The organism is Roseateles sp. P4_D2 (genome assembly GCF_056401875.1).
The window spans coordinates 55,975-111,923 of record NZ_JBFUIM010000011.1; the positions used below are offsets into that span (position 1 = coordinate 55,975).

Here is a 55,949-nt window from a genome sequence, read left to right on the forward strand (position 1 = left end):
CCTGCTGCGGGTTGGGCGTGAAGTGCTCGCTGGCGCTGCCGGCGAAATAGGGGAAGGCGACATCGACGAGCTCGTGCGCCTGCGCGCCGTCTTCCACGAGGGAGAGCTTGAGCTTGACGTCACCGCCGCCCTCGGCCTCCCTGGCCTCCAGGTTCCACTTGCCGGTGTCGTCGCGGCCCTCGGCACCCCAACGGAAACCGATGGAGCCATGGGGCAGCACCAGGCGGCCGGTGGCGTCATAGGCCAGCGTCTTCCACTCGGGGTTGTTGCTCTGGCCCATCTGGCCGGCCAGGTCGCTGGCGCGCAGGTAGCGCCCGGGCACGCGGGTCTTGCGGCCGTCGGGCAGGGTCTGCTCCTCCAGCAGCACGAGCAGCGGCAGGTCGGTGTAGCGACGCGCGTAGTCGTCGAAATAGGGGCTGCGCTCCTTGAAATAGAACTCGTTGAGCGCGACGTGGCCCATGGCCATGGCAAGCGCCGCGTCGGTGCCCTGCTTGGGGTGCAGCCACAGGTCGGCCAGCTTGGCGACCTCGGAGTAGTCGGGCGTCACCGCCACCGTCTTGGCGCCCTTGTAGCGCACCTCGGTGAAGAAGTGGGCGTCCGGCGTGCGCGTCTGCGGCACGTTGCTGCCCCAGGCAATGATGTAGTTGCTGTTGTACCAATCGGCCGATTCGGGCACGTCCGTCTGCTCGCCCCAGACCTGCGGGCTGGCCGGTGGCAGGTCGCAGTACCAGTCGTAAAAGCTCATGCAGACGCCGCCGATCAGGCTCAGGTAGCGGCTGCCGGCCGCGTAGCTGACCATGGACATCGCCGGGATGGGCGAGAAGCCGATGACGCGGTCCGCGCCGTGCTGCTTGATCGTGTAGACGTTGGCCGCGGCGATCAGCTCGTTGACCTCGTCCCAGGTGGAGCGCACGAAGCCGCCCATGCCGCGCAGCTGCTGGTAGTCACGCCGGGCGCTCTCGTCGCTCTGGATCAGCGCCCAGGCATCGACCGGGCTCTTCGAGACCGCCAGCGCCTCGCGCCAGCGCTTGAGCAGGCGGCCGCGCACCATCGGGTACTTCACGCGGTTGGCGCTGTAGAGATACCAGCTGTAGCTCGCGCCCCGCGCGCAGCCGCGCGGCTCGTGGTTGGGCAGCTCGGGGCGGGTGCGCGGGTAGTCGGTCTGCTGGGTCTCCCAGGTGACGATGCCGCCCTTGACGTAGATCTTCCATGAGCAGGAGCCGGTGCAGTTCACGCCGTGCGTGCTGCGCACGATCTTGTCGTGCGCCCAGCGGTTGCGGTAGGCGTCCTCCCAGGTGCGGTCCTCGCCGGTGCTCACGCCGTGGCCACCGGCGAAGACCTCCTTGGGCAGCTGGAAGGCGGTCAGTCGATCCAGGAAATGGGACATTGATTTCTCCGTTAGCAGGACAGGGGGGCGTGGCGACGGCCGTAGAACCACCAGCAGATGGCCATGCAGCTCAGGTAGAACGCCAGGAAGCAATAGAGCGCGGCCTCGGGGCCGCCGGCCAGCGTGATCGCGCTGCCAAAACTCTTGGGAATGAAGAAGCCGCCGTAGGCACCGACGGCTGAGCACAGGCCGAGTGCCGCGGCGCCCTGGGCCTGCGCTTCGGGCAAGGGGCGCTGGCTCTTCTGCGCCTCGCACACGAAGCCCAGCGGCACCATGCGGAAGGTGCTGCCGTTGGCGATACCGGCGGCGACAAAGAGCAGCAGGAAGCTGGCGCCGAACAGCCAAGCGCCGCCTTCCATGCCGAGGCTGGCCAGCACACCGACGACGCCCAGCGCCAGCCCGCCGAAGCAGGCCAGGCTGATGCGCGCGCCGCCAAAGTTGTCGGCCACCCAGCCGCCCAGCGGCCGCGCCAGCGCGCCGAGCAAGGGGCCCAGCCACACCAGGTGCTGCGCGCCCTCAAAGCCGGGGAACTGGCTGCGCAACAGCAGCGGGCCGGCCGCCGCGAAGCCGATGAAGCTGCCGAAGCTGCCCAGGTAGAGCCAGCTCATCAGCCAGCTGTGGCGGTGCGTGAAGAGCTGGGCCTGCTCGGCCATGCCAACACCGGCCGAGGGCAGGTCGTCCATGCCGAACCAGGCCGCCATGCTGGCAAGCGCGATCAGCGGCAGCCACACCAGGCCGGCATTGGCCAGCCACAGCCCGCCCGATTGAGCGGGCAGGCCGAAGAGGTCCAGCGTAATGACCACCGGCACAGCCCATTGCACGAGGCCCACGCCCAGGTGGGCGAAGCCGGCGCCCAGGCCCAGCGCCCTGCCCTGCTCGCGCGCCGGAAAGCAGGCGCTGATGTGGGCCATGCCGCTAGCGAAGTTGGCGCCGCCCAGGCCGCACAGCAGGGCCAACACCACCATCCATTCATAGGGCGTGGCGGGGTCCTGCACCGCCAGCGCGATACCGCCGGCGGGCAGCAACAGGCTGGCCGTGGACAAGGCCGTCCAGCGTCGCCCGCCGACCCAGCGCACCGCGAAGCCGTAGAAGATGCGCAAAGTGGCGCCGCACAGAGCCGGCAGCGCGCTCAGCCAGAACAGCTGGTTGGTGCTGTAGCGAAAACCCGCCGCCGGCAGGTGCACGACGAGCACCGACCACAGCATCCACACCGCGAACGACAGCGCCAGCGCGGGAACGGCGATCCACAGGTTGCGCAGCGCCACCGCCCGGCCATGGCCGGCCCAGAAATCCGGGTCTTCCGGATTCCAGCGCAGTGGAAGTGAGAGGGTCTTTGGCACGATGGTCATGCTCCGCGGCGGGGGCCCATCTGCCCATCCACCGCAGGTCGGGTAGGACCGGCGCGGAAGGAGGAGGCGGGCAAGTGAAGGCATCGTTCTTTCGGACGAGGCGCGCGCGCCAGGCCTGAAAAGCAAGAAGGCCCGAAGGCGATGCCTCCGGGCCTTTATGAGCGGCCTTTGGCTCGCCTCAGGGGTTCTTGATCTCCGCGCCACGGCGCAGATAGAACCACCAGTTCAACACCAGGCAGACGGCGTAGAAGGCCGCGAAGCCGTAGAAGGCGAACTGCGGCGTGCCGGCCTTGATTTGCTCGCCGATCAGCACCGGCGCGACGAAGGCGCCATAGGCCGCGACGGCCGACGTCCAGCCGAGCACGGGGCCGGCCTGGGTTCGGTCGAAGATGACGCCCACCGAGCGGAAGGTCGAGCCGTTGCCGACGCCGCTGGCCGCGAACAGCAGCACCATCAGGCCCATGAAGGCCGGGAAGAACTGCTCCGGCGTGGCTGAGCCGTAGGCCTGCTGCATCACATAGCCGACCGCGGCGGACGCGAACACCATGACCGCAGAGATGACCTGCGTGACGATGGAGCCGCCGACCTTGTCAGAGATCCAGCCGCCGACGGGCCGCACCGCGGCGCCGACGAAGGGTCCGATCCAGGCGTAGGTCAGCGCAGACGGGGCGTTCGGGTTCTTCAGCGTGTGGGTGAGCACGCCGGCCGCATCAGGGATGTGCTGGAAGCCGAAGATCACCGTGATCGCCAGTGGCAGAGCCATGGAGAAGCCGATGAAGCTGCCGAAGGTGACGACGTACAGCGCCGTCAGGCTCCAGGTGTGCTTGTTGCGGAAGATGGCGAACTGCTTGGCCACGTTCTCCTTCATCGCGCCGAAGGCAGCCAGGCGCATGACGAGCAGCGCCGCGACGATGTCCAGCGGGATGGCCACCCACATGTTCAACAGCCCCAGGCCGGTGGGCGCCGGCAGGTAGAGGTAGAGCATGCCGATGGACGGCACGAAGGCCAGCGAGTACAGGTAGGTGATCTTCAGGAAGGCGACCACCGGATGACCGGCGTTGGGCGTCACCGTCTTCAGGTTGTTCATGCCGAACCAGCACAGCGCGGCCAGCGGCACCAGCGACAGCACCCAGGCGAAGCCGGCGTTCTGGATCCAGGTCTGCGTGCCGGCCGGGATCTTGCCGAAGATCCAGCCGCTGGCCTTCACCAGCGTCATCGGGTCGCCGCTCAGACCGAAAAAGCTGACCGTCATCACCAGCGGGATGACGACCTGCATCGTCGTCACGCCGAAGTTCCCGAGGCCCGCGTTCAGGCCCAGCGCCGTGCCCTGCAGGCGCTTGGGGAAGAAGGTGTTGATGTTGGACATCGAGCTGGCGAAATTGCCGCCGCCCACGCCCGACCACAGCGCCATCAGCTGGAAGGCCCACAGCGGCCAGTCCTTGTGCTGCAACGCGACACCGGTGCCGATGGCCGGCGCCAGCAGCATGGCCGTGGTGAGGAAGATGGTGTTGCGCCCGCCGGCCATGCGGATCAGGAAAGAGGCCGGGATGCGCATCGTCGCGCCCGAAATGCCGGCGATGGCCGTCAGCGTGAAGAGCTCGGCCTGGGTGAAGGGGAAGCCCAGGTTGAGCATCTGCACGGCGATGATGCCCCACATGCCCCAGACGGCGAAGCCGCACAGCAGGGCCGGGATGGAGATCCACAGGTTGCGGTAGGCGATGCGCTTGCCGGTGCTTTCCCAGAAGGCGTCGTCCTCGGGGCGCCAGTCCGCGATGTCGTTCTTGCTCATGATGCGGGTCCTTTCGGCGCTCAGCCGGCGAGGTGGAATTCGGGCGCGTTGCGGCCCATGACTTCGGTGCGGCGCACCTCGGTCCAGTACATCCAGATCAGCGAGATCCAGACGACGCCGTACATCAACATGAAGGCGCTGGAGCGGATGCCGGTCAGGTCCAGCAGCGCGCCGAACAGGATGGGCAGCACGAAGCCGCCCAAGCCGCCGGCCAGGCCGACGATGCCGCTGATCGCGCCGATGTTGCCGGGGTAGTCGTCGCTGATGTACTTGAAGACCGAGGCCTTGCCAAAGGCCCAGGCCACGCCCAGCACGGCCAGCAGCGCGGTGAAGGTGTAGACGTTCAGGCCGATGTGGAAGGTCTTGGCGCCGGCCAGCGTCACGATGGTGAAGTCGGTCTGCGGGTAGCTCAGCAGGAACAGGCAGATCCAGCTCACCCACAGCACCCACCAGGTGACCTTGTGGGCGCCGTACTTGTCCGACAGCAGGCCGCCGACGGCGCGCAGCACGCCGCCGGGCAGGCTGAAGCAGGCCGCCAGCAGCGCGGCCACGCGGATATCCAGGCTGAACTCGCCGACGTAGTACTGCACCATCCACAGCGCCAGCGCCACATAGCCGCCGAAGACGATGCTGTAGTACTGGCAGTACTTCAGCACACGCGGGTCCTTCAGCGCCTTCAGCTGCTCGCGAAAGCTGACGTTGCTGGTGACGAGGTGGGCCGGGTTGCTGTGGCTGAACAGCCAGAACAGCACGACGGTGCCGGCCATGATGGCCGCATAGACCTGGGGCACCATGGCCCAGCCGAAGCCGACCAGCAGCACCGGGGCGATGAACTTGTTGACTGCCGAGCCGGAGTTGCCCGCGCCATAGACGCCCATGGCCATGCCCTGGCGGCTCTTGGGGAACCAGCGCGCGACGTACGGCGTGCCCACCGAGAAGGAGCCGCCCGCCAACCCGACGAAGAGGCCGATGACGAGGAAGTGCCAGTACTGCGTCGCGTAGGCCATCAGCCAGATGGCCGGCACGGTGGCGAGCATCAGTAGCGTGAGCACGATGCGGCCGCCATAACGGTCCGTCCAGATGCCCAGCGGCACGCGCACGAGAGAGCCGGTCAGCACCGGCATGGCCGTCAGCAGGCCGAATTCGGTGGCGTTGAGGCCGAGCTGCTTCTTGATGGGGATGCCGATGACGCCGAACATCATCCAGACCATGAAGCAGACGGTGAAGGCCAAGGTGCTGACGATCAGCACCGACCAGGCCTTGCGGTCGACAGGGGGCGCAGTCATGCGGTTTCCTCCTCAGTGAACATGAGGAGACTGTCCCGCGCAGCCTGCGCGCCGCACATTCACCAGAGGGGCAGCGGGGCACCGCCCGCAGGGAGGACGACGGCCCGGGCGGCCTCGTCCTAAAGAACTACGTGCGTTGCTGCGTGACCAGCACGGCGGCCTGCACGCGCGAGTCCAGGTCCAGCTTGCGCAGCAAGTGCTGCACATGGATCTTCACCGTCGTCTCGGCGATGCCGAGCTCGCGCGCGATGTGCTTGTTGGAATCGCCGCGGGCGATCAGGTCGACGATCTCGCGCTCGCGCGGCGACAGCGTGCCCAGCGGGTCGGGCGGCACGGCGGCGGCGGTGGACGCTGCCTCGGCTTCGTGGCGGAAGGCCGTGGCCAGCTTGCCGGCCATCTCGGCGCTGAAGCTGGACACGCCGCGCACCGCGCGCTCGATGGCCTGGGTCAGCTCGTGGTTGTCCGCCGTCTTCAGCAGATAGCCGCAGGCGCCGGCGCGCAGGGCCGCGCCCAGGTCGGCCTCCGACTCGCTCATCGTCAGCATCAGCACCTGGGCACCCGGCGCGGCCGCCTTCAGCGCCGGCAGGGCCTGCACGCCGGTGACGCCGGGCAGGTGGTTGTCCAGCAGGATGACCTGGGGTTGCAATTCGGCCGCCAGGCGCTCGGCCGCACCGGCGTCGCCGGCCTCGCCAACGACCTGCAACTGCGACTGCGTGGCCAGCAGCGCGATCAGGCCGCGGCGGAACAGCGTGTGGTCGTCAACGACAAGGACGCGGATGGGTTCGGCATTCATGATGTATTGGCCGTCTCGTATTCGGGCAGGGAGACGCGCACCAGCGTGCCGCGCCCGGGTTGGGATTCCAGCGCCACGGCGGCACCCACCTTGGCGGCGCGCTCGCGCATGATGCGCAGCCCGACGTGGCTGTCGTCGGGCGAGTCCAGGGCCATGTCGAATCCACGGCCGTCGTCGCGCACGTCGATCTGCCAGTGCGGCTGGTGCGCCAGCCGCACGTGGACCTGGCTGGCCTGGGCGTGCTTGCGCACATTGGCCAACGCCTCCTGTACCACGTGCAGCAGCTGCACCTGCACGTCGGCCGGCAGCGGTGCGCCGTGGCCGTCCACCTCCAGCTCGGCCTGCAGGCCGCTTTGCAGGCGGAACTTCTGCAGCGTCTGCTGCAGCGCGGGCAGCAGGTCGTCGCCATCGGTGCGGGTGCGGAAATGCATCAGCAGCGCCCGCACGTCGGCAGTGCATTCCTTCAGGCCCAGCTCCAGCTCGTCGATGAGGCGCACGGCTGCATCGGCCTTGCCGCCCCGCTGCGCGTCCTTCAGCAGTTGCAGCTGGATCTTCATGAAAGCCAGGCTTTGTGCGATGGAATCGTGCATCTCGCGGGCCAGCATGCCGCGCTCCTCGGCCACAGCGGCTTCGCGCTGCAACGCCTCGCTGCGCAGGCTGTCCATGGCGCTGGCCAGATGGCTCGCCAGGCTGTCCAGCAACTCGCGGTCCGCCTGGCTGGGCTGGGGCGGGTCGCGAAACAGCAGGTCGACCTCGCCCATCACGCGGCCCTGCACCGTCAACGCCACCGCCGTCACGGCGACGAAGCCGGCCTTGGCGCAGTGCGACCTGTGATCGCTCTCGCGGGTGATCGGAATGACCTTGGCATGAGGCCCGGGGCTGCCGCAATGGCAGGCGCCGGGTGCCACGCAACGCTCGGCCTCGGCCATCGCGGGCGGCATGCCCTGCGAAGCCAGCAGCACCATGCGCTGCTGGCTCGGGTCCAGCCAGCGCATCGCGACGGCATCGGCGCCGGCCGCGCGGCGCATGCGCTCGGCAAAACCCGCGCCCAGGTCGCGCACCGACGACGCCCCCGCGGCGAAGGACGTGGCCTCGTACAGCGTGGCCAGCCGCTGCTGCTCCAGGCGCAGGTCGGCCGTCTTGGCACGCACTTCATCGGCCATGCCCTGGTAGACGGCCTCAAGGCGCTGCGCCATGCGGTTGAAGCCGCGCGCCAGGTCGCCGAATTCGTCCTGCGAGTCCTCGGCCACGCGGGCGCCAAGCGCGCCCTGCTCCAGCGCCTGCAGGCCGCGGCGCAGCCGGTCCACCGGCGCGAACACGACGAGGTGCGAGGCGTACAGGAAGATCAGGGCCGCGGCGATGGCCATGCCGACGAGCGCCAGCTGCACGCTGGACAGCAGCGAGCTCCAGCCTGCCATGCGCGCCTCGACGGCGTCGACGAGGACGTCGATGCGCTGCACCTGGGCCTCGGCCTGCGCGCCGGTGGGCGCCGGCAGGCCATCGACCGCGGTCGACTTCAGCTGCTGCCAGCCCTCGCGCACGCCGCGCCAGGCCTGCAGGGTGTGCTCATCGCGAGGCAGGAAGAGGGGCCGCGCGGGGTCGCCGTCCACCAGCAGCTGCAGGGAGGCGTCATAGGCCTGGGTGAGCGGGCGCAGGGCATCGCTGCCGGCACCGACGCTTTGGTGGGCGAGGCGCCAGGTCTGCATGCGCAGCCGCCCCGCTTCGTTGACCGCCGCCGCGCCGCCTTCGAGCTGCCAGCCTATCCACAGCGTCAGGCCGATCGAGCCCAGCGCGATGCACAGCAAGGCGGCTCCGAGGATGCCGACCTTGGTGGCGAGACGGGCGCGATTCCAGCCTTTGGACATGCGGCGGATTCTGGGCAGGCCGTTCCCGCGTGAGCTTGATCTCGCGCAAGCGCGGCGACGAATCACTCCGCCACCGTTCCCGCTGGCCCGGCGGGTTCGGCCGCGGCCGCAGGGGCGTCCAGGCCCCAGTTCATCCAGTCGTCGCCGAACAGCTCGCTCGGATGCGGCGTGGCCACCGAGCCGTTGCCGCATTGCAGCGCATCGGCCGAGCAATAGCGGTCGCAGCCCCAGCAGATGCGCCCGGGGTTCGCCGGCCGGATCGGGAACCTCCGGCTCACGCGAACGCCTCCGCGGCCTCCGGCATGTGGGGAAAGCCGGCCGCGCCGCGCAGCCGATGCACCGGCCGGACCATGAACACCGTGCGATCACGCCCGCGTTCCAGCAGCAGCGAGCGCACGCGCGCCTGCCACAGCTCGCCGAGGTCTTTCTCGTCCTGAGGCGCCGCCTTACCGGAGGCGAGAAGCGCCACCAGCACATCCAGTTCCGCCTGTCCCGGCAGGGAGGTCGTGTCCACGCCCACGTCCACGGCGGCCTGCGTGTCGAGCCGGGTGAAGCGCAGCGCCAGCACCAGGTCGGGCTTGCTGCGGATCAGGCCGGCCCGGCTGAAGCGCCCACCCAGGCCCTTGAAGCCGGACCCACCCGCCGCACCCGTGAGCATCTGCACCACCGTCGCGACGACACCGGTCCCACCGGAGCGCGCATCGTCGCGGAACTCCACCTTGATGCCGCCGCGCTGCGACAGGCCGTCCGGGTAGAGCTGCTCCAGCGCCAGCCAGGTCAGCCAGTAGGCCGACGCGACGGCCACGCAGGCATGGCCCGTCAGCCGCACGGCGTCGGCGAAGCCGTAGTCGAGGATGCCGTCCTCGGCGCAGCCCAGCACGCGGGCCAGCGGGTCCTGCATCGTGAGGCGGGGGACTTCGTCAAAGTAGCTGGGTAGTTTCATGTTGGGTCTCGTTGATTTCAGCCGGGTCGGCCGTCGAGGCGCGGGCGGGACAGCACCGGCCAGTAGCGCACCGCGTACAGGCCAAAGCCCGCCGACCACAGCAGCGCCGAGGCCAGGGCCGCGTGGACGATCTGGGCAGGCGCGATCAAAGGCAGAAGCACGCGCACGGCGGCCGCGGCGGCAACCAGCAGATAGCAGGCGACCTCGAAGCGGTCAGCCTTCAAGGGCCGACCGGTGTGGCCACGCGCGGTGCGGGTCATCATGCCGATGACGAGGCCGCCGACGGCGCCCACGGTGAGCGCATGCGTGGCCAGCGACGGCATCAGCCAGCCGGCTTCGGCCAGCGCGCGCAGCAGCAGATGCACCGGCACCCACAGGTAGGCCAGGTGCAGCACCCACACCAGCGGCGCACGCAGCGTGCGCCAGGGCCGCCACAACGCCCAGCGCCAGGCGTGGGCGGCACCGGCGGCGGCCGCGAGAACGGCCAGCGGCCACCCGTGCAAGCCCACTGCATCGGCAGCCAGCAGGGCCAGCACGCCGCCGAGCGCCGCCTTTTCGGCCCAGGCGTTGCGGCTCGCGCCAGCACCTGGCACGCCGTTGTTCGTGAACATCGGGATGACGCGCCCGCCCATGACGGCCAGGATGAAGAGCACCACGTCCAGCGCCACCTGGATGCCGAGCCAGCCGGGCACCAAGTCGACGCCGAACTGCGCCAGATGCACGCAGCCGGCGGCGAGCGCCAGCAGCGCGAGCAGGCCGATGAAGAAGTAGTTGCGCCGGCTGCCAGCCTTCACGAAAGGCAAGGCCAGGCTGATGGCCGCGGCCAGCGGGAAGGCGACGTTGGCAACGGCAGCGGCCAGCGCAAAAGGCGTCAGCACCAGCACGCGGGCGGCGACCCACAGCGCGGCAAGCGCGGCAAGCTTCCAGCCGGTGGGTGTGGGCAGGTTGGTCCAGTTGCGGCCGGCCGTGAACAGGAAGCCGACGATGACGGCCAGCGTGAAGCCGAACAGCATCTCGTGGGCATGCCAGATCGGGCCGGCCAGATAGGCGTGGCCCAGCAGACCCGAGAACTGCAGCGCCCACAGCGGCACGGACAGCGCGGCAAACACGCTGGCCAGCAGGTAGAAGGGCCGAAAGCCCAGCGCGAACAGTGCAAAGCCCGCGGGCGCGGCCGGCGGGGGCTCATCGATTCTCAGCAAGGGCATCATGTGTTGGTTTCCGTTGAGCTCGCCAGGCGATGGCTGCTCCAGCCAGCGTCAGCACGAATGCAGCGATGGCCAGCGCGTTGCCGGTGGCACCTGCGGCCGTCAGTCGGGCGTCGAACCGGCCGCCGAGACGCACGGCCAGCGACGCATGCAGCAGCGCCAGTGGCAGGTAGAAAGGCCAGCCGAACGCCAGCTTCACGCGGGCGACGGCGGGGAGGATGACCGGGGCATGGCCGAACACCATGCTGAAGACGAAGCCCAGCGCGAGGCCATGCAGAGCGGCGTCGCGCCACGGCAGGCCCAGCGCCGTGCCCGCCCAGGCCAGGCCGGCAACGGCCAGCCAGAAGTAGCCGGTGAGCAGGCACAGGGCCATGTAGCGGCTCAGCCCCGCGGCGCGGACCGTGCGGCGTGCGATGTCGAACACCGCGAGCCAACTGGCGAGCGCTGCCAGAGACAAGCCATACAGCAGGCCGCCCACGTCAGCGACAAGGCCGGACAACACCGCGCCACAGGCCGCCACGGCCAGGATGGCAAGCAAGGCCGGGCCGGCGCCGGCATGGCGGCGCATCAGCCGCGTCATCTCCAGCCGCTCGGCGGCGATGGTGAACACGAGGAAGCAGAACCACAGCGGCACCACGGCGCCGGCCATCAGGCCGAGCGCGTGCAGCAGGCTGCCGGCCGCCCAGGCTACTGCGCCGGCGAGCAACAGCAGCGTGTGCGCGGCCCGCTGCCGCCTGACCACGGCCAGGTTCACGCCGACAAAGGCCAGCGACGCGCCCGCGGCCAGCCATGCGGCCAGGCCTGGCGCGCCGGAGAGCATCACCAGGCCCGCAGCGCCCGAGGCGAGCGGGCCAGCAAAACCCGCCGGATGCTTCAGGGCCACGGCGCGCTCGATGCCGATGACGGTGCCCATGAAGGCGCAGATCATCAGGAAGGCATGGGTAGCGACGGCCGCGCTCGCCACGGGCACGGCGACCCCGGCTCGCACCAGGCCGCCGGCAATGCCGGCCACCAGAGCCACCACCGCGAGGCCCGCGAAGGCCAGTCGCGGCAGCAGACCCGGAGCGCGTCGCATCCCCTGCCCTACCAGCCCATGAAGGCTTTGGCCCGGTCGCTCATGCGATCGGTCGTCCAGGGCGGCTCCCACACCACCTCGACATGGATGCGCTGGTCGACCGGCACGACCTTGTCGAGCTCGGTGCAGGCGTCGTCGACGATGACGTCCACCACCGGGCAGGCGGCCGAGGTCATGGTCAGCAGCACCTTGACGCGCTCGGCCTCGACGGTCACGCCGTAGACCAGGCCGACATCGACGATGGACATCGCCACTTCGGGGTCCACCACGCGGCGCAGCGCCGCCAGGATGGGTTGCCGAAGTTCCTCCGGCCCTTCGTAGGAATAGGCCATGCCCGTCATGGCGCCGACCTCGCCGGCGCCATGAAGTGCAGCAGCTGTACCAACTGCTGACGGTTGGCCGTGATGTCGGCCAGCGTGTAGCGGTCCAGCACGGCGTGAAAGGCCTGCACCGCCTCGCCCAGCACGCCCTTGAGCCGGCAGTGGCTGACGATGGCGCAATGGCTGGCCTCGGCCGAGAAGCACTCGGCCGGCAGGGCCTGGCCCTCGGTGTCGCGCACCACCTCGCCGATGCGGATCTGCGCCGCCGGCCGGGCCAGCGTGAGGCCGCCGCCCTTGCCGCGCACGGTGCTCACCCAGCCGCGCTTGGCCAGGTGGTGCACGACCTTGGTGAGGTGGTTGGCCTTCACGTCGAAGGCCGCGCAGATCTCGCCCACCGTGGCCCGCCGGTCGGGCTCGGCGGCCAGGAACATCAGCACGCGCAGGCTGTAGTCGGTGAAGGCGGTGAGTCTCATCTTTCAATCCTTTCAGCGCCCACGGGCCGGGGCGGCGCCTGCAGGCAGGCGGTCCGCCGCGGGGCGGCGCAGCAGGTACAGCGCATACACGGCCAGGAAGACGCTGCCCGCGGCGAACACGATGTCACCCGGCACACGCAGCCACACCAGCGTCTCCATCACCTTGGAGTGGATGACCTCCGGCGAGCGGGCGTACCACAGGCCCTTCGTGATGCTCTGGTAGGCCTGGTAGATGCCAGCCGGCAGCAGCGACAGGAAGACCATCATCGCCAGGCCGATGTTCAGGCTCCAGAAGGCGGGCTTGAGGAATCGGTCGGCATGCAGCGCCCGGTCGTACAGCCCGCGCAGGCAGAACAGCATCAGGCCGATGCCCAGCATGCCGTAGACGCCGAACAGCGCCGCGTGGCCGTGGGCCGCCGTCATGTTCAGGCCCTGCACGTAGTACAGCGAGGCCGGCGGGTTGATGGCGAAGCCCAACAGGCCGGCGCCCACCGTGTTCCAGAAGCCCACGGCGACGAAGGACAGGATGACCCACTTGTAGGCGCCCAGCCAGGCCACGCCCTTGGCGCGGCGGTAGGTCTGCAGCGCTTCCAGGCCGATCAGCGTCAGCGGCACCACCTCCAGTGCGGAGAACACCGAGCCGACTGCGATGACCGACGTGGGCGTACCCGTCCAGTACAGATGGTGCAGCGTGCCCAGGATGCCGCCGAACAGGAAGACGATGGTCTCCGCGACGATGGCGCGGTTGGCGGAGGCCGCACGCACCAGGCCCAGGTTGGTGAAGATCAGCGCGACGACGGCCGTGGCGAAGACCTCGAAGAAGCCCTCGACCCACAGGTGCACCAGCCACCAGCGCCAGTACTCGACCATCGAGTAGTGGGTGTGCTGGCCCCAGGTCAGCGAGCTCGCGTAAAAGCCGCCGATGCAGGTCGCCGACAGGAAGACCATGGCGATGAGGCCACGGGTTTCCGAAGGCCGCTTGAGCGCCGGCCACAGCGCACGGCCGAGCAGGAAGACCCAGAACAGCAGGCCAACGAAGAGCAGGATCTGCCAGAAGCGGCCCATGCTCGTGAATTCCAGGCCCTGGTTGCCGAACCAGAAGCTGAAGTCCAGCCCGCGGTGCTGCAGCGTGCCGAGCCAGCCGGTGATCGTCGAGCCGAGCACGACGACGATGAGGGCCCAGAACAGCGCATCGACGCCGAGCTTCTGCAGCCTGGGTTCGGCGCCCGATAGCAGCGGCGCGACGTACAGGCCCGTGGCCAGCCAGGCAGTCGCGATCCAGAAAATGCCGATCTGCGTGTGGATGGTGCGGGTGACGGTGTACGGCAGGATCTGCGCCAGTGGGATGCCGAAGAAGGCCTGGCCTTCCACCGCATAGTGGGCGGTGATGGCGCCCATGCCGATCTGCAGCAGCATCAGGCCGATGACGACGAAGAAGTATTTGCGCGTGGCCTTCATCGACGGTGTGGCCTTGGCGCCGAGCAGCGGGTCGGCCTTGGGCACGACGGCGAGCTCTTCGTCGCCCTGGTGCAGCCACAGCATCGCGGCGATGCCGGCCAGCAGCAGCACGATGCTGACCATCGACCACATCGCGGCCGACGTGCTCATCGTGTTGCCGACCAGCGGTTCGTGCGGCCAGTTGCTGGTGTAGGACAGACCGGCCTCGCCAGGGCGATCCGTCACGGCCGCCCAGGCCGACCAGAAGAAGAAGGCCGCCAGCGCCTTGCGGTGCTCGGCTTCGGGCAAGGCGCCGGCCGTCATCGCGTATTGGTCGCGCAGCTTGTCCAGCGCCGGTTCGGTGCCGAACAGGCCGTCGTAGTGCGAAGCGACTTCACGGATGGCCTGGGCGCGGGCGGCGGTGACGCGCACATCGCCGCTGCTCTCTTCGTAGGTGTTGCGGCGCATTTCATCGCGCACCAGCTGGTCGACGGCGGCGCGCTGCGCGTCGCTGACCGTCAGGCCGCTTTGCTGCTGTTCGGCCAGGCGCCGGGCCTTCAGGGCCACCGCCTCGCGATGCAGCCAGTCGGCCGACCAGTCCGGCGCGACATAGGCGCCATGCCCCCAGACCGTGCCGAGCTGCTGGCCGCCGGCCGACAGCCAAGCCTGCTGGCCGAGCTGGATCTGCTCGCCGGTGAACAACAGCTCGCCGTCGGCGCTGACCACCCGGTTCGGGATGGGTGGAGCGGAAAGATAGATCTGCCAGCCCAGGTAGCCCAGGGCGCCGAACGACAGCACGAAGATGAGCCCCAGCCAGCGCCAGAGATTGCTACGGGATTTCATGGTGATTTCCTTGGAACGCCAGGAACAGTTGAACGTCAGGCGCCGCCGCAAGCGCCGCAGCACGTGCCGCGCGCAGAGCCAAGCCTTGTGACTCGCGCCCGCCAGAAGTCCGGGCCGCGGTCGACGCTCTGCCAGCTGAACATCCCGGGCCTGTGAACGTTGAGCAGGGCCTCCAGCGAGCCGGGCTCCCCGTCCATCAACAGCTCCAGCGTTTCGTTGGCGGCCAGGACGTGAAGCTTGGCGACGATCGCTGGGGCGCGGTCACTCATTGCGAATCCGCGAGAGTCGAACTGAAGGGAAGGGACTGACATGGGCGCCTCTAAAGATGCATTTTTGATGCATCAAATTCTAGAAACGCCGCCGTGACGCGGTTTGACATAGATCAAATGCCAGCGTCCGGAGCCGGCTGTCGGCAGTGACCTGTCGCGAGCCAGCCGCCCAGCAGCTGCCCTGCCGGGCCGGGTACCGGCGCCGGTGAGCACTGCGGGAATGAGGCGCACGCGCACGGCGCGCCGGTGCGCCCCCGCCGACCGCTACTTCGCCAGAGCCGCGATTTCGGCGGCGCTCAAGGCCCCCGCTTCGATGCGGAAGCCCTGGATGCGGCCGTTGAATGACGCATGGCCCCAGTCGCGCCCGAGGAAGGCCACCTGGTCGCCGACCTGGCGCGGCGACAGCATCATGGCGTCGGACCTCGCCACCTCTGTGCCGTCGACATAGAGCCGGCCAGTGGTGCCCTTGAGCGTGACGGCCAGATGGACCCAGCGGCGAATGGGCATGAACCACGGCGCGACCAGGTTCTGCTCGTCGTTGAACCCCGCGCCGGTGATGGCGAACTGCAGCCCCACGCGGCCCTTGGGCACGAGGCGCATGTAGGAAAACCCGTCGTGCCCGGCGAAGAACAGGCAGCTGTCCGTGCGCAGTGAATTGGCATTGGCCCACAGGGACAAGGTGAAGTCGCCCAGGCCGCTGAACAGCCCCTCGGGCAGCTGCAGGCCGGCCGACTTGCCGTCGAAGACGATGGCCTTGTCGTTCAGCCGCCCGTCGCCCCAGGTCGCGCCGTCCAGCAGCTCGCCCGCGACGGCCTTCCACTGGCCGGCGGGAGTCTGCAACGCGCCGATGGTGCCCGTGCCGTTGCTGCCATTCAGCGGCATCGAGAAGCGCCGCTCGCCGGGCACGGCGGCCCGCACCGCGGTGGAGGCGGCGCTGGCGCTGGCGCTGCCCAGGGCGGTGACCTGGTAGAACCAGACGCCCTTGGGCGGCGTGTCCGTGTGGGTGAGGAGTTGGTCGGCGGCGACGGTCGTCAGATGGGTGAAGGGCCCGTTGGCACGGGCGGCCCGCTTGACCACATAGGACGTCGCACCGACGCTGCCCCACCACGACAGCACGACGCGACCGTCGTGCACCGGGGACGTGAGGCCGGAGGGCGCCTTCATCGGCCCGGCATAGGCGGGCCGGCGCTGCGTCAGCGTCGGGTACACCATGTCGTCGCCATTGCCCGACCCGTAATTCGGCTCGCACAGGGGCAGCATGCGCGCAACGTTGGGCGCCGCCAGCCCCATGCGGTTCACGTAGTGGTTGTAGATGGGTTCCCAGGCGTTGCGGTAGTTCTGGAAGGACTGGTTGACCTCCGTCCACCGCGCCGTATGGGGCTGCGAGGGGTTGTGTTCCGGCGCGTACGGCACGGCGTAGACGTTGCCGTTCTCGTCCTTGAGGTTGGAGCGCGCCACGTACTCGGCCGCCGCGAGGAAGCGGTTGTTGTACATGCCGTAGAGGTCGTCACCCTGGTTCCAGGCCATCTCCAGCAGGTCGCCGCCGAGCGACATCCCCAGCGTCGAATGCCCCTGGTCGCGCCCGCTCTCCTCCCACTGCCCGAAATGACCCGGGTGCATGAAGTACACGCTGTGCACGATGGAGCCATTGCCGAACATGGCCAGCTCGCCCTGGTTGTTGCCCGCGTAGTAGTCGCAGGCCTGCCTGTACAACTCGGGCCGGTCGCAGAACACGCCGATGGCCATGGCGCCACACAGCGAGGCCATGTCCCAGTTGGCATGCGAGCCGAGGGAGACCTTCTTGAGAAACCCCGAGCAGATGCTGCCGAACACATCCAGCAGCATCTGCTGGAAGCGTGCCAGGCTCGCCGGCGCCCAACCGGGGTAGCTGCGCATCACCTCGCCGATCTGGGCAAACTGGTGGCCTTGCATGCCGGCCATCAGGATGTAGGTGTGATCGTCAGGGGCGGTCGATCCTTCGGCCTTGGTCGCGACCAATTTCAGCGTTTGCGCCCAGGCATCCAGGGTCTCCACCGCCTTGTCGGCATAGCGGGGGTCGTCCGACAGCTTCCAGCGCAGTGCCAGGCACCAGGCACGCTGGATGTCGCGGTACAGCGAGGCCTTGCTTCTGTCCTGGCGGTAGACCGCCGGCAGCGCGCTCGGCCAGGCGTCCAGTGAAGTGAGGCGGTCGGCACACAGCTTGTTCCACCAGCCCGCCCAGGGCTGCTCGCCGGCCGCGATATGACCACGGATGCGCTTGAAGTCGTCCTCCGTGACCAACAGGCCGGCGTGGCGGAAGACGCCGCTGGCCGAGGCGGGCACCGGGCGGGTCTCGGCGAGCGCCGGCGCGCTGGACAGCAACGGCAGGGCGGGCAGCAGGCCCAGGCCTGCAAGCAGGGAGCGCCGGGCGAGGGCGGGATGCGGGTCGTGCGTAGCGGTCATCAGGTCCTTCAAACTGCGTTGAATGCCGCGGGCCCATGCACCGCGGTCAGCGCGCGTTTGTAGGGGCTGCGCCCCAAGAAATCGTGGCGGGAACCCCGCTACGGGGTTCTTTTACGGAACGTTTCAGCTCGGGTATCCAAGTGGTTGCCCTCGGTAGCGCATCGAAGCGAACACTCGCCGCTCTGCCGCGGCGCGATCTTTGGGATCACCGCCTTGCGTCGCTTCTCGCTCTCGGTGCGGAATTCGACGGCAGCCATCAGTAACGTATTGAAAAATTCTTATCCTGAGCTACATCCTTGGCTCTGGCTCTTGCTAACGTGTATAGACAGTGTTTTCGGGAGCTAGCGCTGCCTACCCGCGACATCGCCTTCGTTCTTCATGTCGATGACCATCCTGACAGCTTGTCCACGACCAAGCTGATCTTGGATCGCCCAGGCGTTGAGGTTGTATCTGCGCTGTCGGCAGCGGTGGCGTTGGAGTTACTGCGTCAATATGAGTTCGCCTTGGCGTTGATCGACGTCAACATGCCTGGCGTAGATGGTTTCGAGCTCGCCGCGGCAATGCGCGGCGATGAACGCACAAATGAGGTGCCCATCATTTTTTTGACCGGGGCCAGCATCGACACCGAGCGAACGTTTCAGGGCTATGAAACTGGTGCGGTTGACTTTCTGATGAAGCCGGTTCCGCCGCTTGTGATGCAGAGCAAGGTGGCAGCCTTCGTAGCGCTGTACCTGCAGCGCAAGTCGCTGCGCGACGAGAAGGATGACCTCGAGCGGTTGCTACGGGCCAACCAGCGCATGGCGGCCGAACTGGCGCACGCACACGAACTTGCGGTCCAGGCAGCATTTACTGATGAACTGACAGGTGTCCCGAACCGGCGCCATATTTTGAAGCTTGCCGCTAGCGCTCTCGCGGACCCACGCCGGCATTCGCATCCCGTCTGCGTGGCGTTGCTGGATCTGGATCACTTCAAGAAAGTCAACGACACACACGGCCACGCCGGCGGAGATGCAGTACTGCGTCATTTCTGCGAGCACATTCGCACCCACTTGCGATCCGGCCAATCTCTCGGGCGAGTCGGCGGTGAAGAGTTCTTGCTTCTGCTGCCGGGCACGGAGTTGGCTGACGCCTGCACGGCACTTGAACGCGTGCGCAGCACCATGGGGCCGACCGCGGGCATCTCCTTCACCTTCTCCGCGGGTGTCGCGCAAGCTCGCCCGGATGAGACGTTGGACTGCGTGCTCGAGCGCGCTGATGATGCGCTCTATCTTTCGAAGGAACGCGGTCGGGACTGCACCACCAGCGAGCTGATGAGCCTTTGAGTTAGGTTGGCCTTTGAGCAGCTCGCCTGGCCGAATGACTACCAAGTCGCGCCCCACGCCACCGCCGCGCCGCCCGTGCAGTGGCGCCAGGTGACGTTGGCCTTTGAATCATTCCCACTCGATCGTCGCGGGCGGCTTGGAGCTGACGTCGTAGGTCACGCGGTTGATACCGCGCACCTCGTTGATGATGCGGCCGCTCGTCTTTTTCAACAGCGCGTAGGGCAGCTCGGCCCAGTCCGCCGTCATGAAGTCGCTGGTCTGCACAGCGCGTAGCGCGACGACGTAGTCGTAGGTGCGGCCGTCACCCATCACGCCCACGCTCTTGACCGGCAGGAACACGGCAAAGGCCTGGCTGGTCAGCGCGTACCAGCTCTTGCCCGTGGCGGGGTCGATGGTGTTGCGCAGCTCCTCGATGAAGATCGCGTCCGCGCGGCGCAGCAGGTCGGCGAAGTCCTTCTTCACCTCGCCCAGGATGCGCACGCCCAGGCCCGGGCCCGGGAAGGGGTGGCGATAGACCATGTCGGCCGGCAGGCCCAGGGCCACGCCCAACGCCCGCACCTCATCCTTGAACAGCTCGCGCAGCGGCTCCAGCAGCTTCAGCCCCAGCGTCTCGGGCAGGCCGCCGACGTTGTGGTGGCTCTTGATCGTCGTGGCCTTCTTGGTCTTGGTGCCACCGCTCTCGACGACGTCGGGGTAGATGGTGCCCTGGGCCAGCCACTTGGCGTTCTTCAGCTTCTTGGCCTCGGCCTGGAAGACCTCGACGAACTCGGCGCCGATGATCTTGCGCTTCTTCTCGGGGTCGGCCACGCCGGCGAGCTTGCCGAGGAAAGCCGCACTGGCGTCAACATGCACGACCTTGGCGTGCAGACGGCCGGCGAACATGTCCATCACCATCTGGCCTTCGTTCAGGCGCAGCAGGCCGTGGTCGACGAAGACGCAGGTGAGCTGGTCGCCGATGGCGCGGTGGATCAACGCGGCGGCCACCGACGAGTCGACACCGCCGGACAGACCGAGGATGACTTCCTCATCGCCCACCTGCTCGCGGATCTTCGCAACGGCCTCGTCGATGTAGCTGCCCATCTGCCAGTCGCCCTTGCAGCCGGCGATGTCGCGCACGAAGCGGCGCAGCAGCGCGTCGCCCTGCACGGTGTGCGTGACCTCGGGGTGGAACTGGACGGCGTAGTAGCGCTTCTCCTCATTGGCCATGCCGGCGATCGGGCAGCTGGGCGTGGACGCCATCAGCTTGAAACCCGGCGGCATCACGGTGACTTTGTCGCCGTGGCTCATCCAGACCTTGAGCATGCCGTGCTTCTCGGGTGTCTCGAAGTCCTGGATGCCTTCCAGCAGCTTGGTGTGGCCGTGCGCCCGCACCTCGGCATAGCCGAACTCGCGGTGATCGGCGGCTTCGACTTCACCGCCGAGCTGGACCGTCATCGTGAACATGCCGTAGCAGATGCCGAGCACCGGCACGCCCGCGTCCCACACGGCCTGCGGCGCGCGCAGCTCGTGGTCTTCGTAGGTGGAGGCGTGGCTGCCGCTGAGGATGATGGCCTTGGGTGCGAACGACTTGATGAAGTCGTCGGACACGTCGTTCGGGTGGATTTCGCAATACACCGCCGCTTCGCGCACGCGGCGAGCGATGAGCTGGGTGACCTGGGAGCCGAAGTCGAGGATGAGGACTTTGTCGTGTTGCATGGTGAACTCAGGCGGTTTGCAAAGCGGTGCGCTGGCCGTGGAAGAAGCGGTAGGCGACGATCAGGCCGATCAGCTGCAGGGCGGCGCAGGTGTAGAAGGGCAGGCCCATCAGCGGATCGGTGGCCGGGCGGTGTGACACCCAGCCCAGCAAGGTCAGGCCGACGACGGGCGCGATGACGGCCATCAGGCTGTTCAGCGACGACACGGCACCCATGGCCTGGCCTTGCCGGGTCGGCCCCGCCGCATTGGAAATGATGCTCTGCACCGCCGCGGTCGCAACACCGCCGAGCAGGTTGAAGGCGATGACGGCATACATCATCCAGCCCTCGGTCGCGAGGCCGAAGCCGAGATAGGCCAGCGATGCAGAGCCCATGCCGATGAGTGCCAACCGCCGCGGGCTGAAGCGCGCCAGCAGCGGCTTGAGCAGCACGCCCTGGCTCAGCACCGACACGATGCCTACCGCGAACAGGGACCAGCTCACCTCGAGCGGCCCCCAGCCGAACTTGAACTTGGTGTAGAGCACCCAGGTCATGTGCAACATGAACTGCGCCAGTGACGCCAGCGCGATGACGACGACCAGCGACCCGACGCCCTTCAGCGCCGCCAGGCCACGCAGGGACGACACCGGGTTGGCCTTCTTCCAGTTGAAGCCCGTGCGCCTGTCAACGGGTAGGGACTCGGGCAGCACGAAGAAGCCGTAGCACCAGTTCACCACGGCCATGCAGCCGGCGGCGAGGAAGGGCCAGTGCACGTCGTAATGGCCCAGCCAGCCACCGATGACGGGGCCGAGGATGAAGCCGACGCCGAACATCGCGCCCAGCTGGCCGAAGCGGCGCGCTCGGTCTTCGGCCGGCGTGATGTCGGCCACATAGGCGTTGGCGATGGCGATATTGGCCTGCATGGCGCCTGAGAACAGGCGCACGGCAACGAGCATCCACAGCGCGGTGGCCACGGCGGTCACGAAAAAGCTCAGCGCCAGGCCCGCAAAGCCGATCAGCAGCACCGGCCGGCGGCCGAAGCGGTCCGACAGCGAGCCAAGCACGGGTGAGCCGATGAAGTTGGCCACTCCGAAGGCCATGGTCACCATCAGGAAGGCCGAGGTCTGCTCGTCGTTGCTGTGGGTGAAGGTGCCGACGATATGCGGCAGCACCGGCACCATCAGCCCGATGGAGATCATGTCGATCAGCACCGCGGCCATGATGAAACCCATGGCCGGGGTGCGTTGCGTGGAGGAACTCATCGTCTTCCTGAAAAGCGCAACGGGGCGACTCTCGTTCGCCCCGTTGTCTCGGTCGGCAGCAGCAAAGCGTTCGACGGGCCGCCCCTAGAACGATTTGCGCCCCCGCGGGGGGCGGTTTGACCGTCAACGGTCAAACCGGGGGCCACAGTCACTCGCTGCGGTAGTTCGGTGCTTCCTTCGTGATCTGCACGTCGTGGACATGGCTCTCGCGCATGCCCGCCGTCGTGATCTCGACGAACTCGGCCTTGTCCTGCATGTCAGCGATGGAGCCGCAGCCGCAGTAGTGCATCGACGCCTTCAGGCCACCGGCCATCTGGAAGATGACCTGCACGACCGAGCCCTTGTAGGGTACCTGGCCTTCGATGCCTTCCGGCACGAGCTTGGACGTGTTCGGGTTGTTGGCCGAGGTGTCCTGAAAGTAGCGATCCGCACTACCCTTGGCCATCGCGCCCATCGAGCCCATGCCGCGGTAGCTCTTGAAGGTGCGGCCCTGGTAGAGGATGACCTCGCCGGGCGCCTCCTCGGTGCCGGCGAAGGCACCGCCCATCATCACGCAGTCGGCGCCCGCAGCGATGGCCTTGGCCAGGTCGCCGGAGTAGCGCACGCCGCCGTCGGCGATGACGGGCACGCCGGTGCCCTTGAGCGCCGTGACGACGTTGTCGATGGCGGTGATCTGCGGCACGCCGACACCCGCAACGATGCGGGTCGTGCAGATGGAGCCGGGGCCGATACCGACCTTGACGCCGTCGGCGCCGGCTTCCACCAGCGCCAGCGCTGCGGCGCCGGTTGCGATGTTGCCGCCGATGACGTCGACGTTCGGATAGTTGCTCTTGACCCAGCGCACCCGCTCCAGCACGCCGGCACTGTGGCCGTGGGCCGTGTCGACGATGAGGGCATCGACGCCGGCACGCACCAGCAGTTCGACGCGTTGCTCGGTGTCGTCGCCGAAGCCGACTGCCGCGCCGACGCGCAGCTTGCCCTGGGCATCGCGCGCGGCGTTGGGAAAGCTGGTCTGCTTGGTGATGTCCTTGGTGGTCATCAGGCCGCGCAGCTCGAAGGCGTCGTTGACGACAACGACGCGCTCCAGCTTGTGCTTGTGCATCAGCGCCTTGGCCTCGTCGGTGGACGCGCCGTCCTTGACGGTGATGAGCTTCTCGGCCGGCGTCATGATCTCGCTGACGCGGGCGTCCATGCGGGTCTCGAAGCGCAGGTCGCGGCCGGTGACGATGCCGATGACGCGCTTGCCCTCAACGACCGGGAAACCCGAGAAGCCGTGCTGGCGAGTCAGCTCCATCGCCTCGCGGACCGTGGCGTTCGGGCCGATGGTGAGAGGCTCGCGAACGACGCCGCTCTCATAGCGCTTGACCCGGGCGACTTCGCGCGCCTGGGATTCGGCGCTGAGATTCTTGTGCACGATGCCGATGCCCCCCTCCTGCGCGATCGCGATCGCCAGGCGAGCTTCGGTCACGGTGTCCATGGCGGCGGACACCAGCGGCAGGTTCAGGGGAATGTTGCGCGACAGGCGGGTCGCAAGGCTGGTGTCACGGGGCAACACCTGGGAGAACGCTGGCACCAACAGAACATCGTCGAAGGTGAGCGCTTTGCCGAGAAGGCGCATGAGGAAAGCTCCAGACGCAAAGCGGCATTATACGGAGGGTCACGCAGGGGCCGTTGCCTCTGCGTCAACAGGCCCTAAACTGGCCGCATGCCTCGCAAAGCCTTTCGCCAAGCTCTTCTCGTCCTGCTCTGCCTCGCTGCAGCCGGCGCCGCTCAGGCCCAGTGGAAGTGGCGCGATGCCAAGGGCAATGTGCAGTACAGCGACATGCCGCCGCCGCCCGGCACACCGGACAAGGACATCCTGCTTCGCCCCTATGTGGCGAAGCCGACCATCGTCGTCGCGCCGCCCAGCACTCAGGCCAGCGCTGCTTCCGCGCCCAGGCCGCCCGCCAGCGCGCCGACCAAGGCCGAGCAGGAGGCCGCTGCACGCCAGAAGAAGGACCAGGATGGCGAGACCGCCAAGCAGAAGGAAGAGGAACGCCGCGTCGCCGCGCAGCGCCGCGAGAACTGCGCCCGCGCCCAGGCCAATCTGCGCGATTTGCAGAGCGGCACGCGCCTGACCCGCACCAACGAGAAGGGCGAGCGCGTCTTCATGGACGAGGCCCAGATCTCCGCCGAGGTCAGCCGCGCGCGCGACACCATCACCAGCGAGTGCAAGTGACCCGCTGAGCCAACGCGTCCAGCCGTCGGCTCAGCCCGCGTGTTTGGGCCGATGTCGCGACACGATGCGCTCGCCACGCTTGGCGTAGCGCAGACGCCGCGCTTCCTTGGGGTCGACGGTCAGCGCGCGGTAGACCTCGATGCGATCACGCTCGCGCAGCGGCGTCGTCAGCGGCCGCGCACGGCCCCAGATGCCGACGTGCAATTGATCCAGAGGCTGGCTCTGGGCGGCCATGAAATCGACGCAAGCGCGCAAGGCGGTGTCGACGGTGGCGCCCTCCTCCACCTCCAGCCAGCGGTGCTGAACATCACCCGCCCGCGGGCTCCACACCAGCTCAACGCGGACCATATTGACTCTCGGCACGCTGCACGAAGCTGTCGACGAAGGTGTTGGCGATGCGGTCGAACACCGGGCTGACGACAGCCTCCAGCGCGCCGCTGCTGAAGGCATAGCTGAGCTCGAAGGCGATCTTGCAGGCCGTGGCTTCGGCATCCGTGCCGGGCTTGTTCAAGGGCTGGAACTGCCACAGCCCGTCCAGATGCGAGAAGGGGCCGTCGACCAGCTCCATGCGCACCCTGCGGCCGTCCTCGTTGTGGTTGCGCGTGGTGAAGGCGTGGCGCACGCCAGCGTACGCCAGGTGCAGGCGGGCCGTGACGGTGTCTGCCTCACGGCCCAGCACCTCGACCTTGTTGCACCAGGGCAGGAACTCGGGATAGCGCTCCACCGCGGTGACCAGCTCGTACATCTCGCGGGGTGTGTACCAGAGCAGAACGGACTTTTTGACCTGCTTCATAGAATCCACAAATTGTATTGAGGGGCTTCGCCCCCATTTGCGACCCCATGTCCATCGCCGAGAACCGCCGCGCCCGTTACGACTACCACATCGAAGAACAGTTCGAGGCGGGCGTCGTTCTCTCCGGCTGGGAGATCAAGGCCATCCGCGCCGGCCAGGTCCAGCTGACCGATGGCTACGTGATGATCAAGAACGGTGAGCTGTTCCTGATCGGCTGCCGCATCAATGCGCTGCGCAGCGCATCAACCCACGTCACCCCCGAGGCCGACCGCACCAAGAAGCTGTTGATGCACAAGGCCGAGATCAAGCGGCTGGTCGGCAAGATCGAGCAGCGCGGCTTCACCCTCGTGCCGCTGAACTTGCACTACAAAGGCGGCCGCGTGAAGGCCGACATCGCGCTGGCCAAGGGCAAGGCCCAGCATGACAAGCGCGAGACCGAGAAGAAGCGGGACTGGGAACGAGAAAAGGGACAGTTGATGCGGCACGCATCAACAGGCCGCAAGGCCTGAGACGCGCAGCGGCTCATTGGACCTTTCGCCAAAAGGGACAGTTGATGCGGCACGCATCAACAGGCCGCAAGGCCTGAGACGCGCAGCGGCTCATTGGACCTTTCGCCAAAAGGGACAATTGATGAGGCACAAGGTCTCAAACAAGAGCTGACAGCGCCTGTTCGATGTCGGCCTTCAGGTCGGCCCCATCTTCCAAGCCGATCGCGAATCGCACCAGCGTGCCGCCATTGAACGGCAGCGGCAGGTCGCGGCTGCGGCTCATGTCGTAGGGCACGGCCAGGCTCATCGGGCCGGCCCAGGAATAGCCAATGCCGAAGAGCTGCAGCGCGTCGACGAAGGCATCGGCTTGTGCAGCGCTGTATTCCGGCCTGAAGACGGCAGAGAACAAGCAGGCTGCGCCCGCTCCACCAACCGCCAGCCAGTTCTCATGCCCAGGCGAGCCCCGCAGCGCGGGATGGAAAACCTGCGCCACCTCGGGCCGATCCGCCATCCAGTTCGCGAGCTGGCGTGTCACATGATCCTGGGCCGCATAGCGCAGCGGCATGGTCGGCAAACTGCGCAGCACCAGCTCGACGTCGTTCTGCCCCAGGCCATAGCCCAGGTGCTCGTGAGCATGGTTGAGCCGGTCGTGCAGCTTGCGGTCGCGCGTGCAGACCGACCCCATCAGCACGTCGGCACCACCACTGGCGTATTTGGTCAGCGCCTGCATGACGATGTCCGCGCCCAGCCCTGGGTGGGTCAAGGGTGCCGGCTCGAAGCCATTGAAGGCCAGGCCGGCGCCCCAGGTGTTGTCCAGCGCCGTGGTGATGCCGCGCGCGCGGCAGGCGGCCAGCGTTCCCAACAGGTCGGGAAACTCCAACGTGATCGACCCCGCCGCCTCCAGCCAGACCAGCTTGGTGTTGTCACGCAGCTCCGGCACCGTCAGCGGGTCGTAGAAGCGGTGCGTGACGCCCCATTGCGGCAGCCACGACTCGGTCAGGTAGCGGTTCTGGCCATAGACGTTGTCCGGCACGAGCACCTCGTCACCGGGCCGCAGCACGGCCAGCGACGGCAGCGTCACCGCTGCCAGGCCGCTGGGCACCAGCAGGCAATGCTCGGCATGCTCCAGCGTCGCGATGCGTGCGGCCAGCGTGTAGCTGGTGGGCGTGCCATGTAGGCCGTAGCGGTAGGTCAGCCCGTCACGCGGCTTAGGCTTGTGCAGATCGGCCGTATTCTTGAACAGCACCGTCGACGCCTTGGCCACCGGCACGGGCACCGCATCCCAGCCTTCGGGGGCGCGGTAAGGGTGGTGAATAAGCTGAGTGCTGGGGGCCTTCTTGCTCATCAGACCAGGCTCGCCACCAGGTCGTGCCCATCCGCTGCCACGACGCGGGCGCGCACGAAGTCGCCCACCTTCATCGTCTTGCTGGCCTTCTCGGGCGGCAGGATCTTCACGGTGCCGTCGATCTCGGGCGCGTCGGCGTAGGAGCGTCCCACCCCGCCCTTGCGGCCCAGGGCCGGCGCGGAGTCGACGAGCACCTGCAGCGTCTGGCCGACACGGCTTTGCAGCTTGGCGGCCGAGACCTGTTCGGCCACGGCCATGAAGCGCGCACGGCGCTCCTCACGCACCTCTTTGGGCAGCGCACCGGGGATCTCGTTGGCGCTGGCGCCCTCGACCGGCGAATAGGCAAAGCAGCCCGCGCGGTCGATCCTGGCTTCCTGCATGAAGTCCAGCAGATGCTGGAACTCGGCCTCGGTCTCGCCGGGGAAGCCGGCGATGAAGGTCGAGCGGATGACCAGCTCGGGGCAGCTCTCGCGCCAGCGCAGGATGCGCTCCATGTTCTTCTCGCCGTTGGCCGGGCGCTTCATGCGCTTGAGCACGTCGGGGTGGGAATGCTGGAAGGGCACATCCAGATATGGCAGCACCAGGCCTTCGGCCATCATCGGCAGCACCTCATCCACGTGCGGATAGGGGTAGACGTAATGCAGGCGCACCCAGGCGCCATAGGGCTTGGCGATCTCGCCGAGCTGGGCGACGAGATCCAGCATGCGAGTCTTGACCGGCTTGCCGTCCCAGAAGCCCATGCGGTACTTCACGTCCACGCCATAGGCCGACGTGTCCTGGCTGATGACGAGCAGCTCCTTGACGCCGCTCTCGAACAGCGCGCGGGCCTCGTTCAGCACGTCGCCGATGGGGCGCGACACCAGGTCGCCGCGCATGCTGGGGATGATGCAGAAGGAACAGCGGTGGTTGCAGCCTTCGCTGATCTTCAAGTAGGCGTAGTGCTTGGGCGTCAGCTTGACGCCGTAGCTGGGCACCAGGTCGACAAAGGGGTCGTGGGGCTTGGGCACATGGGTGTGCACCGCATCCATAACCTCCTGGGTCGCATGCGGGCCGGTGACGGCCAGCACGCTGGGGTGGATCTCGCGCACCAGGCTGCCGGCATCGCTGCTGCCGGCGCCGGCCTTGGCGCCCAGGCAACCGGTCACGATGACCTTGCCGTTCTTGGCCAGGGCCTCGCCGATGGTGTCCAGGCTTTCCTTGACGGCGTCGTCGATGAAGCCGCAGGTGTTGACGATCACAAGGTCGGCGCCGGCAAACGTCTTGGAGGTTTCGTAGCCCTCGGCACGCAGCTGGGTGAGGATGAGCTCGGAATCGGTCAAAGCCTTCGGGCAACCGAGGCTGACGAAGCCAATCTTCGGAATGGCGGCGGGGGTGATCTGTTCATTCATCGCCCTATTTTCGGCGATGTGACGAACCGGCGGCTTTCCAGCGGCCATGCAGCTGTCCGAAACGACCGAACTTCACTGGAAAGGCAGGCCGCTATTCGACCGTTTCCACCGTGACGGAGGCCGCAAATGGGGGATTGATGGACTGCGCCTCGCGAACGACATAGCTGCCGACCCGTACCCCCTCAGGATCGACCACCTCGAAATAGGAGATGCGGGTCTCCACGCCATCACGCTGGACCGATTCGGCACCCGTCGCCCTCAGCTGGTGACCCTGCGGAACGTAGATGCGCCGCTGGTGCTCTTTCTCAATCATGCTCGCTCCTCGACATAGGAACAGCACAGTTGCGGGCGGCACCCGCCTGGTCAAGGCACGCTTACTTGCCCTCACGCGCGTTACGTGGCCGAGCGAGCCGCAACTGCGGCCGACAGCCTATTTCTTGGGCGTGAACGGGAACATCACTCCCGCCTGCTTGAGCTGCTCCTGCCACTGGTTCATCAGCGTCTTGGACTGCTCGGCATAGCCGCCCATCAGGCCCGTCCAGGCCTCGGGGGTGAAGGGCATGCCGCCGGGCGTCTGCTCCGTGAAGCGCGACTGCAGGTCGGTGAAGGCCTGCATCTGCCGCTCCAGCAGGCCGCCCATGACGCCCTGCATGGCATGGCCGTAGAAGCGAATGATCTGGGCCAGCGAGCTGGTCGAGAACATCGGCACGCCGCCAGTCTCCTCCTCCAGGATGATCTGCAGCAGGATGGAACGCGTCAGGTCGTCCTGGGTCTTGGCGTCATGCACCTCGAACTCGACACCTTCCAGCACCATGCGCTTGACGTCGGCCAGCGTGATGTAGCTGCTGGTCTGTGTGTCATAGAGCCGCCGGTTGGGGTATTTCTTGAGGATGCGCAGCCCGGGCTTGGTGTCGCCGGACTGGGCTTGCTCGGATGCCGCTTTCTTGCGGGCAGTCGCCATGCGTGGGTCTCCTGTGCAGTGCAGCAAATTCTAGGCAGAGCCTGACCGCCGTTCCGAACGGGTTTACCTGGGGCTGGTGAACCGAGCTGTCCGCCACGGAAACTCACCAAACGCCGCAATTGCGCGCAGGCGTGGCAGCGCGTGGGCAAAGAAAAGCCCCCGAACCTTTCGATTCGGGGGCTTCCAATCTTCAAAAATTTGATAGGCGCGATTGGATTCGAACCAACCCACCATGGCAAGGTGAGGAAACGGGGCTTTACGGGACATGCTAAGACATTGATTTCACGGGAGAAATTTCCCTTTTACGTCCCGACCGCTTCCTAAACCACACCCCATTTTTCGCACGTTTCTGGGCTGGGAAGCAGGATGGCCATGCGGATCACCTATCCAGCGCTGGCGCCCATCGAGCGTCAACTGTGCAGCGGCGCCAGTGAGCCGCAGGCAATCGCTTCCTGCAGGCTGCCTTCAGTGGGCTGGGCGCCTGCGCCAGCCGCGGTCGGCGCCCCGACGCCGAACCAGCCGTTGCGTCCACGAGCCTTGGCTTGGTAGAGCGCCTCGTCGGCGAGCTCCACCGATCGCTCCCAGGAGCCGCCGTGCTGCGCGCCGGGGACGAGAGGATATGGAGCGAAGCCGATACTGCATGAGATCTTCAGAGGTTGCCCGTCCGGCAGCTCGACCGGGCTCCCGTCAATGGCTTTGCGCAGCCTTTCGGCCAGCTGCGCCGCGTGCCCGCGGGGCGTTCCCCGCGTCATGAGCAGGAACTCTTCGCCGCCCCAGCGGATGAGCTCGTCCTCCCCCCGCAACACACCCTTTAGGCGCTCCGCCGCCTGCCGCAGCACGGCGTCCCCGGCGGGGTGGCCGAAGCTGTCGTTGACACGCTTGAAGTGGTCGAGGTCAATCAGGTAGAAGAGCAGGTCCACCGGCTCGGCCGCGACCGTCCCGCGGCCCGCATGGGAGCGGTCCGCGGCAGCCACGTGCGAATCCACCTGGGCCATGAAGTGCCGGCGGTTGCGCAGGCCCGTCAAAGGATCGGTGACCGCCATGTCCTGGAGCTGGCGGTTCACGGCTGCCAGGGTTCTCGCATGCCGGCGTGTCGCCCTCACCACCAGCAGTGCCGCAGCGCTGCAGGCGAGCGCGGCCAGGATCACGGCCGCAACGACGGTCCGCTGCGTCCGGCGCTCGCTGGCCTGGCGCTGGGTGCGCTCACGCTCGGCTTCCACCAGGGCCTGGTCCAGCGTCAGCCCGGCCCTGTGCGATTCGTCCAGCCTCTTGCGCAGGCCCTGCAGGTGCTCCACAAGCGCGCCATAGGCCTCGTCGTGGCGGCGCGCGAAGGCGTACTCCTCGGCCACCTCGTCCAGCATTTCCCAACGGTCGCTGCCCTGGGCTTCGGCCTCCAAGATGGCCAGGCCCTCAGCGTGCCTGCTCAGACGGTTGAGTGCCTTGCCCCGGTTGAACCTGGCGACGCGCGTCGTGTCAGCGTCGCCCCGAGCCGCGACGATCGCGGCGTCGGCCATCTCCAGCGCCGCCGCCGGCAGCCCGGCCTTCAGCAAGGCGTCCGACTGGTTGCACAGGAAGTTCACCAGCATGTAGGGCGTGCGCCCCAACTTGCGGGCGATCTCCTGCGCCCGTGGTCCCAGCGGGCGTAGCTTGTCCCACTCGCCGGTTGCCCGGTACATATCGTTCAGCAGGACCAGCGTCCTGAGCTGCTCCACGCCGTCGTCCACCGCCTCCTGCTCCTGCAGCACGGCCAGCAGCTCCCGCTCCGCTTCGTCCAGCTTGCCGGCCGAGCGGAGCCGGTCCGCCCATTCGTCACGGGCCCACCAAGTGACCTTGTCGGCGGGATGCCGGATGGCCAGCTGCCTGGCCTCCTGCGTGTAGCGGCCGAGAGCGTGGAACTGCTTCCAGTCCTCCTGCAGCACCAGCAGCACCCGGAGCTCGTCATGCCAGTCGCCGCGGGCCCGCGCCTCGGCGAGCAGGCGCATGCCTTCCAGCACGGCCTTGTCCAGCTCCTGCCGGGCTTTGAGCTGGCCGATGCGCAGCAGGCGATGGCGGAACTCGAGCACCGGGTCGCGGTGTTGCCGCAGAAGGCCGGCCGCCCGATCGAGCAGTTCGCTGGCGCGCCCCCCGTCCGAATGCCGCAACTGCCTACCCTGCTCCAGCAGGGCCGCCACCTCCAGCAGAGGATCGCCGCTGGCGTTGGCCTGCGAACGGCTGCGCTCCAGGAAGGCAAGGAACTCGGTGCGGGGCGCGAATGTCTGGACGTCCTGTACTTGCTGGTCAAAGGCACTCACGCTCGGGGTGAGCGCGAAAGCCAGTCCTTGCCAAGCAAACACCGCCATCCACAGCGCTCGCACTCGCAGCCGCGCCGGACCCGTGCGCCGCCGAGGCCCGCCTGTTCCGGAGTACCCATTCCAAAGAACTGCCACACCGACCCCACTACAGCGGCAACCACTGCATGACCAATTTTCGGACCGGCATGCCAACGCGTGTCAGCCATCCTCCCGCCACGGGCTGGCGCGCACAAGAATCCATCACGAACTGCCGGAAAACTGCAGACGTCGACCGCGGCGTGCCTGTATCGACAGGTACAGCGGCGCCAAGGGTCGCAAGGATCGGCCTCAGCTCGACGCCATGCTGAAGGGCGTGGCTCGGAAGGAATTTGACGTGGTCGCGGCTCAGCACTGCTGCGTCACAGCTTGGCTCAAGCACCACGACACTGGTAAATCGTTGACTTCAAAAGCAAAAATGCCTCAGATCCGTGAAGATCTGAGGCATTCTTAACCTACCGTCGGACTGACCCCACTGGGTCAGTCTTCATATTTGGTAGGCGCGATTGGATTCGAACCAACGACCCCCACCATGTCAAGGTGGTGCTCTAACCAACTGAGCTACGCGCCTGAAGAGCTGCGCACTATAGCAGGTTTTTCAGGTCCTCGTCCAGGCTCACTTGCGGCGTGCCGAGCGCACGCCAGAGATGGCGCAGAGGTCGCGCAGCACCTTGGCCAACCTGGATGCATCAGACAGTTCCAGCGTGAAGCTCATCCAGGCCGTGTCGCCGCCGCCCGCGCGGGGTTTGACGGCGCCGGGCTTCATCGACTGCGTGTTCACCGCGACGACATTCATCTTCTCCTTGGCGAAGATCTCCAGCACGTCGCGCAGCAGGCCCTGGCGGTCACCGGCCTCGACGAGCACGTCCACGGGATAGACGGGCGCACCCTTGCCCACCGTTTCACCACCGCCCCACTCCACCGCGATGACGCGCTCGGGCGAGCGACGCTTCATCTCGGCGAGGTTGCTGCAATCGCTGCGGTGGATGGCCACGCCCTTGCCGCGCGTGACGAAGCCGGAAATGGCGTCGGGCGGTGCGGGCCGGCAGCAACGCGACAGCGTCGTCAGCAGCGAATCGATGCCCACCACGAGCACGCCGCCCCGGTTGCTGCTGGCGCTGCGCGTGTGCCGCTGCGCGAGCAGCTCGTTCTCATCCACCGCCGGCTCGGGCGGTCGCAGCAGCAGCTCGATGTTGCGCAGCGAGTATTCGTCCTTGCCGACGACCTCAAACAGCGCATCCGCACCCTTGAAGCCCAGGCGCGCAGCCAGCTCGTCGAGCTTGAGCGCCGTCTTGCCCTCGCGCTGCAGCAGCTTCTCGACCAGGTCGCGGCCCTTGGCAATCGTCTGCGCCTGCTGCAGCGCGTTGAACCACGCACGCACCTTGGCGCGCGAGCGTGGGCTCTGTAGATAGCCGAGCTCGGGGTTGAGCCAGTCCAGCGACGGGCCGCCTTCCTTGGTCGCGATGATCTCGACAGTCTGGCCGCTTTGCAGCGGCGTGTTCAACGGCAGCATCTGGCCGTCGATGCGCGCGCCGCGGCAGCGGTGGCCGAGGTCGGTGTGCACCGCATAGGCGAAGTCCACCGGCGTCGCGCCGGCCGCCAGCTCGACGATGGTGGCCTGCGGCGTGAAGACATAGATGCGGTCGTCGAACACCGGGCCGCCCTCGGCGCCCTGCACGGTGTCGCGCTCCCAGGCCAGCAGCTGGTTGAGCACGGCCTTGCGGGCTCGAGCGACCTGCTCCTCGAACTCGCCAGCCGCGCTGACACCGGCATAGCCGCGCGCACCGGCCTCCTTGTAGGCCCAGTGGGCGGCAACGCCGTGTTCGGCGTGCTCATGCATCTCGCGCGTGCGGATCTGCACCTCCATCGCCCGGCCGTCGGGCCCGAGCACGACGGTGTGCAGGGACTGGTAGCCGTTGGGCTTGGGCTTGGCGATGTAGTCATCGAACTCGCCGGGCACCGGCGTATAGACCTCGTGCAGCCGGGCCAGCGCGGCATAGCAATCGGCCACGCTGGCGACGACGACGCGCAGCGCACGCAGGTCGAAGACGCGGTCCAGCGACAGGTCCTTGCCCTGCATCTTCTTGTGGATGCTGTAGAGGTGCTTGGGGCGGCCCTGCACCTCGGCGGCAATGCCCTGACCATAGAGGTCGGCCTGCAGAGCCGCGCGCGCGGCCTCAACACGCTGCTCGCGTTCGACGCGGGTCTCATGCAGGGCGCCGGCCAGGGCTTTGTAGGCCTGCGGCTGCAGGAAGCGGAATGCCAGGTCCTCCAGCTCCCACTTGATCTGCCAGATGCCCAGGCGATTGGCCAGCGGCGCGAACACCGCCTGGGACTCGGCCGCCAGGTCCTGCGGGCAAGGCTGCTTGCTGGCGGCGTACCAACGCAGCGTCTGCAGCCGTGAGGCCAGGCGCAACAGCACGACGCGCAGGTCGCGCGAGAAGGCCAGCAGCATCTTGCGCACGCGCTCGGTCTGTTCGGCGCGCAGGTCGTGCTTCCTGTCGGCCGGCAACCTGGCGTCGCGCGTGGTGCGCTGCAGCTGCACGAGGCGGCGCGTGTGCGTGACGAGGCTGGCATAGCTGTCGCCGAAGGCCTTGGCGACGACCTCCTCCGGCTTGCTGAGGAAGTCAGCCGCATAGACCAGATAGGCCGCGGCCTGCAGCTCCTGTGCGCTGCCCACGGCGCGCAGGATGGCCGCCACGCCGTCGGCGTGAGACAGCGCGTTCTCGCCGGTGTCCAGCAACTCGCCGGCCAGCAGCGGCTCGGCAACAGCGCGGGCACGAACGACCTCGGCATTGGAATGTTCGGCGCCCGCATCCAGCAGCGCGACGATGGGCGCCGTCGCGGCGCCCTCGGGCATCAAGCCGGTCTTCATGAACTGAGGAAATCCCTCACGACGGCAATCTGGTTGGCATGAATCAACGTGGGCGCATGGCCGATGCCGGGCAACTCGACCAGGCGAGCGCTCGGGCCGCGTTGCGTCATGGCGCGGGCCGTCTCGGCACTGAGCAGGTCGGACTCCGCGCCGCGGATCAAGAGCGTCGGGCAGCTCAGCTGGTCATAGGCCGCCCAGAGCGCAGCCTCGCCCGCGGCCACCAGCTCGGGCGTCACGGCCGTGAAGGACAGCGCGATGGCCGGGTCGTAGTGCGATTTCCACTCGCCGCCTTCCTGGCGGAACAGCGGCTCGGACAAGGCCAGCCATTCCTCGTCGGTGTGCGGGCCGAAGCCCTCGGAGATGCTGCGCAGATAGGCCGCGCCCTCCTCCAGCGATTTGAAACGCATCGCCTTGCCGAGATAGCTGCCGATGCGCTGCAGGGCCTCGATGCGGATGGCCGGGCCGACGTCATTGAGCACCAGGCGGCGGATCGGGCTCGCCAACCCGTCGGGCCGCGGCAGCGAAGCCAGGCCCAGGCCGATCAAGCCACCCATGGAGGTACCGACCCAGTCGACCTGCTCGACATCCAGCCGCGCCAGCAGCGCCACCATGTCGGAGACATAACCCGGAATCTGATAGCCAGCGGGCTGGCGCAACCAGTCGGAGCGGCCGCGGCCGACGACATCGGGGCAGATGACGCGATAGCGGTCGCTCACGGCGCGAGCCAGGGCGTCGAAGTCCCGCCCCTGCCGTGACAGGCCATGCACGCAGACCAGTACCGGTGCGTCGGCGCTCGGGCCGGCCCACTCCCAATAAGCCATCCGGTGCAGGCCGGTGCTGTCCAGGCAATTGACGAAGCGCAGTTGGGGCTGGGTCATGATGCAATCCTTTGAGTCATCCTAGCAACCAAGAAGGAACCTCCATGTTGAAAGGCAAGACCGCCCTCGTCACGGGCTCCACCAGCGGCATCGGCCTGGGCGTGGCCCTCGCGCTCGCGCGCCAGGGCGCCCACCTGATCCTGAACGGCTTCGGCGACGTGGAAGGCCCCAGGGCCGAGGTGGCTGCGCTGGGCGTCAAGGTGGGCTATCACAGCGCCGACATGAGCAAGCCGGCGGACATCGCCGCCATGGTGGCCTACGCCGATGCCGAGTTCGGCGGCATCGACATCCTCGTCAACAACGCGGGCATCCAGCATGTCGCGCCGGTGCAAGACTTCCCCGTAGAGAAGTGGGACGCCATCATCGCGATCAACCTCACCTCCGCCTTCCACACCACCCGCCTGGCCCTGCCCGGCATGCTGAAGAAGAACTGGGGCCGCATCATCAATGTGGCGTCGGCCCACGGCCTGGTGGCATCGGCACAGAAGTCGGCCTATGTGGCCGCCAAGCACGGCCTGGTCGGCTTCACCAAGAGCATCGCGCTGGAGACGGCGACGTCGCCGGTCACCGTCAACGCCATCTGCCCCGGCTGGGTGCTGACGCCGCTGGTGCAGAAGCAGGTCGACGCGCTGGCCGCAAAGGACGGCGTGAGCAACGACGAGGCCAAGCGCCGCCTGCTGGCCGAGAAGCAGCCGTCGCTGCAGTTCACGACGCCAGACGAGCTCGGCGCCCTGACCGTCTTCCTGTGCTCGGACGCCGCCATCAATGTGCGCGGCCAGGCCTGGGCGATGGACGGCGGCTGGACCGCAGTTTGATCATTTCGTCAGTTGCACTGAACCGCTGACATTCACCGTCACGGTCGCCTTGCCGGCTTCGGTCGGCAGCGCCATGTCGGCGGCTTCGGCCTTCATGCGCATCACGCCCATCATCGGACGCGGTCCGGCTTCGTCACTGTTGATGCTGACCTCACCGACGACGTAGCTGCCGTAGCCGAACTGCCTGGCGTAGTCCGCCGCCCTGGCCCGGTAGCGCGCAATCGCCTGGGCCGTGATGTCGGCCTCCGCCTTCTCGCGAGCCTCGCGCGACAGGCTGTAGCCGACGCGGGCGATGCTCAGCGTGTTGATGCGCCCCGTCAGCTGAGCGATGGCCGCCGCATCCCGCCCCTCGACCAGCAGCTCGGCGCTGCCCTGCCAGCCGCTGAGCTTGCCGGTCTTGGGGTCGTGGCGCGGGTAGAGCGAAAAACTGCCCGTCTGCACATCGACCTGACCTGGCTTGGCCACCTTGCGCGCTTCGGCCAGGGCGGCGTCCAGGGCCTGCTTCAACGCCGCTTGCACGCCCGCGGCGTCGGCACCTTCGCGCGTCGTCGAGAAGGCAATGCCCAGCACATCACGCGTCACCTCGGCGCTGGCGCTGGCCGACAGGCTCAGCCGCTCGCGCGGCGGCCCTTCCGTGGCTGCATGGGCAGACAGGGTCAGTGCAAGGCTTGAGAGGACGAGGACTGCGCGCATGGAGAACTCTCTTTGCAAGGAGGGAAAGCCCAGCTTAGCCGGGGTAGTTGGCAACGAGCTGTAACCTGTGCGTGATGTCCTACAAAGCAGGGTTTCAAAACCTGCTCACAATGCCGCTGTTACAAATTCAGGAAACGCGATGAACAGCAGCGCGACACCCCGTCCCAACCGTATCCTTGTCGTCGATGACGACGCCCGCATCCGCGATCTGCTCCGGCGCTATCTGACACAAGAAGGCTTCGAAGTACTGCTCGCCGAAGACAGCCGGGCGCTGAACAAACAGCTCACCCGAGAGACGGTGGACCTCATCGTGCTGGACCTGATGCTGCCCGGCGAAGACGGCCTGACCATCTGCCGCCGCCTGCGTGCCGCCAACGACCAGACGCCCATCATCATGCTGACGGCCAAGGTCGAGGACGTGGACCGCATCGTCGGCCTGGAAGTGGGCGCCGACGACTACCTGGCCAAGCCCTTCAACCCGCGCGAACTGCTGGCCCGCATCAACGCGGTGCTGCGTCGTCGCCCCCCGCCGGAGGCCCCGGGTGCGCCGAGCAAGGAGCCGATGACGGTGACCTTCGGGCCTTTCGAGTTCGACCTGGCCCTGCGCCGCCTGACCAAGAATGGCGAGCAACTGCCGCTGACAACCGGCGAGTTCTCGATGCTCAAGACCCTGGTGCGCCACCCGCGCCAGCCGCTGTCGCGCGACAAGCTCGCCCAACTGGCCCGTGGTCGCGAGTTCGAGCCCTTCGACCGCAGCCTGGACGTGCAGATCTCGCGCCTGCGCAAGATGCTGGAGGCCGACCCGGCCCAGCCGCGCTATATCCAGACCGTCTGGGGCGTGGGCTATGTGTTCGTGCCTGACGAAAACGCGTAGAACGTGAGCCCCTCGCCCATCCTTGACTCGCTGAACGCAGTCAAGCTTGGTCGGTCCCCCGAGGGGACGGCGATGCTTGCGGCATTGAGCCGCTCGCACATCGCCAGACGGGCCGGCTTGGGGCGGCCCGGCGCTCGGCCCAAACACAACTCGACTACGTGATGGCCCGTCCGCATCTCGCACTGAACCTCTTCTGGCGCACCTTCGCCTGGCTGGCTCTGCTGCTGGCCGGTGCGGTGCTGGCCTGGCAATACACCTTCAAGCTGCTCGAGGCCCAGCCGCGCGCGCTGGAGTCGGCCGAGCAGTTGGCAGGCCTCGTCAAGCTCAGCCGCATCGCGCTGGAGCACACCGACCCCATCAACCGCGTCGCCGTCATCAGCTCGATGTCGCGCGGGGACACGGTGCAGGTGCGCGTGGCCGAGACCAGCGACCGCTGGTTGCCCTACGACACCAGTCCTTTCGCCAAGCAGCTCGCTTCGGAGCTGCGCAACACGCTCGGGCCCGATACCGTCGTCGCGCGCAACGTCAACGACGTATCGGGCCTGTGGGTGCGCTATGTCGTCGGCGAGGACGCCTTCTGGTTGCGCACCAGCGCGACGCCGCTGTCCATCTCGCTGGCCAGCAACTGGTGGTGGGTGGTCATTGCGCTGCTGGCCACCGTCGTCGGCTCGGCGCTGATCGCCCGCCTCATCAACCAGCCATTGCGCGAGCTGGCGGAAGCCGCCGGCCGCATCCGTGATGGTGAGTACGACTCGCGCCTGGACGAGAACACCATGACCAGCGAGATCCGCGAGGTCAACATGGGCTTCAACCGCATGGCGCGCGAACTGGCCAAGCTGGAGGAAGACCGTGCCGTCATGCTGGCCGGCATCTCGCATGACCTGCGCACGCCGCTGGCGCGGCTGCGGCTGGAAACCGAGATGAGCGTCAGTGACGAGCAGGCGCGTCACTTCATGGCCCAGGACATCGACCAGCTCGACGCCATCATCAGCAAGTTCATGGACTATGCGCGGCCCAACGAGACGCAGCTGCGCGAGACGCGGCTGACCGACGTCGTCGAGCGCGAAGTGCAGGGCTTCCGCGATCCCGACCAGATCCGCTTTCGAGTGCAGGTCAGCGAGGCCCTCAAGGTCTTCGTCGACGACACCGAGCTGGGCCGCGTGCTGCTCAACCTGTTCGAGAACGCGCGCCGCTACGGCCACGCGGAAGGCGAGCCGGCGCGCGTGGACGTGAGCGCCACGCGCCAGGGCTCCTGGGTGGAGCTGCGCGTGCGCGACCATGGCCCCGGCGTGCCGCCCGACCGCCTGCAGCGCCTCACCGTGCCCTTCTACCGCGGCGACGCTGCCCGCACCGCCGCCAGCGGTGCCGGTCTCGGTTTGGCCATCGTCGAGAAATCAGTGCAGCGCCTGGGCGGCACGCTGTCCATCAGCAATGCGCAGGGCGGCGGCCTCATCACGGTGCTCAAGCTGCAAGGGGCCTGAGCTGAGCCGCTCAGTGGGCCGAAGCAGCGCTCGCGGCGGGCGCCGGCACTGCCGCCTCGCCGAGCGACTGCGCCAGCTGCTTCTCCAGCCCTTTCTCGACCCCGATGACCACGTTCAGCGTCAGCCGGTAGGCATGCAGCGCCTTGATGAGATCCACCGGGTCGCCACGGCCGAATTCGGCATCGACCAGCGCATCCGTCAGCCGCGTGAACGAACCGATCGCGCTGAAGCTGGACTGGATGACCTGCTGCGAATCGCGCTGCGCGGTGTAGGCCTCGGACAAACGCCGCAGGTCGGCGTGCGGCAGGTGCACCAGGGCCTGGTCGGCCAACGCCGTGTCCCAGGCGTCGCGGCGCAGGCCCGGCGTGAACACGCTGATGTGCAGGCGCTCGCTAAGCAGGGTCTTGAGCGTCGCGGGCTTGGCCTGCCCCTGCTCGGCCAGCTTCTTCACCTCGCCGTAGAGGGCGTTCACGCCTTCCATCACGGTGCGGTTCTGCATGATCGTGGAGCGCACCTCGGTCAGATTGGCCTGCAGCTCTGAATCAACCTGTTCGATGGTCTGGCGCGCCAGCTTGCGGTGGTGCAGCGCCTCGAAGCCCGCCTCCAGCCCCAGGGCGGTCAGGATGCCCAGCACGATCATCACGTAGTGGACGCCGAGTTCCTTGAAATTGGTCGGGGCGTGGCCGGGAGGTTCGACGTGCATGTGCGCGGGCTTGGGAAGTTGGGGCGCGATGTTAGCGAACCCCCGAAGCGGCAAGAAGGCAGACCGCCCGCGCCTCGATCGCCCGCCCCTCGCCCACCGGCCCCATCTTCTCGGCCGTCTTGGCCTTCACATTGATCTGGCCGATGTCCACACCCAGCACCTCGGCCAGCCGCGCGCGCATGGCCGGAATGTGGGGCGCCATCTTGGGCGCCTGGGCGACGATGGTCGTGTCCAGGTTGACCAGGGCCCAGCCCGCCTCGCGCACGCGTCGGTAAGCCTCGGCCAGCAGCACCATCGAGTCGGCGCCCTTGAACTCGACGGCCGTGTCGGGGAAGAGCCCGCCGATGTCTCCCAGCGCCGCGGCGCCGAGCAGCGCATCGGTGACGGCATGCGCCAGCGCGTCGGCATCCGAATGCCCGAGCAGGCCGTGCGTGTGCGGGATGGTGATGCCGCCCAGGATCAGCGGGCGGCCGGTAACGAGCTGGTGCGTGTCCCAGCCTTCGCCAATGCGCAGGGAGCTCAAAGCGTTCGGGATGGTCATGAGGGCATTGTCGGGGAGACAGGGGCGCAGCCACGCGCTACCCTGCGCGCCACTTCAAGGAGGGCAATGAGATTCGGCATGCGGCATCTGCTTGTGTTGCTTGCGCTGCTCTGTGGCACGGCCCAGGCACAGCAGCTCCAGCTGCTGGTCTTTCCCAATCCCGGCCTGTTCGACGTAGCTGCTGACGGCACGGTCAGCGGACCTGGCGCGGAGTTGCTCGCCAAGATAGGCCGGGCCAGCGGCCTGCAGCTGGGCATCCTGGCCATGCCCATCCCGCGCGCACTGGCGACCGCCAGCAGCACGCCCGGCAGTTGCGCGGTGGGCCTGTCCCGCACACCCGAGCGCGAGGCCGCCTTCCATTGGGCCGGCCCCCTGGCCAGCGGTGCGCTGGTCATCTACGCACGCGCCGACGAAGCACCGACGTTGCACGGTCTGCAGGACCTGCGCGGCCACGGCGTTGTTGTGCAGCGCGAGTCTGCGCCCGCCGCATCGCTGCGCGAGCAGGGCATCGCCGCCCAGGAGGCCAACAACTCGGTGTCGGCCTTGCGCATGCTGCAGGCGCGGCGCGTGGACTTCTGGTTCGCCAACGAACTCGCTGCCGAACCCGTGATCCGCGCCGAGGGCGGCGCGCCGGTCAAGAACGTCCTGACGCTGCGCCGCGTGGACGCCTATGTGGCCTGCCACCTTGGCACGCCGCAGGAGCCGGTCGACAAGCTGCACCAGGCCATCCAGAAACTGCGCCGGCAGGGCGAGCTGGCGGAGTTCGGCCTGCGCTGACGCTGCTATGGTGCGGGCCGCCATGAAACGCCTGCTCCTTCTTTGCTGCCTGATCGCCGGTTCCGTACTGGCCGCCGAACCCTCTCCCGCTCAGCGCCCCAGGATCGGCCTCGTGCTGTCCGGCGGCGGCGCCCGCGGCCTGGCCCATATCGGCGTGCTGCGCGTGCTGGAGGAGATGCAGGTGCCGGTAGACCTCATCGTCGGCACCAGCATGGGTGCGGTGGTCGGCGGCGCCTATGCCTCGGGCCGCAGCCTGGATGAGCTCGAGATCCTGGTGAAGGGCGCGAACTGGAACGCCATCCTGGCCGACCGGCCGGCGCGCGAGCGCCTGTCCATTCGCCGCCGCGAGGATGACGAACGCCTGCCCTCGCGCATCGAGTTCGGCTTCACGCCGCAACGCGGTGCCATGCTGCCCGGCGGCGCCGCCGCCAATGGCCAGTTGGAGGCCACGCTGTCCTCCCTCATCCCCGCCACGCGCGCCGACGACCCGCTGCGCAAGCTGCCCATCCCGTTTCGCGCCGTCGCGACCGACCTGCTCTCCGGCGCCATGCTCGACCAAGCCGACACGCCGCTGTTTGAAGCTCTGCGCGCCTCCATGGCCGTGCCGGGCGTGTTCGCGCCGCTGCGCGTCAACGGCCGGCCGCTGGTGGACGGCGGCCTGGTGCGCAACCTGCCAGTCGACCTGGCTCGCCAGCTTGGCGCCGACATCGTCATCGCCGTCAACGTCGGCACGCCGCTGCTCGAAGACCGCGAGATCAGCAGCGCCGTCATGGTGGCCAACCAGATGCTGCAGATCCTGACCGAGCAGAACGTGCAGCGCTCGCTGCGCGAGCTGAACGCCCGGGACATCGTCATCGACCCCGACCTGCCCGGCATGGGCTTCATGGACTTCTACCGCGCCGACGAGGCCATGGCCACCGGCCGGCGCGCGGCCCTGGCCGCCGGCGAGCGCCTGGCGGAATTGGCCGCGCCTGCTGCCCACGCGGCCCTGCAGGCCCGCCGCCTCGGCCCGCCCGAGTCAGCGTTGAGTGCCCTGCCGCTGGCCGAGCTGAAGATTACCGGCGCTCAGCGGGTCAACGCCGAGGCGCTGCGGGCCGAACTGGCCCTGCAGCCGGGCGACACAGTAGGCCGCGCCGACCTGACCCGGGCCGTCGAGCGGCTGGACGGCACCGGCGATTTCGAGCGCATCGAGACCGAGATCGACGACCGCGACGGACGGCGCAGCGTCGAGTTCAAGCTCACCGAGGCCGACTGGGCCGCCAGCCGTGTGCGCTTCGGCCTGGAGCTGTACAGCAACTTCGCCGATGCCAACAGCTACTCGCTGGTGGCCATGCACGTCGCCAACTGGCTCAACCCCTGGGGCGCGGAGCTGCGCTCGGTCGCCCGCATCGGCTCCTCGCGCGGTCTCAACACCGAGTTCTACCAGCCGCTCGGCCCGGGCTCGCGCTGGTTCGCCAGCGCCAAGCTCGCCTACACGGCCGGCAGCAACGACGTCTTCGACCAGGGCCAGCGCGCGCTGCGCCTGTCCAGCAGCCTGACCAGCGCGCAGCTGGAACTCGGCCATCGCATCGCCGGCCTGGGCGACCTGCGGCTCGGCATCGGCCGCCTGCGTGCCAGCGACGAGGTGGTGCTGCCCGTCGTCCCAGAGGGCAGCCGCCGCTCGCAGAGCTACGGCCAGCAATACCTGGAACTGCACACCGACACGCTGGACTCCCTCGCCTTCCCCAGCCGCGGTCAGTGGACGACGGCTCGCATCGAATGGCTGCATCCGCGCGGCGAGGCCAGCGTCATCAACGCCTCGCTGATCGGCTTGTCGGCCTTGCGGCTGGGCGAGTGGGCCGGCCAGCTCTACGGCGAGTTCGCCCACGCCGAACGCGGTCAGGCGCGCTCTCTGGGGGGCTATTTGCGCCTGTCTGGCACGCCCGATGCGTCGCTGGTGGGTGAAAACATGGCCCTGCTGCGCGTCGTCATGGCGCGGCGCATCGGCGAGATGCCTGTCGGCCTGGGCGGCGCGGTGCGCGTCGGTTTCTCGCTGGAGACGGGTGCCATCGGCGCCGGCTCCGGCCTCAAGCTGTCCAACATACCCAGCAGCGGCTGGAAGCAGGCCGCCAGCGGCTTTCTCAGCGTGGACACGCGATTCGGGCCGTTCTACCTGGCGCTCGGCACGACGCGCGGCGGCGAGACAGCGGCCTATTTGCTGCTGGGGCCGAGCTGGTAAAGAAATGACCGTCAAGCTCGGCGCTGATCGGCCGATAAGCCTGTTGAGCGGGCCCGCAGCATTCGCGGGCCGGCACATCCAGGAGCCGAGGAGCGCCCCATGAACACATCGTTGAAAAGATCCGTTCGTCCGCAAAGCCTGCTGGCCTTGAGCGCCCTGGTGCTGCTGGGAGCCGCTGGCATGCGCGGCGTACAGGCCGCCGACAACGCGACCGCCAGCGCCACCGCCGTCGTGCTGCAGCCCATCGCGGTGACCAAGTCGGCCGACCTCGTGTTCGGCAATCTGGTCGCCGGCAACGGCGTCGTGACCTTGGCCACCGACGGCACCCGCACCAAGTCCGGCACGGCCGTCCTGCCCACTGGCGTCGCGCCCGTGGCCGCGCGCTTTGACGTCACCGGCGCCGGCACCAACACCTTCTCCATCGACTACACCGGCAGCGACACGGTGCTGACCGACGCGAGCGCGAACACGATGGCCATCGACTGGATCACCGAGGCGGTCGCGACCGCGACGGCGACCGGCAAGACCGACGAAACCACCGACGCCACCACAGGCACGCTGGCTGCCGGCGCCGCCTATATCTTTGTCGGCGGCAAGCTGACGGTTGGCGCCGCCCAGGCCGCGGGTACCTACACGGGCATCGTCAAGGTGACCGTCGCCTACAACTGAGGCACAGCCTCCTTGCGGCCATGACGACCGCCCGCCGTTTTCCCGTTCGCAGGCTTCGCGCCGCCAGTGCACTGTTATGCACGCTGTGGCCGCTGCCATCTGCCCTGGCCGCCAGTGCCGCTGCCCAGGCCAGCGCAGCCGTCATCGTGCCCGTCGCAGTCAGGGCCTGGCTGGGCGTGCCCGTGAGCGTGCAGGACCTGCTGCTGGCGCGGGACGCCCCCGCCGGCCCCGCCACGGGTGACCTGGTGACGCGCGTGGCGAGCGCGACCACGCCGGCCATCCTGCGCGCCCTGCCCCTGTGGATCGGCAGCGCGGTGGAGTCCAGGCAGGCCTTTGGCGTTGACATCGTCCCCGCGGCCAGCGCGGCGCTGCTGGCGCGTGGCCCGGCTGCAGCCGTGTCCGTGGCCGTCGCTTTGCCCGCAGGAGAAGGCGGCGATGGCGAGGGCCCTCTCGTCATCACCGTCGCCTTCAACTGAGGCCATGCGCGGGCTGACCCGTCATCGCGCCCTGGCCGCGCTGCTGCTGGTCGCCAGCGCGGCCGCGCCCGGTCAGACCCTGGTCAACAACGGCGCCCTGTCTTTCGGCGCCTTCACGGCCGGCAGCGGTGGCACGGTCGCCGTCAACCCAGGTGGCGCGCGCACGAAGACCGGCAACGTCATCCTCGTCAACCAGGCCGGCACGGCCAGTGCCGCCCAGTTCACGATCACCGGCACGCCGAGCGCGGTGTTCGTCATCACCTTGCCGGTGGACGGCACCGTCTTCCTCACCGATGGCGCCAGCGGCAGCATGGCGCTGAACAGCTTCGTCAGCAGCCCCTCCGGCACAGGCGTGCTGGGCGGCGGTGGCACCCAGCAAATCAACGTCGGCGCCACGCTGACCGTGAGCAACCTACAGGCCACGGGCAGCTATTCCGGCTCCTTCAACGTCACCGTGAACTACCAGTAAAGACCGGCAACTCCGGTGCTTTTGCGAGCTTTGCACCGCTCAAGTCCTGGCGACGATGCCGGTATGCGTGCAAAGACCAAGTTCATCCGGCTGGCGGCCCTCGGGCTGCTGCTGCTGGCGCGCGCGGCGCAGGCCGACCTGATGCTGTTCCCGACGCGCATCGTCTTCGACAAGCAGCAGCGCGCCGCCCAGGTCGAGCTGATGAACCAGGGCAAGACGCCCGAGACCTATCGCATCAACCTCGTCAACCGCCGCATGGGCCCGAATGGCGAGTTCATCGCCATCGACTCGCCCGGCCCCGGCGAGCAATTCGCCGATGCCATGCTGCGCTACTCGCCACGCCAGGTCACCATCCCGCCCGGCGGCTCGCAGATCGTGCGCATCCTGCTGCGCAAGCCCGATGAGCTGGCCATTGGCGAATACCGCTCGCATCTGCAGTTCGACCGCGTGGCCGAGGCTAGCGGCAACAGCAGCGTCGAGGACGTGGCCAAGCGCGAGGGCAAGGACGTCGGCATCGTCATCCAGGCCCTGGTCGGCGCATCCATCCCCGTGATCGTTCGCCAGGGCGAGACCCACGCCAAGGCCGAGCTGTCGGAGCTGGCCCTGCAGCCGGCCTCGGCAACGAGCCCCGGCACTCTGTCCTTCCAGATCAAGCGCGAAGGCAACCGCTCCCTCTATGGCGACCTGCTCGCCACCTTCACAACCACGGCCGGCGTCACCTTCGAGGTGGCGCGCGCCGGCGGCGTGGCCGTCTACGTGCCCAACGCGGCCCGGCGTGTGCAGTTGCCGCTGCAGCTGCCCTCCGGCAACGCCCTGCCCGCCGGCACGCTGAAGCTCGCCCTGCGCGAGCGGCCCGAGGCCGGCGGTAAGCTGCTGGCCGAGACCAGCCTCGCCCTTCCCTGACGGACCGGCGCCCGCCGCTCGGCGCCATGGCTCCGCTCCGCATCCTCCAGCGCGTCGCCGCCGCAGCCCTGCTGGTTGCGCCGTTGCTGCTGGCCCATGCCGCGCCCGACGACGCGCCGAAGCCGCTGCGCCAGCTCGAGGTGCAGCTCGATGGCCGCACGCTGGCCGAGCCGCTCGACGCCTACCAGACCGACTACCAGGTGCTGCTGCCGCTTGGGGCCGTCTCCAAACTGCTCGGGCTGGACTTGCGCGTGCAGACCGCGTCGGGCCGCGCCGCCGGCACACTGCCGGGCTCGGGCGAGCCCTTCTGCCTGGACCTGATCGACTCGACCATTCGCATCGGCGAACGGCGCCAGTCCTTCGAGCCGCGGCTGGCCCAGGGCATTGGCGGCGACATCTATGTGTCGACGCAGCTGCTGGCCCGCTGGCTGAGCCTGGAACTGGCCGTGGACCTGCCGCACTGGCAGCTGCGCCTGCGCGCGCGCGACAGCGTCGCCGCCATGCCGTCAACACCACCCTCCCGGCCATCCCTGCCAACAGGCCCGCGCCGCATTGACGAGACCAACCTGCTGGTGCTGGAGGTGGTGCTGGATGGCCAGGTGGTGTCCGACAGCCTGGCCGCCTACCAGGACGGCACGCAGACCCTGCTGCCGCTGGGCGAGCTGTCGCGCCTGCTGATGCTGGCCGTCCAGGTGAAGCCCGACCGCGGCAGCGCCGATGGCCGGCTGCCCGGCGAGCGCGGCTTTGCGCTGAACCTGGCCGAGTCCCTGGTCAGCCTGGGCGGCCGCGAGCAGAACTTCGAGCCCCGCCTGGCCGGCGTCGTCGGCGACGACATCTATGTGTCGCGCCAGTTGCTGACGCGCTGGTTGCCGATGGACCTGCAGGTCGACCTCGCGACCCTCAAGCTCAAGGTCGTCCCGCGCGAGAAGCTGCCGCTGCAGGAAAGGCTGGAGCGCGAGCGCCTGGCCGCGGCCCTGGCTGGCCTGCAACCCGCCGAACGGCCGAACTACCCCTATGCACGCTCCACACCAGGGTTGGTCGACGTGCCCTCCATCGACCAGTCCTTCGGCGCCGACGCGCGCCGCGGCAAGAACTCGCGCCAGTACAAGGCGGCCTACACGGCCTACATCACCAGCGACCTGCTCGGCATGGAAGGTTCCGCCTATGTACTCAAGACCCACGACAAGGCCACGCCCGACCTGCGCCTGACGCTGGCCCGCAACGACCCCGATGCCGGCCTGCTCGGGCCGCTGCGGGCGCGCTCCGTCGCCCTGGGCAACCTGGCTTTGCCCAGCGTGCGCAACGTCATGCAGGGCAGCGCCAAGGGCAATGGTGTGTCGGTCAGCAACCGGCCGCTGGACCAGCCGAACAGCTTCGACCGCCACAGCCTGCGCGGCGACCTGCCGCCGGGCTGGGACGTGACGCTGTACTACAACGACCAGTTGCTGGGCTATCAGTCCTCGCGTGCCGACGGCCTCTACGCCTTCGATGACCTGCCGCTGTCCTTCGGCGCCAACGAGTTCCGCCTCGTCTTCCACGGTCCGCTGGGGCAGTTGCGCGTGGAGAAGCAGAGCTTCCTGCTCGACCAGGCCAGCGTGAAGCCCGGCGAGGTGTTCTACACGCTGGCCTCGCAAGTCGCCGACGACGGCTCGGTGCGCAGCGTCGCCCAGGCCGACATCGGCATCGGCAAGAAGCTGACCGGCAAGGTCGGCCTGGTGCGCCGCCCGCGCCTGGTGGCCGGCGTCGTCGCCGAGGCGCTGGACTATGGCCAGCTCGGCCTGCTGGCCTATCTCGACTCGATGATCCTCAGCTCGCAGCTCACCGGCATGCGCGGCGGCGGCGCCCTGGGTGAGCTGGGCATGAAGACGCGCCTGGGCGGCTTCGCGCTGGACCTGCTGCACACCCAGCGCCAGGGCGGCTTCATCAACGACCAGTTCGCCGACGTGGCCGGCGGCGTGCGCCAGCGCCAGGAGCTGCGGCTGCAGGGTGGCGTGCGCCTGGGCGGCCTGCCGCGCCTGGTTATCGACTTCAACGCGGTGCGCAATGCGCTGGACCAGGGGCCGGCCAACCTCCAACTCGGCCTGCGCACTTCGGCCATGCTGTGGGGCACGGCCTTGTCCAACAGCCTGCGCTGGCAGCGCAGTGGCGACTTCACGGTCACCGACGGCGCACTGCAGTTGAGCCGACGCGTGGCCGACGTCGGCCTGAACGCGCAATTCATGTACCGGCTGCAACCCGGCGCCAGCCTGCAGGCCGTGGCCATCAGCGCCGACCGCAACCTCGCCGACGGCTACCAGATCAACGCCGGCCTGCTGCGCAGCATGGACTCGGGGCTGACGCTGGTGTCGGGCGGCCTGGCCAAGAACCTCGGCAGCTTCGGCTTGGCCGTCAGCGCGAGTTATTCCAGCCAGCATGAACTCGCCATGGGCCTGCAGCTCTTCGTGGCCCTCGACCGCGACCCGCGCAGCGGTCGCTGGCAACTCGATGGCCAGCCGCTGGCCGGCAGCGGCGCCGTGTCGGCACGCGCCTTTGTCGACCGCAACATGAACGGCATCCGCGACCCCGGCGAGGACTTCGTGGCCAATGCCGGCTTCCTGCTCAACGGCGGCGGCCGCCACCCGCGACTGACCGACACCGGTGGCGTCGCGCTGCTGAACCGCCTGGCGCCAGGCCGTTATGCCGACATCGCGCTCGACCCCGCCACGCTCGAGGACCCGCAGTGGAAGCCGCTGACACCCGGCGTGCGCGTTCTGCCGCGGCCCGGGCGTGTGGAGCAACTGGAGTTCCCGGTCGTGCTGAGCTCCGAGGTCGAAGGCACCATCTATCTGGTCGAAGCCGGCGGCAAGAAACGCGGCATCGGCGACGCCCAGGTGGAACTGGTCAACGGCAAGGACGAGGTCATCGCCACGACCACCAGTTCGGCCGACGGCTACTACCTCTTCCACCAGGTCACGCCCGGCGCACTGCGGCTGCGCATCGCGCCCGAACAGGCGGCCAAGCTCAAACTCAAGGGCAAGCTGGAACGCGGGCTGGACGTGCCGGCGAATGGGGACTTCCTCAGCGGCGAGGATCTGGAACTCAGACTCTGAGGCAGCGCTCGGCGAACTCGAAGTCCTCGGGCCAGGTCACCTTGAAGTTGGCCATCGACGCGCGCACCAGGCGCGGCGCCAAGCCCATGGCTTCGACGGCGCTGGCCTCGTCCGTTGCAGCCGCACCGATCGCCGTCAGCGCGCGCTCGACAAGTCCAAGGCGGAACATCTGCGGCGTCTGCGCAGCCCATTTGTCGCGGCGGTCGACGGTGGCCGTGACGCGTCCGTCGGCGTCGCCGGCCTTCAGCGTATCGGCGATGGGCTGGGCGAGCAGGCCGCCGACGGCGTCGTGCTCGCAGGCATCGATCAGCGCATCGACCCAGTGCGGGCGCAGCAGGCAGCGGGCGGCGTCATGCACCAGCACCCAGTCGTTGTCGGTCGCACCACGTCGCCTCAGTTCGGCCAGGCCACCGAGCACGCTCTCGGCGCGGCTTGCGCCACCCACGCGAGCAACCCAGCCAGCGTAGCCAGGTACAGCGGTTTCGAAGCGATCGTCGCCAGGTGACAAGACAACCAGCGTCTGCGCCAGCCGGGGCACGGACGCGAGCGCAGCCAGCGTGTGCGCCAGCATCGGGCGACCGGCGATGGGCACGTATTGCTTGGGGCCGGCGGCGCCTGAGCGCTCGCCAATACCAGCGGCTGGAACGAGGGCGAACAAGCGGGGATCAGTCATCCCCGCCATTCTCAGCCCGGCTGCGGGACCAAGGCTCAGTCGTCGTGTCCGGGGTTCTGGCGCGCCAGGCGGCGCAGCAGCCCCGGCCAGGCCAGCTCGGCCCCGGAGCCGCGCATGACCTTGTCGCTCTGAGCGCGGATGCCGGCCAGGATCTGCTGCGGGATGCGGATCAGCTCGCCGCCGCCCGCCTGAGCCGCGATCTGGATCTCGCAGGCGCGCTGCAGCATGAACATCTTCAGGAAGGTGTCGGCCGCACTGCGGCCCAGGGTCAGCAGGCCGTGGTTGCGCAGCATCATCAGCGAGGTGTTGCCGAGGTCGGCGACCAGGCGGACCTTCTCGTCGGGGTTCAGCGCCACGCCTTCGTAGCCGTGATAGCTCAAGCTGGCCAGCGGGAACAGGCTGTGCTGCGAGATCGGCAGCAGGCCTTCGCGCTGCGTGCTGACCGCCACGCCGGCCACCGTGTGCAGATGCATGACGAACTTCGCGTCCTCGCGGGCCTCATGCACGGCGCTGTGGATGATGAAGCCGGCCGGGTTGACGTTGTAGTCGCTGGGCGCGACCTTCTCACCGGCCTGATCCACTTTGACGAGGCTGCTGGCCGTGATCTCTTCGAACATCATCCCGTAGGGGTTGATGAGGAAGTGATGCTCGGGGCCGGGCACGCGGGCCGAGATGTGGGTGAAGATCAGGTCGTCCCAACCGTGCAGGGCCGCCAGGCGATAGAGGGCGGCGAGGTCGCAGCGGACGGCCCATTCTTCGGGGGCGCAGTTCTCGGGCTTGGCCATGGTGTCTCCTCGTGAAAAGGGTCGATCCAGCATAGCGCCGACAATCGCCAGGCTGTTGTCACCTCCGTTCCCATGCTGATTGCCGACCTCCGCCAGCGCCTGCGTGCGCTCGGCGCCAACCCCGACCACGAAAGCCGCGTGCTGCGCCACTGGGTGCGCCTGCTGCCGCTGGAAGGGGGCAAACGGCCGTTGCAGGGCTTCCTGCCCAAGGCGGTCATGGCGGCTCTGCCGGGACTGATGGCGGAGCTGGACAGCCTCGTCACGCTGCGCAGCGAGCACGCCGGCGGCGATGGCGAGTCGGCTCGGCTGTTGTTGGGCCTCAACGATGGCCAGACCGTGGAGACCGTGCTGCTGCCACGCGACGGCGTCTGCGTGTCCAGCCAGGTGGGCTGCGCCGTGGGTTGCCGCTTCTGCATGACGGGCGTGGACGGGCTGATCCGCCAGGTCGGCAGTGCCGAGATCGTGGCCCAGGTGGTGCTGGCCCGGCGCAAGAACCTCAAGCTGCGCAAGGTCGTCTTCATGGGCATGGGCGAACCCTCGCACAACCTGGCCAATGTGCTGGACGCCATCACGCTGCTGGGCCGCGAGGGTGGCTTCGCGCACAAGCAGCTGGTGTTCTCGACGGTGGGCGATGAGCGCGCCTTCGCCGCGCTGAACGAGGCCGAGGTGAAGCCGGCCCTGGCGCTGTCCCTGCACACGACCGACGCCGCCAAGCGCGCCGAGCTGCTGCCGCGCGCACCACGGCTCACGCCCGAGGAACTCGTCGAGGCGGCCGACGCCTATGCGCGATCCAGCGGTTATCCCATCCAGTACCAGTGGACGCTGCTGGACGGCGTCAACGACGGGCCCGAGGAGCTGGACGGCATCGTGCGCCTGCTCAAGGGCCGCTATGGCCTGTTGAACATGATCCCCTTCAACAGCGCCGAAGGCCTGCCCTTCACGCGGCCGAGTTGGGAACGCGCCCGGGCCATCGCCGCTGAATTGAGCGCACGCGGCGTGCTGACCAAGTTGCGCGACTCGGCCGGCCAGGACGTGGAAGGCGGGTGCGGCCAATTGCGCGCCCGCGAGGCGGTGGGCCGGCCCGCGCGGGTGGTGAGGATTCACGCTTGAAATCCGAAGGCTCAGGCCTCCAGCGGTGACAACGGTGTCACCTCCTGCCCGCAGAATGCCGACGCCACGCCGGACAGCCCGGTGCGAGAAGACATTCCACTTGGAGGAGAGACATGACTCAGCTTCAGATGCTGGTGGCGCGCGCCCGCGGCGCCGCTTTGATCGCCGGCACGGCCCTGTGCCTGCAAGCCACGGCCGCGCCCACGGTCAGCAAGTTCGCACCCACGGCCCAGTTGGGCGGCAGCACGCTGCAGCTCAATGGCAAGGGCACGCGCGTGCGCCTCGTGTTCAAGGCCTACGACATGGGCCTGTACGCGAGCAAACATGTCAGCACGGCGGCAGAGCTGTTTGCGCTGCCGGGCGCCAAGCGGCTGCAGTTCACCGCACTGCGTGAACTGCCCGGCACCGACCTGGGCCGGCTCTTCCTGCGCGGCATCAGCGACAACACGCCCAGCCAGCAGTTGACCCGGCACACCCTGGCCACGAACCGGCTCATCGAGATCTTCTCGGGCAAGCCCAAGCTGTTGCCCGGCGACACCTTCGCGATGGACTTCGTGCCGGGCAAGGGGACGCAGTTCTACATCTCCGGCCAGGCCCAGGGCGAGCCGGTCGGTGACGACGAGTTCTTCACGCTGGTGCTGCGCATCTGGTTCGGCGATTCGCCGGCCGACACGCAGCTGCGCGATGCCCTGCTGGATGGCGGCAAGGACTGACCAGGGCCAGCCGCTTCTAGTTGCCCAAAGCGATGCGCGCCATCTCGAAGCGGGCACCGCCATCGCCATGCGGGCTGATGTGCACGACGCGGAACTGCTTGGCGGTGCCGGCGCGCCTCAGCTCGAGCGATAGGCGTCGGCGTCCAGACCGAGGCGGCGGATGCGGTCGTGCAGGGTCTTGCGCGCCAGGCCCAGGCGCTCGCCGGCCTTGGCAATATTGCCGCCGCTCTCCTGCAAGGCCTGCACGATCCACTGCCGCTCGACGGCAGCCAGCGCCTCGTCCAGCGGCGCTTGCGGCAGGGCGGCGGGCTCGCTGGGCGTCGGCAACCTGGGCGGTGTGGCTTCGCTGACCAGGCCCAGCACCCAGCGCTCGGCAAAGTTGCGCAGCTCGCGCACATTGCCGGGCCAGTCGCGCGCCGCCCAAGCGGCGAGCTGGGCGGCGCTCCAGGCCGGCACGGGGCGCTGCAGGCGCTCGGCGGCCTGGGCGCAGAAGTGGCTCAGCAGCAGCGGGATGTCCTCACGGCGCTGGCGCAGCGGCGGCAGCGCGATGCTGGCCACGTCCAGGCGGTAGAACAGGTCCTCGCGGAAGCGCCCTTCCCTGGCCAGCTCCAGCAGGTCCACCTTGGTCGCCGCGACAACACGGCAGGCCAGCGGCACGGCCGTGTTGGCGCCCAGGCGCTCGACGCTGCGCTCCTGCAGCACCCGCAGCATCTTGACCTGTAGCGCCAGCGGCATGGACTCGATCTCGTCGAGGAAGACGGTGCCGTCGCCCGCGAACTCCAGCTTGCCGATGCGGCGCCTGGCCGCTCCCGTGTAGGCCCCGGCCTCGGCGCCGAAGATCTCGGACTCGAACACACTCTCGGGCAGGGCGCCGCAGTTGATGGCGACGAAAGGACCGGTCGCACCACTGGCCGCGTGCAGGGCGCGGGCGACAACCTCCTTGCCGGCACCGGTCTCGCCGTGGATGAGCACGTCTACACGTGCCGGACCGAGGGTGGCGATCAGCGTGCGCAGTTGCTCCATCGCGGCACTCGCTCCCAGCAAGCCGTCGGCGGGTCCGCCGGCAAGCTGGGCCTTCAGCCGCCGGTTTTCCAGCACCAGGCGGCGCTGAGCCAGCGCGCGGCGCACGACCTCGACGAGGTGCTCGGCCGAGAAGGGCTTCTCGATGAAGTCCCAGGCGCCGTCGCGCATCGCCTCCACGGCCATGCCGATGTCGCCGTGGCCGGTGACGAGGATGACGGGCAGCTCGGGGTCCTGCTCGCGCAGGCCTTGCAGCAGCGCCAGGCCACTGTCGCCGGGCAGTTGCACGTCGCAGACGACGATGCCGGCAAAGCCGGGTTGCAGCCAGGCGCGCGCCGCCTCGGCCGAGTCCACGCCCTGGGCCTGCAAGCCCGCCAGCCGCAGGCTCTGCGTGGTGGCCAGGCGGACGTGCTCGTCGTCCTCGACGAGCAGCACATCGGTGGGTTCAGGCGACGCCATGCGGTGATTGTGTGATGGGCAGCCTGAGGGTGAACTGCGCGCCGCCTTCCGGTCGGTTGCCGCCTTGCAGCGAGCCGCCCAGCGCGTTGGCGATGGAGGCCGAGATGGACAAGCCCAGCCCCAGGCCATCGCCGCGGCGCTTGGTCGTGAAGAAGGGTTCGAACAGGCGCGCCTGCACGTCGTCGCTCAGCCCGGAGCCGTCGTCGCTCACGCGCAGCAGCGCCTGGCCGGCATCGACATCGACATCGGCCTGCAGCATCACCGTGCCGCCGCCCTTCTCGGCGCTGGCGTCGATGCCGTTGCGCAGCAGGTTGACGAGCACCTGCTCGATGCGCACCTGCTGGCCCAGCACGGCCAGGCCTTCGAGCACGGGCAGGCAATCGAGCTTGACGCGCTGGCGGCGCGCCTCGGCGCTGACCAGGGCCACCGCGGCCTGGAAGGCTTCCGCCACCACCACCGGCTGCACGCGCAACTCGTCGCGCCGCGCAAAGCCCTTGAGCTGGCCAACGATGGCAGCGATGCGCTGGGTCAGGCTGTCGATGGACTGCAGATTGGTCTCGGCGTCGGCCTGCATGCCGCGTTCGAGGAAGACGCGGGCGTTGTCGTTCAGCGCCCGCAGCGCCGCCAGCGGCTGGTTGATCTCGTGCGTGATGCTGGCGGCCATCTGGCCCAGCACGGCGAGCTTGCCGGCCTGCACGAGGTCGTCCTGCGTGGCGCGCAGCGTCAGCTCGGTGCGATGAAGTTCGTCCACGCGCGCCTGCAGCTCGCGTGTGCGCTCGGCGATGCGCGTCTCCAGGCTGTCGTAGGCGGCACGCAGTGCGCCCTGGGCGGCCAGGCGCTCACGGGCGCGGCGGCGGCGCAGCTGCAGGTAGGCCAAGGTCAGCAACAGCGATACCCAGCCCAAGGCGACAGCCCAGGCACGGCCGGCGGCGATCTGCTCCGCACCGCGGATCTCGGTGAAAGACAGCAGCGTCCAGCCGCGCCCCTGCACCGGCTGCTCGGTGACGAGGGCGCGCAGCTTGGCAGCCGCCGTGGCGATGCGCTCGATGCGCAGTTCGGTCGCCGCGCGTGAGGGCTCGCGCCCCAGCGCAGGCAGCGGCAGGTCGCCGTATTGCTGGGTGTCGTGCAGCTCTTTGCGCGTGGCATCGGACAGCGGCTGCAGCGTGCGGTACTTCCATTCCGGCCGGCTGGCCAGGAAAACCACGCCGCGCGCGTCGGCCAGCATCAGCTCGCCGGCGCTGCGGGCCCAGTTGGCTTCCATCTCGTCCAGCGACACCTTCAGCACGACGACGCCCGCCGTGGGGCCGGGCAGCCGGTGGGCGATGAAGTAGCCCGGCGTGCCGGTTGTCGAGCCGCGCGCATAGAAGTGGCCGCCGCCCTGCGCCATCGCGTCGCGGAAGTAAGGCCGGTAGGCGTAGTTCTGGCCGACAAAGGTCTGCGGGTCGCGCCAGTTGCTGGCGGCCAGCGTCAGGCCCTGCGCGTCGATCAGGAAGATGGCCGCTGCGGAGGCGTCTTGCGCAACGCCTTCGAGCAACACGTTGACTTCCGCCGCGCGTGCCTGGGATGACGGCACGGCCAGCAACCCGGCCAGCGCCGGATGGCGCGCCAGCACCTGCGGCACGGCCTCGTACTTGTCCAGCGCGCCGGTCAGCTCGTGCGCGACAAAGCGCAGATGGCGCTGCGCGTCGTCACGGGTCTGCGCCAGCGCCAGGTCCAGCGACAGCCGCCAGGCCGCGTACGCGACCGCTGCGCCGCCCAGCACCACCAGCAACAACAGCCCGAGGCTGCGTCGCCAGCGGGCCGGCTTGTTTGCGTCAGTGGTGGGCAGCTTCGGCATCGATCCTTGAGTGTTGGCGCGTGTCACGCATCAACAGATAGACGAGCAGCGAGCAGGCGATCACCGCGGTAGCGTACCAATAGAAGCCGCTCTCCATGCCCTGCTGCTTGAACCACAGCGCGATGTACTCGGCGGTGCCGCCGAAGACCGACACGGCGATGGCATAGGGCACGCCGACACCGGTGGCGCGGATGGAAGCGGGGAAGAGCTCGGCCTTCACGACCGCGTTGATGGAGGTGTAGCCGCTGACGATGAGCCAGGCGCAGGCAATCAGCCCAAAGGCTTCCCACGGCCCCTGGGCATGGCGCAGCGCCGTCAGCAGCGGCACCGTGAAGATCGTGCCCAGCACCGCAAAGCCCAGCAGCAGCGGCTTGCGGCCGATGCGGTCCGACAGCGCGCCGTAGATTGGCTGCAGCAGGGCCGCGAACACCAGGCTGGCGGCGGACACGGCCGTGGTCTGCGCGTCGGTGAGGCCCACCGACAGCTTCAGGAACTTCTGCATATAGGTCGTGTAGACGTAGAAGGCCAGCGTGCCGCCCATGGTCAGGCCGATGACGATCAGGCATTCGCGCGGGTGCTGCAGCAGCAGCTTGAAGCCACCCATGCGGTCCTTGTTGCGCTTCTTCTCAGCCTGGAAG

50 protein-coding genes and 1 tRNA gene (2 of these 51 only partly in view) are annotated in these 55,949 nt (G+C 68.3%); 15 read left to right on the forward strand and 36 right to left on the reverse strand.

Annotation, left to right across the window (positions count from 1 at the left end):
* The 15 genes from AC1DW0_RS19725 to AC1DW0_RS19795 all read right to left on the reverse strand — a co-directional run.
* On the reverse strand, nt 1-1,387 hold the beginning of the coding sequence (locus tag AC1DW0_RS19725; RefSeq protein WP_477947519.1) for a nitrate reductase subunit alpha. 2,405 nt of this gene lie to the left of the window's left edge; only the first 1,387 of its 3,792 coding nucleotides appear in the window; it begins with the start codon at nt 1,385-1,387; its stop codon lies beyond the left edge, outside the window.
* An 11-nt stretch (nt 1,388-1,398) separates the two neighbouring features.
* The gene (locus tag AC1DW0_RS19730; protein ID WP_477947521.1) at nt 1,399-2,736 is read right to left on the reverse strand and encodes an MFS transporter; all 1,338 of its coding nucleotides are present in this window, start codon (nt 2,734-2,736) and stop codon (nt 1,399-1,401) included.
* Between the two features lie 178 nt (nt 2,737-2,914).
* On the reverse strand, nt 2,915-4,525 hold the full coding sequence (locus AC1DW0_RS19735; RefSeq protein ID WP_056197887.1) for an MFS transporter: 1,611 nt from the start codon (nt 4,523-4,525) through the stop codon (nt 2,915-2,917).
* A 20-nt stretch (nt 4,526-4,545) separates the two neighbouring features.
* Entirely contained in the window at nt 4,546-5,811 is a 1,266-nt protein-coding gene (locus tag AC1DW0_RS19740; RefSeq protein WP_056197889.1) for an MFS transporter, read from the reverse strand.
* A 127-nt stretch (nt 5,812-5,938) separates the two neighbouring features.
* Nucleotides 5,939-6,604, reverse strand: coding sequence for a response regulator (locus tag AC1DW0_RS19745; RefSeq protein ID WP_056197891.1), 666 nt, complete (start codon nt 6,602-6,604; stop codon nt 5,939-5,941).
* On the reverse strand, nt 6,601-8,469 hold the full coding sequence (locus tag AC1DW0_RS19750) for a type IV pili methyl-accepting chemotaxis transducer N-terminal domain-containing protein (RefSeq protein WP_477947525.1): 1,869 nt from the start codon (nt 8,467-8,469) through the stop codon (nt 6,601-6,603). The genes AC1DW0_RS19745 and AC1DW0_RS19750 overlap by 4 nt, the downstream gene beginning before the upstream one ends.
* Before the next feature lie 62 nt (nt 8,470-8,531).
* Nucleotides 8,532-8,747 carry a DUF3079 domain-containing protein gene (locus AC1DW0_RS19755; RefSeq protein ID WP_057296394.1) on the reverse strand — a complete coding sequence of 72 codons (216 nt, stop codon included), beginning with the start codon at nt 8,745-8,747 and terminating at the stop codon, nt 8,532-8,534.
* On the reverse strand, nt 8,744-9,412 hold the full coding sequence (locus AC1DW0_RS19760; RefSeq protein ID WP_477947527.1) for a hypothetical protein: 669 nt from the start codon (nt 9,410-9,412) through the stop codon (nt 8,744-8,746). The genes AC1DW0_RS19755 and AC1DW0_RS19760 overlap by 4 nt, the downstream gene beginning before the upstream one ends.
* Before the next feature lie 17 nt (nt 9,413-9,429).
* A complete protein-coding gene (locus AC1DW0_RS19765; protein ID WP_477947529.1) occupies nt 9,430-10,620 on the reverse strand; it encodes an NnrS family protein in 1,191 nt (396 codons plus the stop codon).
* Entirely contained in the window at nt 10,595-11,692 is a 1,098-nt protein-coding gene (locus AC1DW0_RS19770) for a hypothetical protein (RefSeq protein ID WP_457391970.1), read from the reverse strand. The genes AC1DW0_RS19765 and AC1DW0_RS19770 overlap by 26 nt, the downstream gene beginning before the upstream one ends.
* Nucleotides 11,693-11,700: 8 nt before the next feature.
* Nucleotides 11,701-12,033, reverse strand: a complete 333-nt coding sequence (locus tag AC1DW0_RS19775) for a metal-sulfur cluster assembly factor (protein ID WP_477947531.1) — start codon at nt 12,031-12,033, stop codon at nt 11,701-11,703.
* The gene (locus AC1DW0_RS19780; protein ID WP_056197900.1) at nt 12,030-12,485 is read right to left on the reverse strand and encodes an Rrf2 family transcriptional regulator; all 456 of its coding nucleotides are present in this window, start codon (nt 12,483-12,485) and stop codon (nt 12,030-12,032) included. Before AC1DW0_RS19780 ends, AC1DW0_RS19775 begins: the two co-directional genes overlap by 4 nt.
* A gap of 12 nt (nt 12,486-12,497) precedes the next feature.
* Entirely contained in the window at nt 12,498-14,765 is a 2,268-nt protein-coding gene (locus AC1DW0_RS19785) for a nitric-oxide reductase large subunit (RefSeq protein WP_457391964.1), read from the reverse strand.
* A 35-nt stretch (nt 14,766-14,800) separates the two neighbouring features.
* Complete coding sequence (locus AC1DW0_RS19790; RefSeq protein ID WP_457391961.1) at nt 14,801-15,076, reverse strand: DUF2249 domain-containing protein; 276 nt, start codon at nt 15,074-15,076, stop codon at nt 14,801-14,803.
* A gap of 222 nt (nt 15,077-15,298) precedes the next feature.
* Entirely contained in the window at nt 15,299-17,476 is a 2,178-nt protein-coding gene (locus AC1DW0_RS19795; RefSeq protein WP_477947535.1) for a LamG-like jellyroll fold domain-containing protein, read from the reverse strand.
* Nucleotides 17,477-17,793: 317 nt separating this feature from the next.
* Between AC1DW0_RS19795 and AC1DW0_RS19800 the strand changes: the two genes are divergently transcribed.
* Entirely contained in the window at nt 17,794-18,798 is a 1,005-nt protein-coding gene (locus AC1DW0_RS19800) for a GGDEF domain-containing response regulator (RefSeq protein ID WP_457392053.1), read from the forward strand.
* A gap of 108 nt (nt 18,799-18,906) precedes the next feature.
* On the opposite strand, the gene guaA is transcribed toward AC1DW0_RS19800, so the two are convergent.
* From guaA to guaB, 3 genes are all read right to left on the reverse strand, one after another.
* Nucleotides 18,907-20,493, reverse strand: a complete 1,587-nt coding sequence (gene guaA, locus AC1DW0_RS19805) for a glutamine-hydrolyzing GMP synthase (protein ID WP_477858991.1) — start codon at nt 20,491-20,493, stop codon at nt 18,907-18,909.
* A 7-nt stretch (nt 20,494-20,500) separates the two neighbouring features.
* Entirely contained in the window at nt 20,501-21,733 is a 1,233-nt protein-coding gene (locus AC1DW0_RS19810) for a TCR/Tet family MFS transporter (protein ID WP_056197908.1), read from the reverse strand.
* Nucleotides 21,734-21,881: 148 nt separating this feature from the next.
* Nucleotides 21,882-23,351, reverse strand: a complete 1,470-nt coding sequence (guaB, locus tag AC1DW0_RS19815; protein ID WP_056197911.1) for an IMP dehydrogenase — start codon at nt 23,349-23,351, stop codon at nt 21,882-21,884.
* A gap of 87 nt (nt 23,352-23,438) precedes the next feature.
* Between guaB and AC1DW0_RS19820 the strand changes: the two genes are divergently transcribed.
* Nucleotides 23,439-23,951: a DUF4124 domain-containing protein gene (locus AC1DW0_RS19820; RefSeq protein WP_056197912.1), complete on the forward strand. Its 513-nt coding sequence runs from the start codon at nt 23,439-23,441 to the stop codon at nt 23,949-23,951.
* Between the two features lie 30 nt (nt 23,952-23,981).
* Here AC1DW0_RS19820 and AC1DW0_RS19825 read toward each other — a convergent pair whose 3' ends face one another.
* Nucleotides 23,982-24,299: an RnfH family protein gene (locus AC1DW0_RS19825; protein WP_457443239.1), complete on the reverse strand. Its 318-nt coding sequence runs from the start codon at nt 24,297-24,299 to the stop codon at nt 23,982-23,984.
* Nucleotides 24,286-24,744, reverse strand: coding sequence for a type II toxin-antitoxin system RatA family toxin (locus tag AC1DW0_RS19830; RefSeq protein WP_056197916.1), 459 nt, complete (start codon nt 24,742-24,744; stop codon nt 24,286-24,288). The genes AC1DW0_RS19825 and AC1DW0_RS19830 overlap by 14 nt, the downstream gene beginning before the upstream one ends.
* Nucleotides 24,745-24,791: 47 nt before the next feature.
* Between AC1DW0_RS19830 and smpB the strand changes: the two genes are divergently transcribed.
* Nucleotides 24,792-25,253: an SsrA-binding protein SmpB gene (smpB, locus tag AC1DW0_RS19835; RefSeq protein ID WP_056197918.1), complete on the forward strand. Its 462-nt coding sequence runs from the start codon at nt 24,792-24,794 to the stop codon at nt 25,251-25,253.
* A gap of 136 nt (nt 25,254-25,389) precedes the next feature.
* On the opposite strand, the gene AC1DW0_RS19840 is transcribed toward smpB, so the two are convergent.
* The 8 genes from AC1DW0_RS19840 to AC1DW0_RS19875 all read right to left on the reverse strand — a co-directional run bounded on the left by AC1DW0_RS19840 (nt 25,390) and on the right by AC1DW0_RS19875 (nt 35,006).
* A complete protein-coding gene (locus AC1DW0_RS19840) occupies nt 25,390-26,577 on the reverse strand; it encodes a PLP-dependent transferase (RefSeq protein WP_477947536.1) in 1,188 nt (395 codons plus the stop codon).
* Nucleotides 26,577-27,965, reverse strand: a complete 1,389-nt coding sequence (rimO, locus tag AC1DW0_RS19845; protein ID WP_056199593.1) for a 30S ribosomal protein S12 methylthiotransferase RimO — start codon at nt 27,963-27,965, stop codon at nt 26,577-26,579. The genes AC1DW0_RS19840 and rimO overlap by 1 nt, the downstream gene beginning before the upstream one ends.
* Nucleotides 27,966-28,056: 91 nt before the next feature.
* Complete coding sequence (locus tag AC1DW0_RS19850; protein WP_457324190.1) at nt 28,057-28,278, reverse strand: hypothetical protein; 222 nt, start codon at nt 28,276-28,278, stop codon at nt 28,057-28,059.
* A 117-nt stretch (nt 28,279-28,395) separates the two neighbouring features.
* Complete coding sequence (gene phaR, locus AC1DW0_RS19855) at nt 28,396-28,926, reverse strand: polyhydroxyalkanoate synthesis repressor PhaR (protein WP_477947537.1); 531 nt, start codon at nt 28,924-28,926, stop codon at nt 28,396-28,398.
* Between the two features lie 410 nt (nt 28,927-29,336).
* Nucleotides 29,337-31,265 carry a GGDEF domain-containing protein gene (locus AC1DW0_RS19860; protein WP_477947539.1) on the reverse strand — a complete coding sequence of 643 codons (1,929 nt, stop codon included), beginning with the start codon at nt 31,263-31,265 and terminating at the stop codon, nt 29,337-29,339.
* A gap of 482 nt (nt 31,266-31,747) precedes the next feature.
* Nucleotides 31,748-31,824: transfer RNA gene (locus tag AC1DW0_RS19865), tRNA-Val, on the reverse strand.
* A gap of 45 nt (nt 31,825-31,869) precedes the next feature.
* Entirely contained in the window at nt 31,870-34,128 is a 2,259-nt protein-coding gene (locus AC1DW0_RS19870) for a RelA/SpoT family protein (RefSeq protein ID WP_056197927.1), read from the reverse strand.
* Nucleotides 34,125-35,006 (reverse strand): alpha/beta fold hydrolase, encoded by an 882-nt coding sequence (locus AC1DW0_RS19875; RefSeq protein ID WP_056197928.1) that lies wholly within the window; start codon nt 35,004-35,006, stop codon nt 34,125-34,127. The genes AC1DW0_RS19870 and AC1DW0_RS19875 overlap by 4 nt, the downstream gene beginning before the upstream one ends.
* 44 nt (nt 35,007-35,050) lie before the next feature.
* Here AC1DW0_RS19875 and AC1DW0_RS19880 point away from each other — a divergent pair, with 44 nt between their 5' ends.
* Nucleotides 35,051-35,821, forward strand: coding sequence for a 3-hydroxybutyrate dehydrogenase (locus tag AC1DW0_RS19880; protein WP_457349834.1), 771 nt, complete (start codon nt 35,051-35,053; stop codon nt 35,819-35,821).
* Here the strand turns inward: AC1DW0_RS19880 and AC1DW0_RS19885 are convergent, their stop codons facing one another.
* Nucleotides 35,822-36,514 (reverse strand): SIMPL domain-containing protein, encoded by a 693-nt coding sequence (locus AC1DW0_RS19885; RefSeq protein ID WP_457349832.1) that lies wholly within the window; start codon nt 36,512-36,514, stop codon nt 35,822-35,824.
* Between the two features lie 139 nt (nt 36,515-36,653).
* Here AC1DW0_RS19885 and ompR point away from each other — a divergent pair, with 139 nt between their 5' ends.
* Nucleotides 36,654-37,388: an osmolarity response regulator transcription factor OmpR gene (gene ompR, locus AC1DW0_RS19890; protein ID WP_056197934.1), complete on the forward strand. Its 735-nt coding sequence runs from the start codon at nt 36,654-36,656 to the stop codon at nt 37,386-37,388.
* A gap of 161 nt (nt 37,389-37,549) precedes the next feature.
* Nucleotides 37,550-38,869: an ATP-binding protein gene (locus AC1DW0_RS19895; protein ID WP_056197936.1), complete on the forward strand. Its 1,320-nt coding sequence runs from the start codon at nt 37,550-37,552 to the stop codon at nt 38,867-38,869.
* A gap of 10 nt (nt 38,870-38,879) precedes the next feature.
* Here AC1DW0_RS19895 and AC1DW0_RS19900 read toward each other — a convergent pair whose 3' ends face one another.
* Nucleotides 38,880-39,572: a hypothetical protein gene (locus AC1DW0_RS19900; protein ID WP_056197939.1), complete on the reverse strand. Its 693-nt coding sequence runs from the start codon at nt 39,570-39,572 to the stop codon at nt 38,880-38,882.
* 31 nt (nt 39,573-39,603) lie between these two features.
* Nucleotides 39,604-40,113 carry a 2-C-methyl-D-erythritol 2,4-cyclodiphosphate synthase gene (gene ispF / locus AC1DW0_RS19905; protein ID WP_477947543.1) on the reverse strand — a complete coding sequence of 170 codons (510 nt, stop codon included), beginning with the start codon at nt 40,111-40,113 and terminating at the stop codon, nt 39,604-39,606.
* Nucleotides 40,114-40,191: 78 nt separating this feature from the next.
* Between ispF and AC1DW0_RS19910 the strand changes: the two genes are divergently transcribed.
* From AC1DW0_RS19910 to AC1DW0_RS19940, 7 genes are all read left to right on the forward strand, one after another.
* Nucleotides 40,192-40,890 (forward strand): substrate-binding periplasmic protein, encoded by a 699-nt coding sequence (locus AC1DW0_RS19910; protein WP_162247796.1) that lies wholly within the window; start codon nt 40,192-40,194, stop codon nt 40,888-40,890.
* Nucleotides 40,891-40,912: 22 nt separating this feature from the next.
* A complete protein-coding gene (locus AC1DW0_RS19915; protein WP_477947545.1) occupies nt 40,913-43,108 on the forward strand; it encodes a patatin-like phospholipase family protein in 2,196 nt (731 codons plus the stop codon).
* A 99-nt stretch (nt 43,109-43,207) separates the two neighbouring features.
* Complete coding sequence (locus AC1DW0_RS19920; RefSeq protein ID WP_082532691.1) at nt 43,208-43,777, forward strand: DUF4402 domain-containing protein; 570 nt, start codon at nt 43,208-43,210, stop codon at nt 43,775-43,777.
* 20 nt (nt 43,778-43,797) lie between these two features.
* Nucleotides 43,798-44,253 (forward strand): hypothetical protein, encoded by a 456-nt coding sequence (locus AC1DW0_RS19925; protein WP_457392394.1) that lies wholly within the window; start codon nt 43,798-43,800, stop codon nt 44,251-44,253.
* Nucleotides 44,254-44,257: 4 nt separating this feature from the next.
* Nucleotides 44,258-44,722 carry a DUF4402 domain-containing protein gene (locus tag AC1DW0_RS19930; protein WP_457349824.1) on the forward strand — a complete coding sequence of 155 codons (465 nt, stop codon included), beginning with the start codon at nt 44,258-44,260 and terminating at the stop codon, nt 44,720-44,722.
* Nucleotides 44,723-44,785: 63 nt separating this feature from the next.
* Nucleotides 44,786-45,625, forward strand: a complete 840-nt coding sequence (locus AC1DW0_RS19935) for a fimbrial biogenesis chaperone (RefSeq protein ID WP_477947548.1) — start codon at nt 44,786-44,788, stop codon at nt 45,623-45,625.
* A gap of 26 nt (nt 45,626-45,651) precedes the next feature.
* Entirely contained in the window at nt 45,652-48,714 is a 3,063-nt protein-coding gene (locus AC1DW0_RS19940) for a fimbria/pilus outer membrane usher protein (RefSeq protein ID WP_477947550.1), read from the forward strand.
* On the opposite strand, the gene ispD is transcribed toward AC1DW0_RS19940, so the two are convergent.
* Together ispD and AC1DW0_RS19950 are read right to left on the reverse strand one after the other, a co-directional pair.
* Nucleotides 48,704-49,387, reverse strand: coding sequence for a 2-C-methyl-D-erythritol 4-phosphate cytidylyltransferase (ispD, locus tag AC1DW0_RS19945; protein ID WP_477947552.1), 684 nt, complete (start codon nt 49,385-49,387; stop codon nt 48,704-48,706). The two genes, AC1DW0_RS19940 and ispD, sit on opposite strands and share 11 nt — an antisense overlap.
* Nucleotides 49,388-49,422: 35 nt before the next feature.
* The gene (locus AC1DW0_RS19950; protein WP_457323364.1) at nt 49,423-50,172 is read right to left on the reverse strand and encodes a class II aldolase/adducin family protein; all 750 of its coding nucleotides are present in this window, start codon (nt 50,170-50,172) and stop codon (nt 49,423-49,425) included.
* A gap of 72 nt (nt 50,173-50,244) precedes the next feature.
* Here AC1DW0_RS19950 and AC1DW0_RS19955 point away from each other — a divergent pair, with 72 nt between their 5' ends.
* Complete coding sequence (locus tag AC1DW0_RS19955) at nt 50,245-51,282, forward strand: RNA methyltransferase (protein WP_477947554.1); 1,038 nt, start codon at nt 50,245-50,247, stop codon at nt 51,280-51,282.
* A 113-nt stretch (nt 51,283-51,395) separates the two neighbouring features.
* On the forward strand, nt 51,396-51,995 hold the full coding sequence (locus AC1DW0_RS19960; RefSeq protein ID WP_477947556.1) for a chalcone isomerase family protein: 600 nt from the start codon (nt 51,396-51,398) through the stop codon (nt 51,993-51,995).
* A gap of 117 nt (nt 51,996-52,112) precedes the next feature.
* On the opposite strand, the gene AC1DW0_RS19965 is transcribed toward AC1DW0_RS19960, so the two are convergent.
* The 3 genes in view from AC1DW0_RS19965 to AC1DW0_RS19975 are tightly spaced (each overlapping or abutting the next) and all read right to left on the reverse strand, a layout consistent with a single transcriptional unit that may run on beyond the window.
* Nucleotides 52,113-53,474, reverse strand: coding sequence for a sigma-54-dependent transcriptional regulator (locus AC1DW0_RS19965; protein ID WP_477947558.1), 1,362 nt, complete (start codon nt 53,472-53,474; stop codon nt 52,113-52,115).
* Entirely contained in the window at nt 53,461-55,311 is a 1,851-nt protein-coding gene (locus AC1DW0_RS19970) for an ATP-binding protein (RefSeq protein ID WP_477947560.1), read from the reverse strand. The genes AC1DW0_RS19965 and AC1DW0_RS19970 overlap by 14 nt, the downstream gene beginning before the upstream one ends.
* Nucleotides 55,289-55,949 carry the end of an MFS transporter gene (locus tag AC1DW0_RS19975; protein ID WP_477947562.1) on the reverse strand. The gene runs 680 nt beyond the window's last position, so only the last 661 of its 1,341 coding nucleotides appear in the window; the start codon falls outside the window, past its right edge; its stop codon occupies nt 55,289-55,291. The genes AC1DW0_RS19970 and AC1DW0_RS19975 overlap by 23 nt, the downstream gene beginning before the upstream one ends.

Excerpts from the sequence above, each read along its gene's own strand:
- AC1DW0_RS19730 (WP_477947521.1), bottom strand. The coding sequence starts at position 2,736 with ATGACCATCGTGCCAAAGACCCTCTCACTTCCACTGCGCTGGAATCCG.
- AC1DW0_RS19735 (WP_056197887.1), bottom strand. The coding sequence starts at position 4,525 with ATGAGCAAGAACGACATCGCGGACTGGCGCCCCGAGGACGACGCCTTC.
- AC1DW0_RS19740 (WP_056197889.1), bottom strand. The coding sequence starts at position 5,811 with ATGACTGCGCCCCCTGTCGACCGCAAGGCCTGGTCGGTGCTGATCGTC.
- AC1DW0_RS19745 (WP_056197891.1), bottom strand. The coding sequence starts at position 6,604 with ATGAATGCCGAACCCATCCGCGTCCTTGTCGTTGACGACCACACGCTG.
- AC1DW0_RS19750 (WP_477947525.1), bottom strand. The coding sequence starts at position 8,469 with ATGTCCAAAGGCTGGAATCGCGCCCGTCTCGCCACCAAGGTCGGCATC.
- AC1DW0_RS19760 (WP_477947527.1), bottom strand. The coding sequence starts at position 9,412 with ATGAAACTACCCAGCTACTTTGACGAAGTCCCCCGCCTCACGATGCAG.
- AC1DW0_RS19765 (WP_477947529.1), bottom strand. The coding sequence starts at position 10,620 with ATGATGCCCTTGCTGAGAATCGATGAGCCCCCGCCGGCCGCGCCCGCG.
- AC1DW0_RS19770 (WP_457391970.1), bottom strand. The coding sequence starts at position 11,692 with ATGCGACGCGCTCCGGGTCTGCTGCCGCGACTGGCCTTCGCGGGCCTC.
- AC1DW0_RS19775 (WP_477947531.1), bottom strand. The coding sequence starts at position 12,033 with ATGACGGGCATGGCCTATTCCTACGAAGGGCCGGAGGAACTTCGGCAA.
- AC1DW0_RS19780 (WP_056197900.1), bottom strand. The coding sequence starts at position 12,485 with ATGAGACTCACCGCCTTCACCGACTACAGCCTGCGCGTGCTGATGTTC.
- AC1DW0_RS19785 (WP_457391964.1), bottom strand. The coding sequence starts at position 14,765 with ATGAAATCCCGTAGCAATCTCTGGCGCTGGCTGGGGCTCATCTTCGTG.
- AC1DW0_RS19790 (WP_457391961.1), bottom strand. The coding sequence starts at position 15,076 with ATGTCAGTCCCTTCCCTTCAGTTCGACTCTCGCGGATTCGCAATGAGT.
- AC1DW0_RS19795 (WP_477947535.1), bottom strand. The coding sequence starts at position 17,476 with ATGACCGCTACGCACGACCCGCATCCCGCCCTCGCCCGGCGCTCCCTG.
- guaA (WP_477858991.1), bottom strand. The coding sequence starts at position 20,493 with ATGCAACACGACAAAGTCCTCATCCTCGACTTCGGCTCCCAGGTCACC.
- AC1DW0_RS19810 (WP_056197908.1), bottom strand. The coding sequence starts at position 21,733 with ATGAGTTCCTCCACGCAACGCACCCCGGCCATGGGTTTCATCATGGCC.
- guaB (WP_056197911.1), bottom strand. The coding sequence starts at position 23,351 with ATGCGCCTTCTCGGCAAAGCGCTCACCTTCGACGATGTTCTGTTGGTG.
- AC1DW0_RS19820 (WP_056197912.1), top strand. The coding sequence starts at position 23,439 with ATGCCTCGCAAAGCCTTTCGCCAAGCTCTTCTCGTCCTGCTCTGCCTC.
- AC1DW0_RS19825 (WP_457443239.1), bottom strand. The coding sequence starts at position 24,299 with ATGGTCCGCGTTGAGCTGGTGTGGAGCCCGCGGGCGGGTGATGTTCAG.
- AC1DW0_RS19830 (WP_056197916.1), bottom strand. The coding sequence starts at position 24,744 with ATGAAGCAGGTCAAAAAGTCCGTTCTGCTCTGGTACACACCCCGCGAG.
- smpB (WP_056197918.1), top strand. The coding sequence starts at position 24,792 with ATGTCCATCGCCGAGAACCGCCGCGCCCGTTACGACTACCACATCGAA.
- AC1DW0_RS19840 (WP_477947536.1), bottom strand. The coding sequence starts at position 26,577 with ATGAGCAAGAAGGCCCCCAGCACTCAGCTTATTCACCACCCTTACCGC.
- rimO (WP_056199593.1), bottom strand. The coding sequence starts at position 27,965 with ATGAATGAACAGATCACCCCCGCCGCCATTCCGAAGATTGGCTTCGTC.
- AC1DW0_RS19850 (WP_457324190.1), bottom strand. The coding sequence starts at position 28,278 with ATGATTGAGAAAGAGCACCAGCGGCGCATCTACGTTCCGCAGGGTCAC.
- phaR (WP_477947537.1), bottom strand. The coding sequence starts at position 28,926 with ATGGCGACTGCCCGCAAGAAAGCGGCATCCGAGCAAGCCCAGTCCGGC.
- AC1DW0_RS19860 (WP_477947539.1), bottom strand. The coding sequence starts at position 31,265 with ATGGCGGTGTTTGCTTGGCAAGGACTGGCTTTCGCGCTCACCCCGAGC.
- AC1DW0_RS19870 (WP_056197927.1), bottom strand. The coding sequence starts at position 34,128 with ATGAAGACCGGCTTGATGCCCGAGGGCGCCGCGACGGCGCCCATCGTC.
- AC1DW0_RS19875 (WP_056197928.1), bottom strand. The coding sequence starts at position 35,006 with ATGACCCAGCCCCAACTGCGCTTCGTCAATTGCCTGGACAGCACCGGC.
- AC1DW0_RS19880 (WP_457349834.1), top strand. The coding sequence starts at position 35,051 with ATGTTGAAAGGCAAGACCGCCCTCGTCACGGGCTCCACCAGCGGCATC.
- AC1DW0_RS19885 (WP_457349832.1), bottom strand. The coding sequence starts at position 36,514 with ATGCGCGCAGTCCTCGTCCTCTCAAGCCTTGCACTGACCCTGTCTGCC.
- ompR (WP_056197934.1), top strand. The coding sequence starts at position 36,654 with ATGAACAGCAGCGCGACACCCCGTCCCAACCGTATCCTTGTCGTCGAT.
- AC1DW0_RS19895 (WP_056197936.1), top strand. The coding sequence starts at position 37,550 with ATGGCCCGTCCGCATCTCGCACTGAACCTCTTCTGGCGCACCTTCGCC.
- AC1DW0_RS19900 (WP_056197939.1), bottom strand. The coding sequence starts at position 39,572 with ATGCACGTCGAACCTCCCGGCCACGCCCCGACCAATTTCAAGGAACTC.
- ispF (WP_477947543.1), bottom strand. The coding sequence starts at position 40,113 with ATGACCATCCCGAACGCTTTGAGCTCCCTGCGCATTGGCGAAGGCTGG.
- AC1DW0_RS19910 (WP_162247796.1), top strand. The coding sequence starts at position 40,192 with ATGCGGCATCTGCTTGTGTTGCTTGCGCTGCTCTGTGGCACGGCCCAG.
- AC1DW0_RS19915 (WP_477947545.1), top strand. The coding sequence starts at position 40,913 with ATGAAACGCCTGCTCCTTCTTTGCTGCCTGATCGCCGGTTCCGTACTG.
- AC1DW0_RS19920 (WP_082532691.1), top strand. The coding sequence starts at position 43,208 with ATGAACACATCGTTGAAAAGATCCGTTCGTCCGCAAAGCCTGCTGGCC.
- AC1DW0_RS19925 (WP_457392394.1), top strand. The coding sequence starts at position 43,798 with ATGACGACCGCCCGCCGTTTTCCCGTTCGCAGGCTTCGCGCCGCCAGT.
- AC1DW0_RS19930 (WP_457349824.1), top strand. The coding sequence starts at position 44,258 with ATGCGCGGGCTGACCCGTCATCGCGCCCTGGCCGCGCTGCTGCTGGTC.
- AC1DW0_RS19935 (WP_477947548.1), top strand. The coding sequence starts at position 44,786 with ATGCGTGCAAAGACCAAGTTCATCCGGCTGGCGGCCCTCGGGCTGCTG.
- AC1DW0_RS19940 (WP_477947550.1), top strand. The coding sequence starts at position 45,652 with ATGGCTCCGCTCCGCATCCTCCAGCGCGTCGCCGCCGCAGCCCTGCTG.
- ispD (WP_477947552.1), bottom strand. The coding sequence starts at position 49,387 with ATGACTGATCCCCGCTTGTTCGCCCTCGTTCCAGCCGCTGGTATTGGC.
- AC1DW0_RS19950 (WP_457323364.1), bottom strand. The coding sequence starts at position 50,172 with ATGGCCAAGCCCGAGAACTGCGCCCCCGAAGAATGGGCCGTCCGCTGC.
- AC1DW0_RS19955 (WP_477947554.1), top strand. The coding sequence starts at position 50,245 with ATGCTGATTGCCGACCTCCGCCAGCGCCTGCGTGCGCTCGGCGCCAAC.
- AC1DW0_RS19960 (WP_477947556.1), top strand. The coding sequence starts at position 51,396 with ATGACTCAGCTTCAGATGCTGGTGGCGCGCGCCCGCGGCGCCGCTTTG.
- AC1DW0_RS19965 (WP_477947558.1), bottom strand. The coding sequence starts at position 53,474 with ATGGCGTCGCCTGAACCCACCGATGTGCTGCTCGTCGAGGACGACGAG.
- AC1DW0_RS19970 (WP_477947560.1), bottom strand. The coding sequence starts at position 55,311 with ATGCCGAAGCTGCCCACCACTGACGCAAACAAGCCGGCCCGCTGGCGA.